Annotated in this window: 48 protein-coding genes and 1 tRNA gene (1 of these 49 only partly in view); 30 read left to right on the top strand and 19 right to left on the bottom strand. The window is 65.8% G+C overall.

The features are described from left to right. On the top strand, nt 1–1,628 hold the 3' end of the coding sequence (gene mfd / locus IE243_RS03675; RefSeq protein ID WP_191318002.1) for a transcription-repair coupling factor. 1,897 nt of this gene lie to the left of the window's left edge; only the last 1,628 of its 3,525 coding nucleotides appear in the window; its start codon lies beyond the left edge, outside the window; its stop codon occupies nt 1,626–1,628. A gap of 92 nt (nt 1,629–1,720) precedes the next feature. Here mfd and IE243_RS03670 read toward each other — a convergent pair whose 3' ends face one another. After that, the gene (locus IE243_RS03670) at nt 1,721–2,146 is read right to left on the bottom strand and encodes an organic hydroperoxide resistance protein (RefSeq protein WP_191318001.1); all 426 of its coding nucleotides are present in this window, start codon (nt 2,144–2,146) and stop codon (nt 1,721–1,723) included. A gap of 251 nt (nt 2,147–2,397) precedes the next feature. On the opposite strand from IE243_RS03670, the gene IE243_RS03665 reads away from it, so the two are divergent. After that, nucleotides 2,398–2,919: a MarR family winged helix-turn-helix transcriptional regulator gene (locus tag IE243_RS03665; RefSeq protein WP_191318000.1), complete on the top strand. Its 522-nt coding sequence runs from the start codon at nt 2,398–2,400 to the stop codon at nt 2,917–2,919. Between the two features lie 149 nt (nt 2,920–3,068). On the opposite strand, the gene IE243_RS03660 is transcribed toward IE243_RS03665, so the two are convergent. Together IE243_RS03660 and IE243_RS03655 are read right to left on the bottom strand one after the other, a co-directional pair. Then, entirely contained in the window at nt 3,069–3,785 is a 717-nt protein-coding gene (locus IE243_RS03660) for a DsbA family oxidoreductase (protein WP_191317999.1), read from the bottom strand. 264 nt (nt 3,786–4,049) lie between these two features. Further along, nucleotides 4,050–5,900: an extracellular solute-binding protein gene (locus IE243_RS03655; RefSeq protein ID WP_244642739.1), complete on the bottom strand. Its 1,851-nt coding sequence runs from the start codon at nt 5,898–5,900 to the stop codon at nt 4,050–4,052. 445 nt (nt 5,901–6,345) lie between these two features. On the opposite strand from IE243_RS03655, the gene IE243_RS03650 reads away from it, so the two are divergent. Further along, nucleotides 6,346–7,101 (top strand): invasion associated locus B family protein, encoded by a 756-nt coding sequence (locus IE243_RS03650; protein WP_191317997.1) that lies wholly within the window; start codon nt 6,346–6,348, stop codon nt 7,099–7,101. Nucleotides 7,102–7,180: 79 nt separating this feature from the next. Here the strand turns inward: IE243_RS03650 and IE243_RS03645 are convergent, their stop codons facing one another. From IE243_RS03645 to IE243_RS03625, 5 genes are all read right to left on the bottom strand, one after another. Further along, nucleotides 7,181–7,777 (bottom strand): sugar O-acetyltransferase, encoded by a 597-nt coding sequence (locus IE243_RS03645; RefSeq protein ID WP_210319791.1) that lies wholly within the window; start codon nt 7,775–7,777, stop codon nt 7,181–7,183. Between the two features lie 216 nt (nt 7,778–7,993). Then, nucleotides 7,994–8,353 carry a hypothetical protein gene (locus IE243_RS03640; RefSeq protein ID WP_191317996.1) on the bottom strand — a complete coding sequence of 120 codons (360 nt, stop codon included), beginning with the start codon at nt 8,351–8,353 and terminating at the stop codon, nt 7,994–7,996. Between the two features lie 86 nt (nt 8,354–8,439). Next, a complete protein-coding gene (gene hspQ, locus IE243_RS03635; RefSeq protein ID WP_191317995.1) occupies nt 8,440–8,769 on the bottom strand; it encodes a heat shock protein HspQ in 330 nt (109 codons plus the stop codon). 240 nt (nt 8,770–9,009) lie between these two features. Then, nucleotides 9,010–10,053, bottom strand: a complete 1,044-nt coding sequence (locus tag IE243_RS03630) for an HpcH/HpaI aldolase/citrate lyase family protein (RefSeq protein ID WP_191317994.1) — start codon at nt 10,051–10,053, stop codon at nt 9,010–9,012. 185 nt (nt 10,054–10,238) lie between these two features. Further along, on the bottom strand, nt 10,239–11,456 hold the full coding sequence (locus IE243_RS03625; protein ID WP_191317993.1) for an FAD-dependent monooxygenase: 1,218 nt from the start codon (nt 11,454–11,456) through the stop codon (nt 10,239–10,241). A 101-nt stretch (nt 11,457–11,557) separates the two neighbouring features. Here IE243_RS03625 and IE243_RS03620 point away from each other — a divergent pair, with 101 nt between their 5' ends. The 19 genes from IE243_RS03620 (at nt 11,558) to tgt (ending at nt 33,840) form a co-directional block, all read left to right on the top strand. Further along, nucleotides 11,558–12,325, top strand: a complete 768-nt coding sequence (locus IE243_RS03620) for a TerC family protein (protein ID WP_191317992.1) — start codon at nt 11,558–11,560, stop codon at nt 12,323–12,325. A gap of 247 nt (nt 12,326–12,572) precedes the next feature. Beyond that, complete coding sequence (locus tag IE243_RS03615; protein WP_191317991.1) at nt 12,573–13,550, top strand: quinone oxidoreductase family protein; 978 nt, start codon at nt 12,573–12,575, stop codon at nt 13,548–13,550. A 118-nt stretch (nt 13,551–13,668) separates the two neighbouring features. After that, a complete protein-coding gene (locus IE243_RS03610; RefSeq protein WP_191317990.1) occupies nt 13,669–13,995 on the top strand; it encodes an FtsB family cell division protein in 327 nt (108 codons plus the stop codon). 181 nt (nt 13,996–14,176) lie between these two features. Further along, nucleotides 14,177–14,938 (top strand): DUF2628 domain-containing protein, encoded by a 762-nt coding sequence (locus IE243_RS03605; protein ID WP_191317989.1) that lies wholly within the window; start codon nt 14,177–14,179, stop codon nt 14,936–14,938. A 452-nt stretch (nt 14,939–15,390) separates the two neighbouring features. Beyond that, a complete protein-coding gene (pdhA, locus tag IE243_RS03600; protein WP_191318302.1) occupies nt 15,391–16,404 on the top strand; it encodes a pyruvate dehydrogenase (acetyl-transferring) E1 component subunit alpha in 1,014 nt (337 codons plus the stop codon). A gap of 66 nt (nt 16,405–16,470) precedes the next feature. After that, entirely contained in the window at nt 16,471–17,847 is a 1,377-nt protein-coding gene (locus tag IE243_RS03595; RefSeq protein WP_191317988.1) for a pyruvate dehydrogenase complex E1 component subunit beta, read from the top strand. A gap of 12 nt (nt 17,848–17,859) precedes the next feature. Next, nucleotides 17,860–19,194 (top strand): pyruvate dehydrogenase complex dihydrolipoamide acetyltransferase, encoded by a 1,335-nt coding sequence (locus IE243_RS03590; RefSeq protein ID WP_191317987.1) that lies wholly within the window; start codon nt 17,860–17,862, stop codon nt 19,192–19,194. Between the two features lie 164 nt (nt 19,195–19,358). Next, nucleotides 19,359–19,844, top strand: a complete 486-nt coding sequence (locus tag IE243_RS03585; RefSeq protein ID WP_191317986.1) for a hypothetical protein — start codon at nt 19,359–19,361, stop codon at nt 19,842–19,844. After that, complete coding sequence (gene lpdA / locus IE243_RS03580) at nt 19,845–21,299, top strand: dihydrolipoyl dehydrogenase (RefSeq protein WP_191317985.1); 1,455 nt, start codon at nt 19,845–19,847, stop codon at nt 21,297–21,299. A 199-nt stretch (nt 21,300–21,498) separates the two neighbouring features. Continuing rightward, complete coding sequence (locus IE243_RS03575; protein ID WP_191317984.1) at nt 21,499–21,780, top strand: GlsB/YeaQ/YmgE family stress response membrane protein; 282 nt, start codon at nt 21,499–21,501, stop codon at nt 21,778–21,780. A gap of 327 nt (nt 21,781–22,107) precedes the next feature. Further along, nucleotides 22,108–23,100: a lipoyl synthase gene (gene lipA, locus IE243_RS03570; protein WP_191317983.1), complete on the top strand. Its 993-nt coding sequence runs from the start codon at nt 22,108–22,110 to the stop codon at nt 23,098–23,100. A gap of 366 nt (nt 23,101–23,466) precedes the next feature. After that, nucleotides 23,467–23,934, top strand: coding sequence for a type II toxin-antitoxin system RatA family toxin (locus tag IE243_RS03565; RefSeq protein WP_191317982.1), 468 nt, complete (start codon nt 23,467–23,469; stop codon nt 23,932–23,934). 456 nt (nt 23,935–24,390) lie between these two features. Then, nucleotides 24,391–24,810 carry a VOC family protein gene (locus IE243_RS03560; protein WP_191317981.1) on the top strand — a complete coding sequence of 140 codons (420 nt, stop codon included), beginning with the start codon at nt 24,391–24,393 and terminating at the stop codon, nt 24,808–24,810. A gap of 766 nt (nt 24,811–25,576) precedes the next feature. Beyond that, nucleotides 25,577–29,035 carry a DNA polymerase III subunit alpha gene (gene dnaE / locus IE243_RS03555; RefSeq protein ID WP_191317980.1) on the top strand — a complete coding sequence of 1,153 codons (3,459 nt, stop codon included), beginning with the start codon at nt 25,577–25,579 and terminating at the stop codon, nt 29,033–29,035. 541 nt (nt 29,036–29,576) lie between these two features. Then, the gene (gene coaD, locus IE243_RS03550; RefSeq protein ID WP_191317979.1) at nt 29,577–30,080 is read left to right on the top strand and encodes a pantetheine-phosphate adenylyltransferase; all 504 of its coding nucleotides are present in this window, start codon (nt 29,577–29,579) and stop codon (nt 30,078–30,080) included. 55 nt (nt 30,081–30,135) lie between these two features. Beyond that, a complete protein-coding gene (locus IE243_RS03545; protein WP_191317978.1) occupies nt 30,136–30,720 on the top strand; it encodes a peptidylprolyl isomerase in 585 nt (194 codons plus the stop codon). Between the two features lie 172 nt (nt 30,721–30,892). Beyond that, on the top strand, nt 30,893–31,351 hold the full coding sequence (locus IE243_RS03540) for a peptidylprolyl isomerase (protein ID WP_191317977.1): 459 nt from the start codon (nt 30,893–30,895) through the stop codon (nt 31,349–31,351). 105 nt (nt 31,352–31,456) lie between these two features. Next, nucleotides 31,457–32,599 carry a tRNA preQ1(34) S-adenosylmethionine ribosyltransferase-isomerase QueA gene (queA, locus tag IE243_RS03535; protein ID WP_191317976.1) on the top strand — a complete coding sequence of 381 codons (1,143 nt, stop codon included), beginning with the start codon at nt 31,457–31,459 and terminating at the stop codon, nt 32,597–32,599. A gap of 104 nt (nt 32,600–32,703) precedes the next feature. Next, on the top strand, nt 32,704–33,840 hold the full coding sequence (tgt, locus tag IE243_RS03530) for a tRNA guanosine(34) transglycosylase Tgt (RefSeq protein ID WP_373301566.1): 1,137 nt from the start codon (nt 32,704–32,706) through the stop codon (nt 33,838–33,840). 51 nt (nt 33,841–33,891) lie between these two features. Here the strand turns inward: tgt and IE243_RS03525 are convergent, their stop codons facing one another. The 5 genes from IE243_RS03525 to IE243_RS03505 all read right to left on the bottom strand — a co-directional run bounded on the left by IE243_RS03525 (nt 33,892) and on the right by IE243_RS03505 (nt 38,443). Beyond that, the gene (locus IE243_RS03525) at nt 33,892–35,016 is read right to left on the bottom strand and encodes a hypothetical protein (RefSeq protein WP_191317975.1); all 1,125 of its coding nucleotides are present in this window, start codon (nt 35,014–35,016) and stop codon (nt 33,892–33,894) included. 193 nt (nt 35,017–35,209) lie between these two features. Next, nucleotides 35,210–35,533 (bottom strand): hypothetical protein, encoded by a 324-nt coding sequence (locus IE243_RS03520; RefSeq protein WP_191317974.1) that lies wholly within the window; start codon nt 35,531–35,533, stop codon nt 35,210–35,212. Between the two features lie 230 nt (nt 35,534–35,763). Further along, nucleotides 35,764–37,005 carry an MFS transporter gene (locus IE243_RS03515; protein ID WP_191317973.1) on the bottom strand — a complete coding sequence of 414 codons (1,242 nt, stop codon included), beginning with the start codon at nt 37,003–37,005 and terminating at the stop codon, nt 35,764–35,766. A gap of 198 nt (nt 37,006–37,203) precedes the next feature. Then, entirely contained in the window at nt 37,204–37,989 is a 786-nt protein-coding gene (locus IE243_RS03510) for a thioesterase family protein (RefSeq protein ID WP_191317972.1), read from the bottom strand. Between the two features lie 379 nt (nt 37,990–38,368). Further along, nucleotides 38,369–38,443, bottom strand: a tRNA-Glu gene (locus IE243_RS03505). A gap of 177 nt (nt 38,444–38,620) precedes the next feature. Between IE243_RS03505 and IE243_RS03500 the strand changes: the two genes are divergently transcribed. The 3 genes from IE243_RS03500 to IE243_RS03490 all read left to right on the top strand — a co-directional run bounded on the left by IE243_RS03500 (nt 38,621) and on the right by IE243_RS03490 (nt 40,860). Beyond that, nucleotides 38,621–39,397, top strand: a complete 777-nt coding sequence (locus IE243_RS03500) for an SIR2 family NAD-dependent protein deacylase (RefSeq protein ID WP_244642738.1) — start codon at nt 38,621–38,623, stop codon at nt 39,395–39,397. 91 nt (nt 39,398–39,488) lie between these two features. Then, the gene (locus IE243_RS03495) at nt 39,489–40,112 is read left to right on the top strand and encodes a cold-shock protein (RefSeq protein ID WP_244642737.1); all 624 of its coding nucleotides are present in this window, start codon (nt 39,489–39,491) and stop codon (nt 40,110–40,112) included. A 211-nt stretch (nt 40,113–40,323) separates the two neighbouring features. Continuing rightward, nucleotides 40,324–40,860, top strand: a complete 537-nt coding sequence (locus tag IE243_RS03490) for a DUF192 domain-containing protein (RefSeq protein WP_191317970.1) — start codon at nt 40,324–40,326, stop codon at nt 40,858–40,860. A 66-nt stretch (nt 40,861–40,926) separates the two neighbouring features. On the opposite strand, the gene aat is transcribed toward IE243_RS03490, so the two are convergent. The 5 genes from aat to IE243_RS03465 form a co-directional block, all read right to left on the bottom strand. Then, nucleotides 40,927–41,607 carry a leucyl/phenylalanyl-tRNA--protein transferase gene (gene aat / locus IE243_RS03485; RefSeq protein WP_373301554.1) on the bottom strand — a complete coding sequence of 227 codons (681 nt, stop codon included), beginning with the start codon at nt 41,605–41,607 and terminating at the stop codon, nt 40,927–40,929. A gap of 3 nt (nt 41,608–41,610) precedes the next feature. Next, nucleotides 41,611–42,972 carry an acetyl-CoA carboxylase biotin carboxylase subunit gene (accC, locus tag IE243_RS03480; RefSeq protein ID WP_191317968.1) on the bottom strand — a complete coding sequence of 454 codons (1,362 nt, stop codon included), beginning with the start codon at nt 42,970–42,972 and terminating at the stop codon, nt 41,611–41,613. Nucleotides 42,973–43,075: 103 nt separating this feature from the next. Then, on the bottom strand, nt 43,076–43,564 hold the full coding sequence (gene accB / locus IE243_RS03475; RefSeq protein WP_191317967.1) for an acetyl-CoA carboxylase biotin carboxyl carrier protein: 489 nt from the start codon (nt 43,562–43,564) through the stop codon (nt 43,076–43,078). Beyond that, nucleotides 43,561–44,028 (bottom strand): type II 3-dehydroquinate dehydratase, encoded by a 468-nt coding sequence (gene aroQ / locus IE243_RS03470; RefSeq protein ID WP_191317966.1) that lies wholly within the window; start codon nt 44,026–44,028, stop codon nt 43,561–43,563. Before aroQ ends, accB begins: the two co-directional genes overlap by 4 nt. Nucleotides 44,029–44,742: 714 nt before the next feature. Beyond that, on the bottom strand, nt 44,743–45,480 hold the full coding sequence (locus IE243_RS03465) for a DsbA family protein (RefSeq protein WP_373301565.1): 738 nt from the start codon (nt 45,478–45,480) through the stop codon (nt 44,743–44,745). Nucleotides 45,481–46,062: 582 nt separating this feature from the next. Between IE243_RS03465 and IE243_RS03460 the strand changes: the two genes are divergently transcribed. Continuing rightward, the gene (locus IE243_RS03460; RefSeq protein ID WP_373301564.1) at nt 46,063–47,244 is read left to right on the top strand and encodes a pyridoxal phosphate-dependent aminotransferase; all 1,182 of its coding nucleotides are present in this window, start codon (nt 46,063–46,065) and stop codon (nt 47,242–47,244) included. Nucleotides 47,245–47,349: 105 nt separating this feature from the next. Continuing rightward, nucleotides 47,350–48,813: an MFS transporter gene (locus IE243_RS03455; protein ID WP_308432011.1), complete on the top strand. Its 1,464-nt coding sequence runs from the start codon at nt 47,350–47,352 to the stop codon at nt 48,811–48,813. Nucleotides 48,814–48,899: 86 nt separating this feature from the next. On the opposite strand, the gene IE243_RS03450 is transcribed toward IE243_RS03455, so the two are convergent. Beyond that, the gene (locus IE243_RS03450) at nt 48,900–51,680 is read right to left on the bottom strand and encodes an Rne/Rng family ribonuclease (RefSeq protein WP_191317964.1); all 2,781 of its coding nucleotides are present in this window, start codon (nt 51,678–51,680) and stop codon (nt 48,900–48,902) included. A gap of 630 nt (nt 51,681–52,310) precedes the next feature. On the opposite strand from IE243_RS03450, the gene IE243_RS03445 reads away from it, so the two are divergent. The 3 genes from IE243_RS03445 to prfB all read left to right on the top strand — a co-directional run. Beyond that, nucleotides 52,311–53,654 (top strand): N-acetylmuramoyl-L-alanine amidase, encoded by a 1,344-nt coding sequence (locus tag IE243_RS03445; protein WP_191317963.1) that lies wholly within the window; start codon nt 52,311–52,313, stop codon nt 53,652–53,654. A 226-nt stretch (nt 53,655–53,880) separates the two neighbouring features. Further along, nucleotides 53,881–56,340, top strand: coding sequence for a penicillin-binding protein 1A (locus IE243_RS03440; RefSeq protein WP_191317962.1), 2,460 nt, complete (start codon nt 53,881–53,883; stop codon nt 56,338–56,340). Between the two features lie 216 nt (nt 56,341–56,556). Then, a protein-coding gene (gene prfB, locus IE243_RS03435) for a peptide chain release factor 2 (RefSeq protein WP_191317961.1) occupies nt 56,557–57,671 on the top strand; the annotation gives its coding sequence in 2 pieces (ribosomal slippage) (nt 56,557–56,625 and nt 56,627–57,671; 1,114 coding nt annotated over the 2 pieces). This gene is flagged as partial in the annotation.

Genomic DNA, 57,671 nt, shown 5'->3' with positions numbered 1-57,671 from the left:
ACGCGGTGCTGACCGATCTGGCCTCGGGCCGGCCGATGGACCGGCTGGTGTGCGGCGACGTTGGCTTCGGCAAGACCGAGGTGGCCATGCGCGCCGCCTTCGCCGTGGCCATGAGCGGCCAGCAGGTGGCGGTGATCGCGCCTACGACGCTGCTCGCCCGCCAGCACTACCATGGCTTCATGGAGCGCTTCAAAGGCCTGCCGCTGAAGATAGCCCAGGCGTCGCGCTTCACCCCCGCCGCCGAGATGAAGCAGGTGAAGGCCGGCCTTGCCGACGGCACGGTGGATATCGTTGTCGGCACCCACGCGGTGCTGGGCAAGACCATCAGCTTCCGCGAGCTTGGCCTGGTGGTGGTGGACGAGGAGCAGCACTTCGGCGTCGCCCACAAGGAGCGCCTGAAGGCCCTGCGCGCCCAGCTACATGTGCTGACCCTGTCGGCGACGCCGATCCCGCGCACCCTGCAACTCGCCCTGACCGGCGTGCGCGAGCTGTCGATCATCGCCACGCCGCCGGTCGACCGTCTGGCGGTGCGCACCTTCGTCATGCCGTTCGACGAGTTGTCGATCCGCGAGGCGTTGCTGCGCGAGCGCTATCGCGGCGGCCAGTCGTTCTATGTGGTTCCGCGCATCGATGACCTCGCCGAGATCAAGGCTTTCCTCGACCGCAGCGTGCCGGAAGTGAAGGTGGCCGTGGCTAACGGCCAGATGAGCGCCGGCCAGCTTGAGGACGTGATGACCGCGTTCTACGAGGGGCGCTATGACGTGCTGTTGTCGACGACGATTATCGAATCCGGCCTCGATATTCCCAGCGCCAACACGCTGATCGTCCACCGCGCCGACATGTTCGGCCTGGCCCAGCTGTATCAGTTGCGTGGTCGCGTCGGCCGGTCGAAGACCCGCGCCTGGGCGCTGTTCACCACCCCGGCCAACCGCACCCTGACGGCCACCGCGGAGCGCCGCCTGAAGGTGCTGCAAAGCCTCGACACCCTCGGCGCTGGCTTCCAGCTCGCCAGCCACGATCTGGACATTCGCGGCGCCGGCAATCTGCTCGGCGACGAGCAGTCGGGCCACATCCGCGAGGTCGGCTACGAACTTTACCAGCAGATGCTGGAAGAGGCCGTGGCCCAGCTCAAGGCCGGCGTGGAGGATGACGACGGCGCGGATGAAGCCTGGTCGCCGAACATCACCCTGGGCGCCGCCGTGATGATCCCCGAAAGCTATGTGGGCGACATCCAGCTGCGCCTCGGCCTCTACAAGCGCCTGTCGACGCTGGAAGACGACAAGCAGATCGACGCCTTCGGCGCCGAGATGATCGACCGCTTCGGCCCGCTGCCGGAGGAGGTGGAGCAACTGCTCAAGCTGATGGCGATCAAGGCCCTGTGCCTGCGCGCCAATGTGGCGAAACTGGAGGCGGGGCCCAAGGGTCTCGTCGTCGCTTTCCGCGACGGCAAGTTCGCCAACCCACACGGACTGGTGGCCTGGCTGGGCGAACAGGGCTCAATGGCCAAGGTCCGCCCGGACATGAGCATTTTCTTCTACGACGACCTGCCGACCCCGGCCAGCCGCCTGAAGAGCGCCCGCCGTCTGATGCGCGATCTGGTGAAGGTGGCGGAGAAGCAGGCGGCGTAAGGCCGGCGCTTCAGAAGCAGCAATGGCCGCGACGAGCGCGGCCATTGGGAGGCTGGGGCTGCGGGCCGGGGGACGGCGTGGCCCGCCTGGTCTCAAACCACCGACAGCTGCACGTCGACATTGCCTCGGGTGGCGTTGGAATACGGGCAAATCTGGTGCGCCGTGTCGACCACCTTCTGCGCCTGGTCGCGGTCGAGGCCGGGCAGGCTGACGGCGAGGGCGGCGGTGATGCCGAAGCCGCCGGCCGAACGCGGTCCGATGCCGACCTTCGCCGTCACCGACGCATTGTCCGGCACCTTGATCTTGAGCTGCATGCCGGCGACCTTCATGGCGCCGATGAAGCAGGCCGAGTAGCCGGCGGCGAACATCTGCTCCGGGTTGGTGCCGTCGCCGCCGGCGCCGCCGAGTTCCTTCGGCGTGGACAGCTTCACCTCAAGCCGGCCGTCATCCGAGCGGGCCGCGCCGTCGCGGCCGCCGGTCGCGGTGGCTGTGGCGGTGTATTTGACGTCGATGGACATGGCGTGAACCTTTCTGCGTGAAGCGTTCTTGCTGCGTGAAGCGTTCTTGGCGCGGCGTTTCGGGACAGACGCTTTGAGCGGAGCGATTGTCGCTCCGCGTCGGAACATGCGTGGGACCAGACATCAGGATGGCTGCGCGTCAGTCTGGTTTTGCTCCAAATTCGTTATCGCGATAAACAACTTGACCCGATCGCCCCGGACCGTCAAGCGGAAATGTATCGCGATATATGTTTGTGTGATATGCAGAAGCCATGAACATCCGCGCTTCCCTTCCGCCGGCCGGGGCTGCCCCCGGGCCCATGCCGCTGGACGAGCAACTCTGCTTCGGGCTGTACGCCGCCTCCATGGCGATCACCCGCCTTTACAAACCAACGCTGGACCGGCTGGGAATCACCTATCCGCAATTTCTGGTGTTGCAGGCGCTGCATGAGCACGAGGGCCGCACCATTGGCCAGATTGCTGCGCGCCTCGGGCTTGAGTCGAGCACCATCACGCCGCTGGTCAAACGGCTGGAGGCGGCGGGACTGGCGGAGCGCGCCCGCAATCCGCAGGACGAGCGACAGGTGAGCGTGCGCCTCACGGCGCAAGGTCATGAAAGATGGGCGCAGACCGGCTGTCTCGCGCCACTGGTCATGGCGCGCTGCAATGTTGAGCCGGCGGCGCTGGCGGCGCTCAACGGTGAGATCCGCAGATTGCTGGATGCGCTCAACGCCGGAGAGGCGCAGCAGGACAGCGCGCCGCCTGACGACACGGACGCCAGGGTGCGCCGATAAACCTCATATAATCATAAGGTTATACAAAACTCCTTCCCCGCGGATCTGGGTTCCTGAGGGCAAGACCCGTTCCCGCCAGGGGGGCCCATCCGCCGCCACGGCGGCGGCTTCGCGAATGAGGATCGCGGGAAACGTTTCCAAAAACCCGGTCAGCCAGCCGGCCCGGCGCCGGTTGCTTCCTCCAGCATTTTTTGCGCCAGCCGCTGCACGTAGCGGACGATCACATCCGGGTCCTGGGCGCCGGGCAGGGCGAGGCGATCGGCCAGGATGAAGCATGGCACGCCCGTGACGCCCATCTCGCGCGCCTGGGCCACAGACTGGCGCGCCACGTCCATATCCGCCTCCGTGGCCAGTTGCGCCGCAACAGCGCCGGCGTCCATGCCACAGGCCCCTGCGATCTCCGCCAGCACGGCCCTGTCGCCCACGTCGCGCCCTTCCATGAAGAAGGCGTGGAACAGCGCCTCGACCACCGCGTCCTGCACGCCGGCCGCGCCAGCCCAGCCGATCAGCCGGTGAGCGTCGAGAGTGTTGGGCGAGCGTTTGATCTGATCAAAACGGAAGGCGATTCCCTCCTTGGCGCCCTCAGCCGCGATGCGCTCATGAATGCCAGCGATTTTCTCGCGCGAGCCGAACTTGCGCTCCATATATTCGCGTCGGTCAATGCCGCCGGCCGGCACGTTCGGATCGAGCTGGTAGGGATGCCAGCCGACCGTGACCCGCAATTCCGGTAATTGGGCGATGGCTTTCTCAAGCCGCTTTTTGCCGATGAAGCACCACGGACAGACCACATCCGACACCACATCGATATGGAACGACTGGCGTGGGCCGGACGCGGCGACGCCGGCGGGGGATGTTTCCTGGGTCATGGCGCTGCTCCTCCTGGCGCATATTCTCTGCGGAACATGCAGCCAACGCTGGCCGGCCCACCCGCGAGAAAACCCGGCGGAAACCTGGTCGGCCTGAATCGGTGTCGGCCATCTTAACGTATCCGGCGCCCGACAGGCAGCACGGACTGGAGCGCGCCCCGGACAGCCGCAACGGCTGGTCAACCGGTTTTTTCAGGACAGGAATGACTGGCGTTGTGTCCGGAGCCTGTCGCTTCCGGCGCACCGGCTTTCGCCCGAAAGGCTCTAGCGGCCGCGCGCGGCGGGCGCCGGCGTGTCGGTGCGCCACCAGGTTTCGGGCGCGGCCCCGAGCAGCGGCAACGGGTCAGGACGCCCCACATGCCTCCAGCGCGCCAGCCAGATGTGCGGCGCGTAGTGCAGGGGGATGACATGAAATCCCGAGAGCAGCACCCGATCCAGCGCCCGCACCGCACTGACGTAATCGTCCTCACTGTGAGCGGACAGCATGGCGGCGATCATGGCGTCGATGGCCGGAGATTGTGCGCCGGCAAAATTGAATGACGCCTGCTGGCTGGCGGCGCGGGCGCCCCAACGGAAATACTGCTCGTTGCCCGGTGACGGCGACGTCAGCCAGGTGGCGATGATCATGTCGTAGTCGAAGGTCTGGCGCCGCCGCTCGTACTGCACGGAATCGACCACGCGAACCCGCGCCCTGACGCCGATGCGGCGTAGCGCCGATGACAGGGCCAGCGCCAGCCGCTCGTGCTCGCGCCCGGTCACCATCACCTCAAAGGCAAGGGGCTCGCCCTTGCTGTCGCGCATCACTCCGCGGTCCAGCGCATAGCCAGCGGCGCCCAGCAGGTCGACAGCCTGTTGCAGGTTGGCGCGGTCGCGCCCGCTGCCGTCGCTGCTGGCCGGCGACCACTTGCCCTCCATGATGTCGACGCGCACCGCATCGGGCCACGGCTGCAACAGTTCGCGCTCCCGCTGGCTCGCCGGGCGGCCAGCGGCCGAGAGCCGCGAATCGGCGAAATAGCTGTCAGAGCGCCGATAAAGACCGGCGTAGAGATTGCGGTTCACCCACTCGAAATCGAAGGCAAAGGACAGCGCCTCGCGCACCCGCGCGTCCCCAAACAGCGGACGGCGCTCGTTGAAGACAAAGCCGGACATGCCCTTCGGGGCCGCGAACGGCGCATTCTCCTTGATGATCTGGCCGGAGCGCACCGCCGGAATGTTGTAGCCGCTGGCCCAGCGTCGCGGATCAGTTTCGATGCGCACGTCGATCAACCCGGCCTTGAAAGCCTCGAACATCGACGTGGCGTCGCGAAAATAGTCGTAGCGGATCTCGTCGAAGTTGGCGGCGGCGCGCTCGCTGGCCAGTGCGTCGCCCCACCAGGCGGGGTTGCGGACGAAGCTGATGCTTTCGCCAGGACGCACCTGGCCAACCGTATAGGGCCCTGAGCCGACCAGCGGCGTGAAACCGCTCTGGCCGAACGCCTCCGGGTCCGTCGCATGCCTGGGCAGCACCGGAAACATTGCCAGAATGAGCGGCAGCTCCCGATCCCTGTTGCCCGCAAGTTCGAAGCGGATGACATGGGGGCCAGCAATATGAACGTCCGTGACCTTGCCAAGCGCATTGCGATGGTTCGGACGCCCCTGGGCGCGCAGCAATGAAAACGTAAACGCCACATCCTCCGCCGTGACGGGCTTGCCGTCGGAAAAGCGCGCGCGCGGATCAAGATAAAAGGTGACGGCGGTATTGTCGGGCGCCAGTTCGACCGATCGGGCCACAAGCGGATAGAGCGTGAACGGCTCGTCCAGCGCCCGTCGCATCAACGGCTGCAGGGTCAGGGAGGCAATGCCCGTTGGGGCCGTCATGCCTTTGATCGTCAGGGGATTGAGACTGTCGAACGCCCCCTGGACGCCGATGACAAGCCGGCCGCCGCGCGCCGGATCCGGCGTGATCTTCGGCGCCACGAATGCGCCGTCAGGGCCGCGCGGCCGCGCGGGCGCGCCATGCATGGTCAGAGCCTGCGGGGGCGGCGCGCCATCGCGCGCGCCGTCTCCGGCGCGGACCGGAAGCGTGGTCGCCGGAATCAGGGCCAGAACGCCCGCAAAGGCCAGTCGCGCAAACATGAAAGGCACCATAAATCGGGCTGGTTCAAAGTTTATGAACCGGCGCCAGGTATTCACGGCCACCGCGTTTCCCCCGCTGACGGCGGCGTCGATGATAATCCGGTCGGAAATTCGGTGAAGCACTGGCAAAGGGCTGGCATGCCGGCGAGGTTCACGATAAGTGAACGGGATACGCTGATGGTCATGCATCCGCCTCATTCGCCGTGAAAGCACTGGTGACAGTCGACAGCGAAGGTGGTTGCCTGCTGTCGCAGACGATTCGTATACGGACAGGATCACCGGGCGCATGAGGTCGCATCCCGAAGATTGTGTCTGGGCCAGCGGGACGGGCTTGACCTTTCCGGCTCGCGGGCGCCGAGTTTGACAAAGACAACATACTGTTGCGGGCCGCATCGGACGTTGGGGGCGCGCATCGGTCCCGAGCTGTGATCGAAGGGAAAACTTCATGTCATTGAACAGCAGGTCTGCAAGCAGCAAAGCGACCCGTGGCGCAGCCGCCTTGCTGGCGCTCGGCGCGGTGCTGGCGCCCGCCGCCGCTTTTGCCCAGGCCAAGCCTGCGGCCAAACCGGCCCAGCCGCAGCAACAGCAGCAGCAGGCTGCGCCGCAGCAGCCCGCCGGCCCGACCGTCGTCGCCGTCAAGCCTGAGCCGTCCCAGACGGACTGGACCAAGGTTTGCGGCAAGGACCCGAGCGGCGGCCGCGAAATCTGCTACACCACCCGTGATTTCGTCTCCGATCAGGGCCAGCCCGTCCTCGCCGTCGCCATTTACGACGTGAAGGGCGAGCCCCAGAAGATGATGCGCTTCCTGCTGCCGCTCGGCCTGCTGCTGCAGCCTGGCATCCGCAGCACCGTTGACCAGGGCCAGGCCATTGAAGGTCGCTATGCGCTCTGCTTCCCGAACGGCTGCTTCGCCGAGGCGCAGATCAAGGACAGCGACGTCGCGGCGATGAAGAAGGGTCAGCACCTGAACATCAGCGTGCAGAACCAGGCCGCCAACGTCGTCACCTTCCAGGTGCCGCTGGCAGGCTTCGGCAAGGGCTTCGACGGCCCGGGCATTGACCCGAAGGTGCTGGAAGAGCAGCAGCGCAAGCTGCAGGAAGCCATGCAGAAGAAGGCCCAGGAAGAGCAGCAGAAGCAGCAGCAGCAGGGCGGCGCCGCTCCGGCTCCCGCAGCCCCCGCGGCTCCCGCGCCGAAGCAGTAAGCTTCTCCGCCGATACAGGAAAAAGAAAGGCCCGCCATCTGGCGGGCCTTTTGTCATGAGCGGAACAGTCGTTGACGGGTCAGGGAATGAAACCAACACGGTCCGCCGCCGTGATGGGACGGATGACCTTGCAGGGCGTCCCGGCGGCGATCACGTCAGGCGGGATGTCCTTCGTGACCAGGCTGCCGGAGCCAATGATGCTGTTGGCGCCGATGGCGACGCCCTGGTTGATGTTGACGCCGCCGCCAATCCACGCGCGATCCCCGATCGTCACGGGTTTCGCATAACAGGCGCCGGCGACGCGTTCGCCGGCGTCAATGGCGTGGTTGGACGTGTAGACGCCCACGCGCGGACCAAACAGCACATGGTCGCCTATGGTGACTTCGGCGCCATCCAGGATGATGCAGTCAAAATTGGCGTAAAAGTTCTTGCCGACGGTGATGTTGAAGCCGAACTCGCAACGAAATCCGGGCTCGAAACAAGCCCCGTCGCCAACGCTGCGCAGCAGTTGGCGCAACAGGGCCTCGCGCACGACCGGATCGTCGCCGAAACTGTCGTGGTAAGCGGTGGCCAGGCGCACCGCCCTGGCGCGCGCGGCGACCAGTTCCTCTGTCAGGTCGTTGTAATGCGCCCCGCTCAGCATGCGCCGCCGCTGCTGTTCCAGGTCCAGTCCCATTGGCAACTCCACTGGAGCGCGCCTCAGTGAAACCTGGCCCACCGGAAGCGCGCCATCACTTTGGCTGGCGTAATTTTCACGCTGTTCGCGCGCCTCTTTTCACGAAAAATGACATCCAGTTTTCGCGAAAAAGCTCTGGAGAAAACCCGGCCCTGAACACATGACCGGGTCGCGGCCTTCCGGGCGAGGCGGCTCCAGACCGGCGATGACGGGCCATCACAGAGCCGGGCGGACGCCCTTGCCGGCGAGTTCAGCCATGCAGGTCTTGAGGCGCGCGTTCAGAGCCGTGAGGTTATCGCCGCTGGCGTTGGCCGCCGCGGCGCAAAGCTGCAACTGCTGGACATAAGCAGGGTTGCAGGCAGCCGACGTGTCCTCGCCCACCTCAAGCGGCGGCGAAGCCTCGCCCCGGCTGGCGCGCCAGCGCACTGTCGCCTCATTCAACGCATGGCGCTGACACCAGGCGTCCGGGGCCTTGGGAGCGGTTTTCAGGATTGATTTCAGCAGGCCTTCCGGCTCTTCAGCCGCCACCGGAGCGACCATGGCTGAAAACGTCAGCGCCGCGGCGGCGCCCGCCAACCATATCCGTTGCATTCGCAGCCTGTTTTGCGCAAGTCCGCGCCCGCGCGCCGGATGTCGCGTCCGGCGCTGGGGCGCGCCAGCGCTCAATGGGACTGCCCGGCGCGGACGCGATAGGCGCCGTCTTCACCGCGCGTGAAAAACTCCGCAACGCGCGGGTGCTTCACAGGCTCGCCAGAGGTGTCCGGCGTCAAATTCTGCTCCGAGACGTAGGCGATGTACTGGGACTCATCGTTCTCGGCCAACAGGTGGTAGAACGGCTGGTCCCGCGAGGGCCGCACGTCTTCCGGGATTGACTGCCACCATTCCTCGGTGTTGGCGAATTCGGGATCCACGTCAAAAATCACGCCGCGAAACGGGTAGATGCGATGCCGCACCACCTGTCCGATCGCAAATTTCGCCGATCCGCTCTTCATCCAGTTCTCTCCGCCAGCGCATCCGGAGGAACAACGGTTTCCGCCGGATTCGCGCATGCATCTGCTGACCGCACTATAACGTCAGCGCGCCGCGTTTACAGGGTATTTTCCGGCAAAACCGACGGGCTTCGCGGCAGGAAAATTCATCGATTCAAGACGATAGGACAAGATCCCGTCTGACCCGGCTTCGCGTCGTCCCGGACGCAGGACGCGCCCGGGAGTCTGCGAACGGCGCCGGCCTCAGAGGCCGTACAACGCCGCGTAATCGCTATCCTTCGAGGCGACGATTTTCGCGAGGTCAACAATCACCTTGGCCTGCTTCCAGGTGGCGTCATCCTGCATCTTGCCGTCGAGCAGCACGGCGCCAGTGCCGTCCGGCATCGCTTCAAGGATGCGCTTCGCGAAGGCGACCTCGTCCTTGTCGGGGCTGAACACGTTCTTGGCGATGGCGATCTGCGAGGGATGCAGCGACCAGGCGCCGGCGCAGCCAAGCAGGAAGGCGTTGCGGAACTGGGCCTCGCAGGCTTCCGCGTCGGAGAAATCGCCAAACGGACCATAGAACGCCTTGATGCCGTTGGCCTGACAGGCGTCGACCATGCGAGCGATGGTGTAGTGCCAGGGATCCTGCTGGGCGATCTGGCGCGGCGCGCCGCTGGCGTCCGGATCGGACAGCACCTTGTAGTCCGGATGACCGCCGCCGACGCGGGTGGTCTTCATGCCGCGCGAGGCCGCGAGGTCGGCCGGGCCCAGGCTCATGCCGTGCATGCGCGGCGAGGCGGAGGCGATCGCCTCCACATTGTTGACGCCCTCGGCGGTTTCGAGAATGGCGTGAATCAGGATCGGCTTCCTGACGTTATGACGCGCCTCGAGCTGGGCCAGAAGCTGGTCGAGATAGTGGATGTCCCACGGGCCTTCCACCTTCGGCAGCATCATGACATCGAGCTTGTCGCCGACATTGGCGACGATCTCGGTGATGTCGTCCAGCACCCACGGGCTGTTCAGGCAGTTGACGCGGGTCCACAGGCCGGTCGAGCCGAACTCGTTCTCCTGAGCCATCTTGATAAAGCCGGCGCGCGCCGCTTCCTTGGCGTCCGCCGGAATGGCGTCCTCAAGGTTGCCCAGCACCACGTCCACCTGGTTGATCAGATCCGGCACCTTGGAGCGCATCTTTTCGTTCTGCGGCGGCACGAAATGGATCATCCGCTCCAGCCGCACCGGCAGCTCCCGGTAAGGGGTCGGCGCGCCGATGGCGAGGGGACGGAAAAACTGGCGGGGCAACTTCATCGGGGCGCTCCATTCTCAGGCGCTTCCATAGGCCCGGGCCCCGGAAACCGCCTGTCCATGCAATGGTTGTGCAATCAGATCGTTTTGCAGCGGAACATCCGCGCGTGGTTCTGCGATAGGTCAGACGGCGCTCACAGTCCAGTGCCGCGGTCATGGCGACACGGGAGGAGGGAGCGCTGGGCCGGTCAGCTGGGGCTGGTCGCGCTGTCGGCCTTCATCATGGCCGGCAGGCCCAGCAACGGCGCCAGCCCCTCGCGCATCGCCAGCCTGCGCAGCGGCCGGATATGCTCCAGCGCCAGCATGCCGGCGCCGCGCAGGAGATCGGCGCCGGGCAGGCGCGACAGCAGCGAGCGGTTCAGCGCATCGATGGCGTGGGTGCGGGTGGCGACGTCGAGACGACGTCCGCGATCGTAGGCGGCGAGGGCGTCAGGGTCGTTGCACGGCGCGCCGCGGCTGCGGGCCGCGACCAGGGCGTCGCGCAGGGCGGCGACGTCGCGCAGCCCGAGGTTCAGCCCCTGGGCGCCGATCGGCGGAAACATGTGCGCCGCCTCGCCAACCAGCGCCATGCCATGACCGGCGAAACGCTCCGCCGTGAGGCCGCGCATGGGAATGACGCCGCATGGGCCCTCGACGCGCATGGCGCCGAGCATCGACCGCGCCTGCCGCTCCACTTCCAGCGCCAGCGCCTCCGGCGCCAGCGCCGCCAGCCGGCGGGCCTTGCCGGGCTCCGTCACCCAGACGAGGCTGGAGCGTTTCCCCGGCAGCGGCACCAGGGTGAACGGGCCATGGCGGGTATGAAATTCCGTCGACGCGCTGTGATGCGCCTGGGTATGACCAAACACGCCGGTCAGCGCCGTCTGGGGGTAATCCCAGGTTTTGGCCCCGACGCCGGCGCGGGCGCGGACAAGCGAGCGGCCGCCATCGGCCCCAACCACCAGCCGTGGCCGCAAGATGCGGCCCGAGGCCAGAACCAGTTGCGGCCCCGCCAGGTTGAACGACGCTCCGGTCACGGTGTCCGGGGCCAGTTCGAGACCCGGGGTTTCGCGCGCCTGCGCGGCGAGAACCCCAACCAGATCGTCATTGGGAATATTGCAGCCAAAGCTGTCCAGCCCCAGCTCGGCGCAGCGGAAGGTCAGCGGCGGCGGCGCAAACAGGCTGCCGGTGTCGTCAACGATCCGCATGGCGTCCATGGGCGCCGCGCGGGCGCTGACGGCCTCCCAGACGCCCAGCGCCCGCAGGAAGGCGACCGAGCCGCCGAACAGCGCCACGGTGCGCCCCGGCGCCGCGATGGCGGGATCGCCGATCAGCAGCGTGTGGAAGCCTTCGCGGGCGAGGCAAAGGGCGGCGGCGAGACCGGCGGCGCCGGCGCCGACGACGGCGATATCCGGATCAGCATGCGACATGAGCGAGACCTAAGCGCATTCGTGAAGAATTAAAAGCCACGGCGCCCCTTTCCCGAACGCGCATCATCTCCCATGTCACGCCAAACTATACGGAGGTCCCTGTGTTCGAATGGTTGGCAAGTCCGGAGGGCTGGGCGGCCCTGCTGACGCTCAGCGCGATGGAAATCGTCCTTGGCATCGACAACGTCGTCTTCATATCGGTGCTGGTGGCGAAATTGCCAGCCGAACAGGCGGAGCGGGCCAGGCGGCTGGGGCTTGGCATGGCGCTTGTGTTCCGCGTCGGGCTGCTGTTCGCGCTCACCGCCATCATGAAGCTCACCTATCCGGTTCTGACCGTCCTCGGCGAGGAACTGTCGTGGCGCGACATCATCCTGATCGTCGGCGGCCTGTTCCTGCTCTACAAGGCGGTTCACGAGATCCACGGCGAGGTCAGCGGCGACGCCCATGACGAAGCCCGCGCCGCCGCGCCGCGCGCCTTCCTGGCGGCGGTGGCCCAGATCGCGGTGATCGATCTGGTGTTCTCGATCGATTCGATCGTCACCGCCATCGGCATGGCCGACGACCTGTCGATCATGATCATCGCGGTGATGATCGCCGTGGCGGTGATGTATCTGGCCTCGGGGGTGGTGGCGCGCTTCATCGCCGAGAATCCCACAACCAAGGTGCTGGCCCTTTCGTTCCTGATGCTGATCGGCGTGTCGCTGGTGGCGGAAGGCGGCGGCTTCCATCTGCCGCGCGGCTATATCTATTCAGCCATGGCGTTCGCCGCCGTTGTCGAGGCCATCAATGTCTGGTCGCGCCGCAATGGAACAAAGCGGCGGATGGCGCAGACGGATGAGAACGGCTCGCAGTCCGGGCCACCCGCCTGACGCCAGAACGCGCGGGGCCACGAGCATCTCGTTCCCGCATGAGATGAAACGGCTTCGGCCATCGCCTTGCAATCGCGCGCCAGCCGTTTCTGGCGCGCGGTTTTTTTTCGTTGCTGTCCGCCTGGCGTCCACCGCCGGAAGGCCAGCCCGGGCTGCCGCCCGAAAGGGCTGGCGCAACGTCGCGGCTCCGGCCACATTGCTGCGCCGCATCCCGCGTGGGCGCGGCTGGGCGAAGAGAGGAAAAGGCATGCCGAAAGCAATCGTGGTGCATCGGACCGGCGGTCCCGAAGTCCTGGAGATGGAAGACCTTGATCCCGGACTGCCCGGCCCTGGCGAGGTGCGCATCCGCCAGATGGCGATCGGTCTGAACTTTCTCGACACCTACTACCGCAGCGGGCTGTATCCCACACAGATGCCGTTTATCCCCGGCGGCGAAGGCGCGGGCGAGATCGTCGCGACCGGCGAGGGCGTCGGCGATTTCACGCCCGGAGACCGGGTGGCGTATGTGTTTCCGCTCGGCGCCTATGCGGAGGAGCGCAACGTTCCGGCCTCCCACGTGGTGAAGTTGCCTGGCGCCATCGATTTCGAGACGGCGGCGGCGGTGATGCTGAAAGGCCTGACCGCCGAGTTCCTGTTGCACCGGACATTTCCGGTCAAGGCCGGCCAGACCATCCTGTTTCACGCGGCTGCGGGCGGGGTCGGGCTGATCGCCTGCCAGTGGGCCCGCCACCTCGGCGCCCGGGTGATCGGCGCCGTCGGCTCGGACGACAAGATTCCTCTTGCCCTTGCCCATGGCTGCGACGAGGTGATCCAGTACCGGCGCGAGGATTTCGTCACGCGGGTGAAGGAAATCACCGGCGGCAAAAAATGCGCCGTGGTTTACGATGGCGTCGGCAAGGCGACGTTTCCGGGGTCGCTGGACTGCCTCCAGCCATTCGGCATGTATGTGAACTTCGGCAACGCCTCCGGCCCGGTGGAGAATGTCTCCATGGTGGACCTTGGCAACCGCGGCTCACTCTACGCCACCCGGCCGACCCTGTTCAGCCACATCGCGCGGCGGCCGACGCTTGAGTCCATGGCGGAAAACCTGTTCAGCGCCCTGGAGAACGGCGTCATCCAGGCGCCGGTCAGCGCCCGGTTTCCATTGTCGCGCGCCGCGGACGCCCACCGGGCGCTCGAAAGCCGCGCCACCACCGGTTCAGTCGTCCTGCTGCCGGACGGTTGACGCCCCGTGGGGCGCCGCAGGGTCAGGGGCCGGAACAGGCCCCTGATCGCTGACATGCCGACCTCGCCAGACGCCTGCCGACAAGTCTCTGTTTACCAATCCTGGCGCATGATGAGTCATGGTCATACGCCGCCGATTCCGCGCCATTCTCCTGCCGCTCGCCCTCTACGCCGTATCCGGCGCAGTGGTGGGATACTTCTGGATGCACGCCCACAGCGGTCAGCGCGGCCTTGAGGCCAAACGCGAGATCAAAGGGCAGATCCTGACGCTGACGGCTGAACTCAACACGCTGAAGGCGGAGCGCATGCATCTGGAAGACCGGATTTCCCGCATGCGCGACGGTTCAGTCGATCGCGATCTGCTGGAAGATCTGGCCCGCAATCGCCTCGGCATGACGCATCCGGACGATCTGGTCATCATCACCGGTCGCAACACGGATAACTGAGGCGACGCGCGCTTCCGCCCGTGCTCACTTGCGGTAGCGCCCGCTTCAGGGCGGTCCGGGGATGACATGACCGGGGCCCGCTCCCAGGGTGGGTTTCTGGCGCCTGTGGCGATGTCCGGCCTCCTGGGCCGAAGCCAGCCGTCAGACACTCTGAAGCATGCAAACCGCCCCGGAACTCCCCTTGACAGAAACGCCCACCCCCGTTGTTGCGTCATCAACCTCCGCCGCCAGCCTTTATGACGGTGGGCGAATCCGCGCCGTTGTTGGACCCAACGCCCACATCTTTATGGGTCGCTGGGTCCGCATGCTTGAGCGCGCCGGCAGCACGGCCTGGCAGGTCGTCTGGCGTCCCAGCCTGAACTGGCCAGCCCTGTTTCTGGGCAGCATGTGGTTTTTCTATCGCAAGTTGTACGTGGCTGGCGTCGCCAGTGTGCTCATCATGATGGCGATTGACCTGGCGCGGCCATTGCTCGGCCTGCCGCCCGGCCTTGAACTGCTGCCCCAGATCGGGTTCTCCCTCTTCGCCAATGCGTTTTACCTGCGGCGCGCGCTTGCCATCGCCAACCGCCACGACAATGACGCGGACAGGGCCTCGGCCGGCGGCGTGTCCTGGCCGGCCGCCATTTTCTGCACGCTCGGGGCGTGCGCTGCTTTCGCGCTGACAACATCGGTTGCGGCCAGCCTGCGCAGCGGCGGCGGCTCGCCAATGGAACTGGCGCAACGCTGCGCCGATTCCCGCATGCTGGCGGCCCTGCGGACCACTTCCCCGAAGCAGTGGACCGGGTCCGCGGCGCCCAGACCAACGCGCGTGCATCTGCGCATAACCCCAGCCGGAGAGGCGCGTTGTGAGGCGACCTTCCGCGATGGCGCGGGCGGCAGCTTCACCCTCCGCTACCTGTTGCCGCCTCCGGGACAGGAATCCTCCGTCACGCTGCTGGATTGACGTCCGCAACGGATCAGTCGAACCTGCAAACCGTGTCGTGACGGCGAGTCTGCGATCCGCGCGCCTGTTTTCCCGTGGATTATCCCTGCCGCGCCCACAAATGAGGATTTGCGTCGGTCCCCGGCGCGGGTCACTTGGCTTGCGCTCGCATCATATTAAACTTTAGTATAATGCGAACATGAAGGTCCGGGATTGGCTTGCCAGGATTGCCTTTGCAAAGCCAGACGCCGCCCCGATCAATGCCTGGGCCCGGCGACGCAGACCCCGAAGAGGGGCGCGCCGGAGCGGACAGGGGACGGCGGCCAGGCGTCGCCGGTTAACCAGAGGCCGTAATGACGAAGAAACCCGCTTCCGCCAGTTCTTCCGCAAACGCGACCGCCGCCCGGTCCACCGCCCGAACCCGGGGTGGACGACGGGCTCCCGCCACAGCCCGCAAGACCGCCGAAGCTGACATGGCTGCGGATGTAAAGACCGCCAGCCCGCCGGCCCTGAGCCGCGAGGAAGAGCTGGAGGCCTATCGCGTCATGCTGCTGATCCGCCGCTTCGAGGAGAAGGCGGGCCAGATGTACGGCATGGGGCTCATCGGCGGCTTCTGCCATCTCTACATTGGTCAGGAAGCGGTCGTCGTCGGCATGCACATGGCGACGAAGGAAGGCGACCAGAACATCACCGGCTACCGCGACCATGGACACATGCTGGTCATGGGCATGGACCCCAAGGGGGTGATGGCGGAGCTGACAGGGCGCAGGGGCGGCTATTCCAGGGGGAAGGGCGGCTCCATGCACATGTTCTCCACGGAAAAGAAGTTTTACGGCGGCCACGGCATCGTCGGCGCCCAGGTGCCGATCGGCGCCGGCATCGCTTTCGCCAACCGTTACCAGAACAATGGCGCCGTTTGCCTTGCCTATTTCGGCGACGGCGCCGCCAACCAGGGCCAGGTTTACGAGACCTTCAACATGGCGGAGCTCTGGAAGCTCCCGGTCGTGTTCATTATCGAGAACAACCGTTACGCCATGGGAACGGCGGTGAGCCGCGCCTCGGCCCAGACCGATTTCTCGAAACGCGGCGTGTCGTTCAACATTCCCGGCGAGCAGGTAGACGGCATGGACATCCGCGCCGTGAAAGAAGCCGGCGAGCGGGCGGTTGCCTGGGCCCGCGACGGCAAGGGCCCGTATATCCTCGAAATGCAGACCTACCGTTATCGCGGCCACTCGATGTCCGATCCGGCCAAGTACCGGACGCGCGACGAGGTCGAGAAGATGCGGACCGAGCATGACGCCATCGAGCAGGCGCGCCAGCGGCTGCTGGGCGAACATGGCCTCTCCGAGGACGAGCTGAAGAAAGTCGACGCCGACATCCGGCGCATCGTCAACGAGGCCGCCGACTTCGCCACCCACGATCCGGAGCCGGATCCGTCCGAACTGTGGACCGACGTGACCTTGCCTCACGATGGCCCGCGCGCCTGAGACGAGCAGCGGCCGCCCCGGACCCCGGCGGCGGCTCCCGGCAGCCCATTTGATCGAGCCAGACACATGCCCACAGACGTATTGATGCCAGCGCTGTCCCCCACGATGGAAGAAGGCAAGCTGAGCCGTTGGCTGAAGAAGGAAGGCGACGCCGTCAAATCCGGCGACGTCATTGCTGAAATCGAAACCGACAAGGCCACCATGGAAGTGGAGGCGGTCGATGAGGGCGTGCTGGCCAGGATCCTGGTGCCGGAAGGCGCCGAAGGCGTGAAGGTCAACACCCCCATCGCCGTCATCGCCGCCGAGGGCGAGGACGCATCCGCCGCCGCGACGCCGGCAGGGACGGCTAAGGCTGAAACGACAGCCGCGAAGCCGGACGCCGGCGAGGCCGCCCGGGACGAAGCGCCACGACGCCCCGCCGCGCCGGTTCAGGCGGACATGGAACTGCCAGAAGGGGTGAAAACCGTCTCGATGACGGTGCGCGAGGCCCTGCGCGACGCCATGGCCGAGGAAATGCGGCTGAACGAAAACGTCTTCGTCATGGGCGAAGAGGTGGCGGAATATCAGGGCGCCTACAAGGTCACCCAAGGCCTGTTGCAGGAATTCGGCGCGCGGCGCGTGGTTGATACGCCGATCACCGAGCATGGCTTCGCCGGGCTCGGCGTCGGCGCCGCCTTCGCCGGCCTGCGCCCCGTGGTCGAGTTCATGACCTTCAACTTCGCCATGCAGGCGATCGACCACATCATCAATTCGGCGGCCAAGACGCTGTACATGTCCGGCGGCCAGATTTCCTGTCCGATCGTTTTCCGTGGCCCCAACGGCGCGGCGTCGCGCGTCGCCGCCCAGCACAGCCAGGACTACAGCTCCTGGTACAGCCATGTGCCCGGCCTGACGGTGATCGCGCCCTTCACGGCGGCCGACGCCAAGGGCCTGCTCAAGGCGGCGATCCGTAGCCCCAATCCGGTCGTGTTCCTCGAAAACGAGATTCTCTACGGTCAGTCGTTCCCGGTGCCGGACGTCGAGGACTGGATTGTGCCGATCGGCAAGGCGCGCATCGCCCGCCCGGGCGAGCACGTCACCATCGTCGCCTGGTCGCACGCCATGTTCCATGCGCTGGAGGCCGCCGAAACCCTCGCTGGCGACGGCATCGAGGCGGAGGTCATCGACCTGCGCACCCTGCGGCCGCTCGACGCCGAAACCATCGTGGAATCGGTGCGCAAGACCGGCCGCTGCGTCGTGGTGGAGGAGGGCTGGCCCCAGGCCGGCATGGGCGCGGAAATTTCCGCCCGCATCATGGAGGAGGCGTTCGACTACCTTGACGCGCCGGTGACGCGGGTGTCGGGCAAGGACGTGCCGATGCCCTACGCCGCCAATCTGGAAAAGCTCGCCCTGCCGTCCGCCGCCGAGGTCGTCGAAGCGGCCCGCGCCGTCTGCTATCGCTGAGGAGGCCTGCGCATGCCGATCAATGTGCTGATGCCCGCGCTCTCGCCGACGATGGAAAAAGGCAAGCTGGGCCGATGGCTGAAGAAGGAAGGCGACGCCGTGAAATCCGGCGACGTCATCGCCGAGATCGAGACCGACAAGGCCACCATGGAAGTGGAGGCGGTTGACGAGGGCGTGCTGGCGAAAATTCTCGTGGCTGAAGGCACGGAAGACGTGCCGGTGAACGACGTTATCGCCATTATCGCGGAAGAGGGCGAGGACGTGGCCGCCGCCGGCGCGGCAAAGCCAAAAGCGGCGGCCCAGGAGAAGCCGGCCGCAGCCGCCCCGGCGCCGGTGACGGAGCGCAAACCCGCCGCTGCGCCCGCCATGGCGAAACAGGCCTCGCAGCCGCCCGCGCAAATCAACTCTCCCGAAGGCAAGCGTGTTTTCGCCTCGCCGCTGGCCCGCCGCATCGCGAAGGAAGCGGGCCTCGATCTCGCGGGCCTGACAGGTTCTGGTCCGCGTGGCCGCATCGTTGAACGCGACGTCCTGGAGGCAAGGAAATCTGGCGGCGCCCGCCCAGCGGCGGCGATGTCGGCGGCTGGGGCGCCGGCGCTGGCCAGCGGTTCCGACGGGGCGGCGGTCCGCGCCATGTTTGCCCCCGGCAGCTTCGAGGAAATTCCCCTCGACGGCATGCGCAAGACCATCGCCCGGCGGCTGGTCGAGTCCAAGCAGACCGTGCCGCACTTCTACCTGACGGTGGATTGCGAGATCGACGCGCTGCTGGCCCTGCGCACTGATATCAACGGCGCGGCTCCGAATGGCGAGGACGGCAAGCCGGCCTGGAAGGTCTCGGTCAACGATCTGGTGGTGAAGGCCTTCGCCGCCGCACTGCGTCGCACGCCGGACGCCAATGTCTCGTTCGCCGGCGACGCGATCCTGCGACACAAGGCGGTGGACGTGGGCGTGGCGGTCTCCATCCCGGGCGGGCTGTTGACGCCGGTGATCCGCAACGCCGACGCGAAGAGCATTTCCGTGATTTCACAGGAGGTGCGCGATCTGGCGGCGCGGGCGCAGAACCGTCGCCTGAAGCCTGAGGAATACACCGGCGGCGCCGCTGCGGTGTCAAACCTCGGCATGTATGGCGTGCGCGAGTTCGCCGCCGTCATCAACCCGCCGCACGCCACCATTCTGGCGGTGGGCGAGGGGCAGCAGCGTGTGATTGTCCGCGACGGCCAGCCAGCCGTGGCCACCATGATGACGGTGACGCTGTCGGTGGATCACCGCGCCGTCGACGGCGTGCTGGGCGCGCAGCTGTTGCAGGCGTTTCGGGCGCTGATCGAAAGGCCGGCGGCCATTCTGGCGTAAAGCATGAACGCAGAAGCCTGCGCGCTTCCCCTGCGCCGGCTTTTCATGAAACGAACCGTGGCCAGTGCTGGTTCTGGAGTCCCTGCATGTCGCGCATTGTTGTCGCTGGCGTTGTCCTTCTTGGCCTTGCAGCCTGCGCCGCGCCGCAAAGGCGGGCGTCGCCGATGCTCAATGACGCGCGATTGTCGGCAATGTCCGAGCGTGCGCAGGAGCGTCAGAAAACAGACCCTGCCGGTCCCGCCATGCGCCGCATGCTCAGCAATCGAACCCGCGTGACCATGGGCGGTGGCCACGGCGTGCAAGTCTCTTACGCGACGCCGGATGGCCGGATTTATCTCTGGTATCCGGGCAATCGCGAGGTTTTGGCCGGCCGCTGGCGCATTGTGGAGAGCAACGCGGTCGTGCGTACGCGGACCAGCGCCTACGAATTTCCACAAACCAGGGTGTGTTTCGATTACGGCATGAACTCATACAACCCCGTCACTCGCAAAAGTGGCGAAGAATGCATGCATGCGGCGATCATGAAAATGTTCGCCGGGCAGTCTGTCGCCGGCGACCGCTTTGGCCTGTCTCGCCGCAAGGCGGTTCCCCATGTTCTCAAGCCCACGGACAGGATTGACCTGGGCGCCGGCTCTGCTGGAGGTCGTTAAATGTCTGCCTCGTACGACATCATCGTCATCGGCTCCGGCCCCGGCGGTTACGTCACGGCGATCCGGGCGGCGCAGCTGGGCTTCCGCACCGCCATTGTTGAGCGCGAGCATCTGGGCGGCATCTGCCTGAACTGGGGCTGTATCCCCACCAAGGCGTTGCTGCGCTCGGCCGAAATTCACCATTATATGGAACGGGCCGAGGACTATGGCCTGAGCGCCGGCAAGCCTGGTTTCGATATGGGCAAGATCGTCGCGCGTTCGCGCGGCGTCTCGCGCCAGCTCAACGCCGGCGTCGGCTTCCTGCTGAAGAAGAACAAGGTCGACGTCATCTGGGGCGAGGCGACGGTCACGCGCGCCGCCGTCAACGGCAAGCCGGCGGCGATTACGGTCAAACCTTCGCAGAAGAAAGCCATGCAGCCGCAGCCGCCGGAACCGAAAGGCGTGTCCGGCCCCGGCGACTATGAGGCGAAGCACATCATCCTCGCCACCGGCGCCCGCCCACGGGTGCTGCCGGGCCAGGAACCGGACGGCAAACTGGTCTGGACCTATTTCGAGGCCATGGTGCCGCCGGAACTGCCGATATCACTGCTGGTCATCGGCTCCGGCGCCATCGGCATCGAATTCGCCTCGTTCTATCGCGCTTTCGGAACCGAAGTGACCGTCGTCGAGGTGTTGCCGCAGATCCTGCCGGTGGAAGACGCCGAGATCGCCGCGCTGGCGCGCAAGCGGCTGGAAAAGCGCGGCGTGAAATTCCTTACCGGGGCGAAGGTCACCGGCCTTGATCGCAAAAAGGACAGCGTCGTCGCCACCATCGACGATGGCAGGGCGCAGCAGAAGATCGAGGTTTCCCGCGTGCTCGCCGCCGTCGGCGTTGTTGGCAATATCGAGAATCTGGGCCTGGAAAAGCTGGGCGTGAAGACCGAACGGGGCTGCGTTGTCACTGACGGCCTTGGCCGCACCAACGCGCCGGGCCTCTACGCCATCGGCGATGTCGCCGGCCCGCCGATGCTGGCGCACAAGGCCGAGCATGAGGGCGTGCTGTGCGTGGAAGCCATCAAGGGCCTGCCCGTTCACGCCATGGAAAAAACCCGGATTCCGGGCTGCACCTATTGCGATCCGCAGGTGGCGTCCGTTGGCCTCACCGAAGCAAAGGCAAAGGAAGCCGGCTATGATATTCGCGTCGGCCGCTTCCCGTTCATCGGCAACGGCAAGGCCATCGCTCTCGGCGAGCCAGAGGGGCTGGTCAAAACCATCTTCGAGAAATCCACCGGCAAGCTGCTGGGCGCGCATATGGTCGGCGCCGAGGTGACCGAGCTGATTCACAGCTTCGTCGTCGCCATGAACCTGGAGACGACGGAGGAGGACCTGATCGCCTCGGTGTTCCCGCATCCGACCTTGTCCGAAACCATCCACGAGAGCGTGCTCGACGCCTGGGGGCGTGCGATCCACATCTGACCGGCTGGCCGGAAACCAGGATGGCCGCAAGCTGTGGCCTGAGGGACGCGAACCGTTCAAATCTCGCGCGAAACCGGGTTTGCGGCTTGAACGCCGGTCGTGTCAGGGCTCTGTTTGAGAATGTCCGCCAATCGGACGATTCCGCCAGAGGTTTGCGTGGATCACGCCCGGAAACGAACAGGCCGAACAGGAGAGCAGCATGGAAACACAGGTCTATGGCGCCCTCGGGCAACCAGGCGTTGGCTTCATCATGGCGATTGTTGTCGGCGCGCTCGCCGGCTGGATCGCAGAGAAGGTCACCAACGCCGACATGGGGTTCTTCTCGAACATCCTGATGGGCATTATCGGCGGCGTGGTCGGCAATTTCCTTGCCCGCCAGCTTGGCATGATGGTCTACGGCTTCTGGGCCAATCTCGTATCCGCCATCGTCGGCGCGGTGATCATCATCTGGGCCTACCGCGCCATTCGCGGGCGATCGTAAGCAAAAGCCTGGCCGGGTCCTGCTGGCCGGGCGGCGAACGGTTGAAAAGCCCTGCCGTCAGGACCAGATGAGATCATCCGCGCATGGAGCGCGGTCTACCGGGTGAAGCCATATCGTTCATATGGGAACCGATAAGGCTTCTGGCTGGCGCGTGCGCCGGCAGCCGGCGCGGGGTTGCCAGTCACGGCAAGGGAAACGTCCGTAATCGTTGGCGATTTTCGCTCCAGGTGCTAAACCGGCGAAAGCGCCAGCCAGATCCGTCGCCCCCCATGCGGGGGCGTGTATCGGTATGAAGTCGCCCCCCATGCGGGAGCGCGGAGCCCGTTTATGGCCGTTGTACTCGATCTCCTGAACAGGGACCCTCGCCCGAAGGCAGACGCCGATGCCCCAGCGGCGCCGCGGCACCCGGAAAAGGCGCACCGCCCGGACCAGCCGGTGCAGCAACGCAAACCGGAGTGGCTCCGCGTCAAGGCGCCCGGTTCCGCCGCCTGGGCGGCGACCAACCGCATCGTCCGCGACAAACGTCTGGTCACCGTCTGCGAAGAGGCCGGATGCCCCAATATCGGCGAATGCTGGGAGAAGAAGCACGCCACCTTCATGATCATGGGCGACACCTGCACCCGCGCGTGCGCTTTCTGCAACGTGAAGACCGGCATGCCGCAGCCGCTGGACCTGGATGAGCCGGCCCGCGTCGCCGACGCCGTCGCCAGCCTTGGCCTGTCGCACGTGGTCATCACATCGGTGGACCGCGACGACCTGAAGGACGGCGGCGCCCTGCATTTCGCCAACGTCATTCATGCCATCCGCGCCGCCGCGCCCGGGACGACCATTGAAATCCTCACCCCCGATTTCCTGCGCAAGCCGGGAGCGCTGGAGGTGGTGGTCGCGGCGAAGCCAGACGTGTTCAACCACAATCTGGAAACCGTGCCGTCGAAATATCTGAAGGTGCGGCCTGGCGCGCGCTACTTCCATTCCCTGCGGCTGTTGCAGCAGGTGAAGGAGCTTGATCCGGCGATCTTCACCAAATCCGGCATCATGGTTGGCCTTGGCGAGGAGCGGAACGAGGTTCTCCAGCTCATGGACGACCTGCGGAGCGCCGAGGTCGATTTCATTACCATTGGCCAGTATCTGCAGCCGACGCGCAAGCATCATCCCGTGATCCGCTTTGTCACGCCGGATGAGTTCCGCGCCTATGAGACCACCGCGCGAGCCAAGGGCTTTCTCATGGTCGCATCCACGCCGCTGACCCGCTCGTCACACCATGCCGGCGAGGATTTCGAACGCCTGAAGGCGGCGCGAGCCGGGCAGGCGACGCGTTAGCGGTCTGTTTCCGGCACCCACGTCTCTCGACACAGGGCGTTGGGCCGCATGTCGAGAACAAAAAGGCCACGGGCAACCTGTTGATTTTGTAGTTTAATTCTCCCCGTCAGAGCATTTTCTGGAAAAGTTGAGCCCACTTATCGTGAAGACAATGCGTCATGAAAGAGATGGCGCATTTCAGGCGAACTGGTTTTCACCGAAATGCTCCGGCCCGCCAGGATTTAGCGACTCGCCAGCATTTCTGGAAACGGCTTTGGGAGCGCTGGCGATGGGGCGAGATTCCCGGCGGGCGGCGGGTTTCCACTTTCCGGCTCGATGGCTTATGTCTGCGCCACCCCAATCCACACGATCCTGGACCCCTGCCGGATGCCATCCTTCACCACCACGCGCACCGTAGGCTACACGCCGGAGCAGATGTTCGCCCTTGTCGCCGACGTGGAGCGTTATCCCGAGTTCCTGCCGCTGTGCACCGGACTGCGGGTTTTGCGGCGGGAGACCGATGACGAGGGGCGCGAGGTGCTCGTCGCCCGCATGAGCGTCGGTTACAAGAATATCGCCGAGGACTTCGCCACCCGCGTTGCCCTCGACCCCGCGCGCAGCCGGATTGTCGTTGAATATGTCGATGGCCCCTTCAGCCACCTGACCAACCGCTGGACCTTCGCGCCAAGCGGCTCAGGCTGCGAAGTGCAGTTCTTCATCACCTATGAGTTCCGCAGCCGCCTGCTGGCCGGCCTGATGGGCAAGATGTTCGAGCGGGCGTTCCAGAAGTTCACCGAAGCCTTCGAGGAACGCGCCCGGACCATCTACGGTCCCGAACCCGCCATCCAGTCCTGATCTGGCGCAGGTGCGGTGAAACCCGGCTCATCAAACCTGCCCCGGTTGTTTGATGCGATGGATTTCCCGCAAAAGCCGGTCCCACGTTTCTCAAGAATGCTCCCGCGGCGTGGACGCCAGTTCGCGTCAGGAAGACCCGCCACGCCAAAAAGACCGGCCGAGGGTCCGACCCGGCATGAACGGGCTTGGCTAACGCTCACGGCGCCCCGCAACCGGCGCCGCTTGTGATCGAAGCGGCTTCGGGTCATGCTGGCTCTGCCTGAAAAGGAGAGGCCGGGACGGTTGGCCCGGCTCCCGCATACTGCCGGCGCCCGGATCATGAGTCCGGCGAACCGTCACTGCGTGTCCTGACATTGTCGCCGCTTCCGTCTATCTGCGGGATGACCGGATCCGACGCGCATGTCCCCTGGCTTCAACGCGTATCCCTTGTGAGGCCGCGAACAGGAGCTTGTCGACATGCAACAGATATCCGTCATCACCCTTGGCGTCGCTGATCCTGAGCGGGCGCTGCGGTTCTACGCGGACGGCTTTGGCTGGACGCCGGTTTTCCAGAACCACGAGATCATCTTTTTCCAGATGAATGGCCTGATGCTGGGCCTGTTCCAGCGGGCCGCGCTCGACGCGGACATGGGGCGCGTCAACGATGGCGGAGCCGCCGCGATTGCGCTCGCCCACAATGTTCTCACCCGGGAGGAGGTGGCGCCGCTGATGCAACGCCTGAGCGCCGCCGGCGGCGTGACGCTACGCGCGCCTGACGCGCCGCCACACGGAGGCTATCGCGGCTATGTGGCCGATCCGGATGGCCATGCCTGGGAAATCGCCTGGAACCCGGCCTGGCCAATCGACGCCGAAGGCCGCGTGCGCTTCGGGCTGTAGCCGGGCCATTGATCAGGGACAGGGACAGCGACAGAAACAGATGCGGGGGCGGGACGTTTCCCCCGCGTCTCTGGCGCGAAGCGCGTGAATGACCAAACCGCTTCTCCCTGACATCACGGAGCCTGACGCCATATCGCGATAATTCGCCTTTATTGGCAACGACATTCCCGCGCATTTACCATCCCTGTTTACCAGGGTTCGATGAGAACAAAACAAAAACACTCAACCTGCTTGTCGACAGAACAAACATGGAACATTCTCTATTTATGCACAGAAGGAGGTTCCCATGTTCACACTCATTCTTCGCAGCGCCGCCGAGCTCGTCGCCCTCTGCGTCTTCGTCAGCATGATCGGCATCTGGGCTGGCATTGCCGCCGGCGTCTGAGCTGCGGGCCTCATCCGCCCCCGCGCATCCCTCAACCCGGCGTGATCGACGCGCGGACGCCATGGTGAGGGATGACTTCAGCGAGGAAGGACTTTGGCGCGGACTTCGGCGCAGGAGGACTTCAGCGAGGGAGGACTTCAGGCTTCGGCGGCAAAGCGCTGGCGTTTCCCCTGAGGGCGAAAGCGGCGTCGCACTGGACCCGATTAACGCCACAACATCTGACTGACGCACCTTCCGGACGCGAACCGGAGTAGAGCTTGCCGGAACGCGCTCCACCGGCTCCGGGGCTTGGCCGGAATCGCACGGACGGTTATTCCTTGCTGGCGGCTGCGCGGATCATTCTGATCGCCGGAACCGCGTTGGCCAGCAGGAGACTGATCCATGTCATCGATCCTTCGCGAGGTCGGATTCGTGCACCTGCACGTGCATTCGTCCTACTCCCTGCTGGAAGGAGCGATGCGCATTCCCACGCTGGAAAAACTGGCGAAGGAAGACCGCCAGCCGGCCATGGCGCTCACGGACACCAACAATCTGTTCGGCGCGCTGGAGTTCTCCGAAAAATTTTCCGGCTCCGGCATCCAGCCCATCGCCGGTCTGCAACTCACCGTGGCTCTGGAAGAGGACGATCCCAATGCGCGGCCGTCGCTGGAGCGGCGACTGCCATCGATCGTGCTGCTGGCGGCCACCGAAGAGGGCTATCGCAACCTGCTGCAGCTCAGCAGCCGCGCCTGGCTGGACGCCCAGCCGGGCGAGCCTGTCCATGTGAGGCTGCCGTTTCTCACCGACCACGCCGCCGGGCTGATCGCACTCACTGGCGGCCCCAATGGCCCCGTCGATATGGCCCTGGCCAGTGGCCGGGCCGATATCGCGGCGCGCCGCCTTGGACAGCTCGCCGCCATTTTCGACCGCCGGCTCTATCTGGAATTGCAGCGCCATGGCGTCGACAACGAGCGGAGCGTCGAGCGGGAGCTGATCCGGCTGGCGTTTGATCGCGGCCTGCCGCTGGCGGCCGCCAACGAACCGTACTTTTCTTCAGGCAGCGACTACGAGGCGCACGACGCCTTGCTGGCCATCGCGGAAGGCCGGCTGGTGTCTGACGACCGCCGTCGCCGCCTGACTGAACGGCACCATTTCGCCACCCGCGCCGAAATGCAGGCGCTTTTCGCCGACATCCCGGAGGCGCTGACCGCGACGGTCGAGATCGCCATGCGCTGTTCGGTGCGCGCCCGTACCGCCAGCCCGATGTTGCCGCGATTCAGCCTGGAGATGGACGAAGCCGAGGACCTGCGCCAGCGCGCCGTCAACGGCCTCAAGCTCCGCCTCGACGGCCATGGTCCGGCGGAAGGTCTGACGCTCGCCGACTACGACAGGCGGCTGGAATATGAGCTCTCGATCATCGAGCGCATGAAGTTTCCCGGCTACTTCCTCATCGTGTCGGACTTCATCCAGTGGGCCAAGGCGCAGAATATTCCGGTGGGGCCGGGGCGCGGCTCAGGCGCGGGCTCGCTGGTCGCCTACGCGCTGACCATCACCGACCTCGATCCGCTGCGCTTCCAGTTGCTGTTCGAGCGCTTCCTCAATCCTGAGCGCGTGTCGATGCCGGACTTCGACATCGACTTCTGTCAGGACCGGCGCGATGAAGTGATCTCCTACGTACAGCGCCGCTATGGCGAGGAGCGGGTCGCCCAGATCATCACCTTCGGCACCCTTCAGGCGCGCGGCGTGATGCGCGACGTCGGCCGCGTGTTCGAGATGCCCTATGGTCAGGTGGATCGCCTGACCAAACTGGTGCCGCAGAACCCGGCCAATCCGGTGACGCTGGCCCAGGCCATCGCCGACGAGCCGCGTCTGTCGGAAGCCGCCCAGGAAGATCCGGTGGTCGGCCAGATGCTGACCGTGGCGCAGAAGCTGGAGGGCCTGCACCGCCACGCCTCAACGCACGCCGCCGGCATCGTCATCGGCGACCGCCCGCTGGAGCAGCTGGTTCCGCTCTACAAGGATCCAAAATCCGGCATGCGCGTCACCCAGTTCAATATGAAATGGGTGGAGCAGGCCGGTCTTGTGAAGTTCGACTTCCTTGGCCTCAAGACGCTCACGGTGCTGCGCACCGCGGTCAATCTGCTGGCGCAACGCGGCGTCGAGGTGGATCTGTCGACCATCCCGCTGGACGACCGCAAGACCTACGAGCTTCTCGGGCGGGGCGAAACAGTCGGCGTGTTCCAGGTGGAATCGGTCGGGATGCGCAAGGCGCTGGTGGACATGCGCGCCGACCGGCTCGAGGACCTGATCGCTCTCGTCGCCCTGTACCGACCGGGCCCGATGGCCAACATCCCGGTGTATTGCGAGCGCAAACACGGCAAGGGCGAACCGGAGGAGCAGTGGTATCTGCACCCCAAACTGGCGCCAATCCTGCGCGAGACCTTCGGCATCATCGTCTATCAGGAGCAGGTGATGCAGGTGGCGCAGGAGCTGTCCGGCTACTCGCTGGGCGAAGCCGACCTGCTGCGCCGCGCCATGGGCAAGAAGATCAAGGCGGAGATGGACTCCCAGCGCGTCCGCTTCGTAGACGGCGCTGAAGAGGCGGACATCCCAAAGGCGCTGGCGGACGAGATTTTCGACCTGCTGGCCCGCTTCGCCGACTACGGCTTCAACAAGAGCCATGCGGCGGCCTATGCGCTGGTCGCCTACCAGACGGCCTATCTGAAGGCCAATTACCCGGTGGAGTTCCTCGCGGCGCTCATGGCGCTCGACATGGACAACACCGACAAGCTGTCGGAATTCCGCCGCGACGCCGAGCGACTGGGCGCGAAGGTGGAGCCGCCGTCCATCAACCGCTCGGGCGTCACCTTTGAGGTGGAGCATCGCGACGACGCCAGCATCATCCGCTACGCCCTGGCGGCGGTGAAGGGCGTTGGCGTCCAGGCGGTGGAGGCCATTGTCGCGTCCCGTGGCGACCGGCCATTCCGCGATATGGCCGACTTCGCCTCGCGGCTACAGCCGCGCCTCGTCAACAAGCGCACCATCGAGGCGCTGATCGCCGCTGGCGCGTTCGACGAACTGGAGAAGGACCGGGCTCGCGCCACCGCCGCCATCGAAGCGATGATCGCCATGGCCAACCGCACGCAGGAGGCGGCGGCGATCGGCCAGAATGATTTCTTCGGCGGGGCCGGATCGACGCCTGAGCCGCTGCGCATTCCGGATTACGAACCGTGGCTGCCAGCCTTCCGCCTGCAAAAAGAATATGACGCCATAGGCTTCTTCCTGACGGGTCATCCACTGGATGAATATGGGGCCTTGCTGGAAAAGCTGCGCGTGCAACGCTGGACCCAGTTCGTCCGCTCGGTGAAGGCCGGCAGCGGCGTTGGCCGCGTCGCCGCCACGGTGCTCGACCGGCAGGAGCGCCGCACCAAGAGCGGCTCCAAGATGGGCATCATCAATTTCTCCGACCAGTCGGGGCAGTTCGAGGCCATTATCTTCAGCGAAGGCCTGAGCCATTTCCGCGATCTGCTGGAGCCAGGTCGGCCGCTGGTGCTGATCCTGCAGGCGTCGCTCGAAGGCGAAGAGGTGCGCGCCCGCATCCAGAGCGTCGAGCCGCTCGACGCCGCCGTCGCCAAACACCAGAAAGGCCTGCGCATCTTCCTGCGCGATGAGCGGCCCGTCGCCAGCATCGCCCAGCGCCTGCGCGAGCGCGGCGAGAGCGAGGTTTCGCTGATCCTGATGCTTGAGGATTCGGGGCGCGAGGTCGAGGTGAAGCTGAAGGGCCGCTACCTGGCTTCGCCCCAGGTCGCCAGCGCCCTGCGCGCCATCTCGGGCGTTGTCGACGTACAGATGATGAGCTGATGTTAGCAAATGAGATTTATAAATATCTATAATTATCTGATTTAATTAAATTTTAAAGCGATTAGACCGCTGTATCCGCCTACAGAAAACCTGCGCTTTCCATGCGTCGCGCCTGACCGGCTGGCAAAGACGCGGATACCCGCGACACGCGCGGGCACGACATTGGAGAGCGTCCGGACATGCTGGAAGCTGGTCGACGCCATACTGGGATCGCAACTGCCTGACGCTCCCAGGATGGCGTCGCCCGCGTGCAGCGCGATCCGGTCTGCCGTTTGCATGCCGCCGGTCTGACGCCTTTTTGCGCGACGCCAACGTTGTTTCGTTTTGACAGAAAACTTATTTAATCATTTGATATCAAATAATTATTTCAACATTACCTGCCGCCATGGCGGCGGCATGTCTGAAATCCATGTCCGCCGGGCCGGCCCATCCGCTTGCCTTGCGGCGCGCAGCGTAGAAGATGGGGCCACTTTTCGTTTGCCGCCTGATCTGGCTTTCCTGGCTCCGGCGGCGTTTCGCCCATCTTCAGCAACGGTGAAGCATGATCCGCACAGCGCTTTACACGGGATCGTTCGATCCGGTCACCAACGGCCACATTGACGTCATCCGCGCGACCTGCGCCATGGTCGACCGCCTGGTCGTCGCCATTGGCGTTCACCCGGGCAAGACGCCGCTGTTCACCGTGGCCGAGCGCGAGCAGATGCTGCAGGAGGAGTGCGGCGCCATCGCCGCCCGCTTCAACACCCGGCTGGACGTGGTGACCTTTGGCGGCCTCGCTGTGGACGCCGCCCGCGAGGTCAAGGCCAACATCATCATTCGCGGCCTCCGCGATGGGTCCGACCTCGACTATGAGATGCAGATGGCCGGCATGAATGGAGCCATGGCGCCTGAGGTGCAAACGGTGTTCCTGCCCGCATCGCCGGCCGTGCGCCCGATTACCGCCACGCTGGTTCGCCAGATTGCGGCGATGGGCGGCAATGTGGGTCTTTTCGTTCCGGAAGGCGTGGCGAAGCGCCTTGCGGAAAAGCGGGCCGCTCGCGGCTGAACGACAACCGGTTTCTGGCGCTGGCCGGCCCGGCGCTGCATGAGGAGCACCTCGCGTGAAGCACACAATCGCACTGGCGCTGGCCGCCTCCCTTTCGTTTGGCCTGTTCGCGGCGCCTGCTTTCGCCCAGGGCGGCAAGGACGCGGGCAAGGATGGGGCGAAGGACGCCCACACCGTGCTGCTCGACACCAAGGATGGTCGCGTCACCATCAAGCTGCGGGCTGATCTTGCGCCGAAGCACGCTGAGCAGATTGAAGCGCTGACCAAACGCGGCTTCTATAACGGCATCGTCTTTCATCGGGTGATCGACGGCTTCATGGCCCAGACGGGCGATCCCACCGGCACCGGCGCCGGCGGCTCCGATCTGCCGAACCTGCCGGCGGAATTTACGGACAAGGCGCATTTTGTCCGTGGAACCGTTGGCATGGCCCGCGCATCGTCGCCGGATTCCGCCAATTCCCAGTTCTTCATCATGTTCGACAAGGCGCCTTCGCTGGATGGCAAGTACACCATCGTCGGCGAGGTCACCTCGGGCATGGACGTGGTCGACAAGATCAAGAAGGGCGACAAGGCCCGCAACGGCCTTGTCGAGAACCCGGACAAGATCGTGAAGATGCAGATGGCGCCGGCGGCGAAATAATCCTGCCCTGACATGAATCCACCCGGTTGCCCCTGAGGGAACGCCGCCGCTCTGGCGCGGTTTCCCTCACGCGGCCAGATCCGGGCACTCGACATCAGCCGGGCGCGCCGTTAACAGGCGCAGCAGGCCAACAAGGCGGCCCCAAACGGCAAGCCTCACGAGGAACGAGACCATGAGCGACAAGGACAACACCCTGACCCTCGAGACGACCAAGGGCCGCGTGGTTATCGCCCTGCGTCCGGATCTGGCTCCCCTGCACGTGGAGCGCATCAAGACGCTGGCCGGACAGGGTTTTTATGACAATGTCGCGTTCCACCGCGTCATTGAAGGCTTCATGGCGCAGACCGGCTGCCCGCATGGCACCGGCACCGGCGGCTCCAGCCTGCCGGACCTGAAGGCCGAATTCAGCAATGAGAAGCACGTTCGCGGCACCTGCTCCATGGCCCGCACCGCCAATCCCAATTCGGCCAATTCGCAGTTCTTCATCTGCTTCACCGATGCGCCGTGGCTCGATCGCCAGTACTCTGTCTGGGGTCAGGTGACCGAAGGCATGGACGTCGTCGACCAGATCAAGCGCGGCGAGCCGGTGGCCAACCCGGATCGCATCGTCAGCGCCCGCGTCGGCGCCTGATCGCGGCGCTGTCGCGCCCGCGATGCTCTGTCGGGATGGACGCGGCGACGCGCCCGTCCCGTTGTGTTTGGGGTTTAAAATCAGCACTTCCGAAAGCCGCTTCGCGTGAAAGTTGACCTGTTCGATTTCGAGCTTCCCGAAAGCGCCATCGCCGTGCGACCGGCTGAACCGCGCGATGCGGCGCGGCTGCTGCGGGTGGTTCCATCGAAAGACGGGGCCAGCCCGGAGTTGAGCGACTGGCAGGCGCGCGACCTGCCAAACCTGCTGCGGCCTGGCGATTTGCTGGTGCTGAACGACACCAGGGTCATTCCGGCGCGACTCACAGGCCTGCGCCTGCGCGGCGACAACGCCTCACGCATCGAGGCGACCCTGCACATGCGCGAGGCGCCGGACGCCTGGCGCGCCTTCGCCCGGCCAGCCAAGCGGCTGGCGGTGGGCGACCTGATCCGCTTCGGCGCCCACGCCGCGTCAACCGACGCCGACCACGGCGCCGCCTGCGCCCTCGGCCAGTTGGAGGCGCGGGTGGAGGAAAAGGGCGAGGGCGGCGAAGTGCTGCTGCGGTTTTCGCTCTCCGGCGCCTATCTGGATGAAGCGCTGGAACTGGTCGGCGTCATGCCGTTGCCGCCCTACATCGCCAGCAAGCGCCCGGAAGACGCCCGCGACCGTTCGGACTACCAGACGGTCTACGCCCGTGAGGACGGCGCCGTGGCGGCGCCGACCGCGGGTCTGCATATGACGCCGCGCCTGTTCGACGATCTGAAGGCGGCCGGCGTCGACCATGTCTTCGTCACCCTGCATGTCGGGGCCGGAACTTTCCTGCCGGTGAAGGCGGACGACACCGACGACCACCGCATGCACGCCGAACGGGGCGTCATCACCGCCGAAACGGCGGCGCGCATCGCCGCGACCCGCGCCGCTGGCGGCCGCATCGTCGCTGTCGGCACCACATCGCTGCGTCTGCTGGAAAGCGCCGCGGCTGCGGACCCGGATGGGGTGGTGCGGGCGTGGAGCGGCGCCACAGACATCTTCATCACGCCCGGCTTCCGGTTTCGGGCCGTCGATGTGCTGATGACCAATTTCCATCTGCCGCGCTCGACCCTGTTCATGCTGGTCAGCGCCTTCAGCGGTCTCCCGGCCATGCGCGCCGCCTATGCCCACGCCATCGCCGCCGGCTACCGCTTTTACTCATACGGCGACGCCAGCCTGCTGTTCAGGGCAGATTCCGGCGAAACCGCCCCATCGCTCTGATTTGACACATTTTTCCAGCGGCGGGGTTCGCCCATGGCCGCGCTGGAACGGAAGTTCAGGAAGAGGTCGCCTTGACCACCCAGCCCAATCTGACCAGCCCCGCGATCGGGGCGGTCCCGCCCGCTTTCGCGTTCGCCACCTCCGCCATTGACGGGCGGGCGCGCACTGGCCTCATCACCACCGCCCATGGCCAGATCCGCACGCCAGCCTTCATGCCCGTGGGCACGGCCGCGACGGTGAAGGCGATGTATCCGGCGCAGGTGAAACAGCTGGGCGCCGATGTGGTGCTGGGCAACACCTATCATCTGATGCTGCGGCCTGGGGCCGAGCGGGTGGCGCGCCTCGGGGGACTGCACCAGTTCATGAACTGGCCGCACCCGATCCTGACCGATTCCGGCGGCTTCCAGGTGATGTCGCTGTCGAAGCTGCGCAAGATCACCGAGAAGGGCGTCACCTTCCAGTCACACATTGACGGCGCCAGATACGAACTGACGCCCGAGCGCTCCATTGAAATCCAGGGCCTGCTCGGCGCCGATATCCAGATGCAACTGGACGAATGCGTGCGCATGCCATGCTCGCGTGAGGAAGCCGATCGCGCCATGCAGTTGAGCCTGCGCTGGGCCGAACGCTCGAAAGCGGCTTTTGGCGCGCTGCCTGGCCAGGGGTTGTTTGGCATCGTTCAGGGCGCCGATGTCCCGGAGCTGCGGATTGAAAGCGCCCGCAAGCTGATCGACATCGGCTTTCACGGCTACGCCGTCGGCGGCCTGGCGGTGGGCGAGCCGCAGGACGTGATGCTGGCCATGCTGGACGTGGTGACGCCAATCCTGCCCGCTGACCGGCCGCGCTATCTGATGGGCGTCGGCACGCCTGACGATCTGGTGGAATCCGTGCGGCGCGGCGTCGACATGTTCGACTGCGTGATGCCGACCCGCGCCGGTCGCCATGGTCTGGCCTACACGCGCCACGGCAAGGTCAATCTGAAGAACGCCCGTCATGCGGAGGACACGCGCCCGCTGGACGAAGCCTCGCCCTGCGAGGCCTCCAATGCCTGGAGCCGCGCCTATCTGCATCATCTCGTCAAGTCGGGCGAAATCCTCGGCATGATGCTGCTGACGTGGAACAATCTGGCCTATTACCAGGAACTGATGGCCGGCATGCGCGCCGCCATCGCCGCCGGCCGCCTGGACGATTTTATCGCCGGGACAAAGGACGGCTGGGAGCGGGGCGAAGCGGCGGCCTGACGACTGTCGGGCGGCGTTTGGCGCGGGCGTCGCGCCAGGGCTCTGCTCCTGTCAGCTTTTGCCCGGCGCCAGCACCCGCCCGAAATCCGGGTCGCCCACCGGCGCGCGCCGTAGCCCGGCGACAATGGCGTCGGTCAGCCTGGCCGCGACGGGCATCCGGTAGTGCAGATTGTCCCAGTAATTATCGTCGCGCGCGGTGACGGCGTTGGGAAAGCGGAAATCCAGCACTGTCGCCCCGTAACGGGCGCCCAGCTCCGCGAAGGTCCTCTTGCAGGCGGCCTGCCGCGCCGCTTCCTCGCTGCCTGGACGGGGTTGCGCCGCGATATGGGTCGGCGGGAACACCAGCGCCACGCGGGCCCCTGCCGGCACCGCGCGCAACAGCGTTTCCATCCAGCGGGCGGCCGGAAAGCGCCAGTTCGCCGTGACGGTCGCCGCCGGCTGCGCCGGTGGCTCGACCGGGCTCACATCCGGCTTTCCAGCCCAGATATGCGTGCGCGCCCGCGCCAGGTCGTAGAGATTTTCCGGCGGGGTGAAGACCTCATAACCGTCGAAGCGGATGCGATCCTTCGCCAGGCCAAGCCGGTTGGCGGCTACCCGGGTCGCGATTTCCAGACTCTGGAAATCGAACATGCGCAGGAAATCGAACGTCCTGTCGTCGTCGTACAGCCATGGCGGGAAGCTGCGGAAAGTCAGGCGCTTCCTGTCGCTGTCCGCGTCGGCGTCGCACCAGTTGGCGTCAAGGCCAAAAACCAGCGTGCGGGCTTTTGGCGTCTGGCGCAGGAACAGGGCCGCTAGCTGCGTCTGCTCCCATGGCGTGGCGGCGTTCATGGCCAGATTGGCGAACTTGCCCCCAAGGCCGGCGTCAAGCCGGGTCGGGTCGAGCAACCGCACCGTGGACGTACCGAATACAGCCGAGTCGAACTGGCCGCTACGCGCCACCTGCGGATACATGTAGCGCTGGTTGACGTCCATGATCGGCGCCGGAGCGTGGGACGGCGAGGCGAAAACGCCGTAAGGGTCCATGGCGACGGTGAAACCGAGCAGCGCCGTCGCCGTCGCCACCGCCGAACCGGCGAACCACAGGGAGAATTTCCGCCAGGGCGTCCGCGCTGACGCATCGCCGGTCGTGGATTGCTCCGGGAAATCAGAATGTTCCGGCTGAATGCTGTTGCTCATCTGTCCGCAGGCGCGCTTCACACATTGGATGGAGAGGGGTTGATCACCCGCGGCCGGATCGCACCGGCGATCTGCTCATGGACGGACCAGCTCCGGCATTTTCGCGCGCAACGGGCGCAACCACGCGCAACGCATCGGCAAACCGCAGCAAGGAAATCGCGGGGCAGCCGGCCGGCCGGCGCCCCACGGCCCATCAATCCTTGACGATCTTGTGGGAATAATGGCGATGCGATGCGGGACGCTTGCTGCAATCGTAGGCGTAGCCGGTGGTCACCGACCAGTCGTGACGGTCACGGCGCAGATAAAGGTCGGTGCCGCCCGCCGCGCGCACGCCCACCGCCATGCCCTGGACAGCAGCGCCAAAACCGCCAGCGGTGCTGGTGGGGGGGCTGACTTCCGCCACCTTGCGGCAATGGCGAACATCAAGAGGGTGATCCCAGACCTGGATGCCGGGGCCCGGATGCGAACAGGCGGACAATGCGACGGCGGCGCCAGCAACCGCCATAAACTTCAACATAACCCCTGCCATATGCGCGCTCCAGAAATGCTGCCGGAATGACCTTGCCTGCGTTCCGGGCCACGCCGCCGTCGGGCGTCGCAGCGTCCGTCGGCGACGCCATCGAACGGGACCTTACCAATATCGGCTGTCCAAAGAACTCAGGGCGAAGCTGTTCACGATTCCCGGACGTTTCGCAACAGTGCCTGCGCCGCGCCACAGGCGCAACCGCCCCGGCCGCCGTGACAGGCTCACTCCTGGGCCGCCAGTTCCCGCAGGCGCGGCGGCTGCGGCAATACGGTGAAGGCGACGACGCCCGTAACGCACAGGGCGGCGAGAAACAGATAGGCGGCGGTGAGCGAATCCAGCCCGGCGAGGGCGGCCCAGCCCGCGACGACCGCCGACAGCCATTGCACCACCGCAACGCCAAGGAACATCGCCATGGTGAGGGCGGAGAGGGCGCGGCCCTGCTCATCAGGCGGATAGGAATCCCGACAGTCGGAATATTGCAGCACGCCGAAGCCGCCCTCCAGCGCCAGCAGCAGACACAGAAACAGCGCCAGCATCGGCGCGCTGGCCGGGGTCATCCCCAAAGCGGCGATCAGGGCGGCGAGCAGCAGGCCCAGCGCGCGGATCATCAGCCGGCGACGGCGCGGACCCGGATCAAGGCGGCCGAAGATCGCCGGGCCGAAGATCATGGCGACGGACATCATCAGCACGACGTTGCCGGCGGCCACGAGGCTGTAGCCGAAGCGCTCCATGAACAGCGGCGCCAGCCACAGGGCGCGCACCGACATCTGCACCGCATAGATGACGCCGGCCAGCAGCAGAATCGCCGCCGCCTGCTTCTGGAACACCACCGCAGCCAGATTTTTGAACGAACTGATGATGCTTTCGCCGCGCGCAGCCGCGTTCTCCGGGTCTTTTTCCACCAGCAGCAGGCAACTGGCGACGGAGAGCGCCGAGAGGAGGCCGAGGCTGACGAAGCCGGCGCGCCAGGAGTAATGCTCCACCAGCCACGCCAGCGGCGTCGCTGTCATCAGCGTGCCGATGCTGCCGATCGACATGAGGAGCCCGGACATGGCCGAAAGCTTCTCCGGCGGCAGGTGGCGGCCGATGAACACCAGCGAGGCCAGCAGGCCGGGCGCGCAGCCAAAACCGATCAGCGCCTGTCCAACCATCAGCATGGTGAAGGAGCTGGCCGAGGCCGCCACGAGCGCGCCGACGATGGTGAGGGAAAAGAAACAGGTGAGGGTGCGGCGCGAACCATAACGATCCAGCGATACGCCCACCGCCACCTGCATCAGCGCAAAGGCCAGATGGAACAGCGCCGCGAACTCGCCGACCTGCTTCTGGCTCAGACTGAACTCGGCGGCGATCTGGCCAGCAGTCACGCCGGGGAAGGTGCGATAGGCCTGGCTCAGCAAAAAGGCCGAGGCCATGGCGCAGAGCATCAGATTGAAAGAGCGTCCCCCAGATGCGCGAACACTCATGACGCAGCCCTGTCGCCTGCCTGGATCATCGCGCCGTCCCCTCCCGGATCATTCTCATTGGCGGCAACATGTTTGGCGGGCGGCCAGGGCGCGGACAAGCCAGACAAACGTCGCCCGGCCATGCCGTCAACGCGGGGCCGGGCGCTTTTCGGCGAACGCGGAATGAACAGATCCTGCGTCAGGGATCTGGCCAGCGGTTCAGCGCGGCTCGATCACCAGGCTCTGGATGGAACGGCCAAAATAGCCGTGACGGTCGGCAAGACGGCCAATTGACAGGCCGGCGCCTTCCGGCCCGAACACGGAATGACCGTCAACCAGCACCCAGTCGCCAACCGGCGGCCGGGAGAAATTCAACGTCAGATCACTGTTGATGAACGTCCATTTGCTGAAATCGAGCGACGAGGCGACGCCGTTGCAGAAATCGCCGCCGATGGCGGCCAGCATCACCGGCGTGGTCTCGTGACCCTCGATCATCGGCCGGTCGGCGCGGAACCAGACGGCGGCCGGCCCCAGCGTCTCAAAACCGCCGCCACGCGCCAGCTTCAGCGTCATGCACTGCACGAACGGATTGTTGTCGCCAAAGCCTTCCCGGGGATCGCGACATGTTTCCGGCATGGGCGCATCGAGCGTCAGGGAGCTGTTGTCGATATAGTCGGGCAGGGTGATCGCGGCGGCGCGAATTTTCAGCACGCTGGCCCGGGCCACCTCATGGCCGCCAGCGCGCAACGAAACCCCGACCAGCTGGATCTTGCGGCCAGAGCGCAAAATGGTGGTTTCGTACTCCAGTTCGCCGAGTGGAACCGGCCGCATCAGGTCCATGGTGACGCGCGCCACATGCATGGGCTCTGGCGTCTCCACCTGGCCCGCCGCCCAGACAGCGAAGGTCGTGGGCGCGCTGCCGTGCTGCATGGTGTTGTCCCATGGACCCGCCGCATACGGCCGCGCCAGCACCCGGTTGCCCTCAACCCTGAAAACCGCTTCCATCCCAACCCCGTTATTTTTCCGGCCTGAAGCCGTTTTCGATCCACGGATCTGCAACGGCCCAGGTTTTCCTGCTTTGAGCAAATTCTGATCGACCGGACGGATTCCGTCTGACCGGAAAGCGCTCCATCTTTTTGGAACCGACGCGTTCTTTTCCCGCGTAGCGGCGTCCACTACGCGGGAAAGCGTTCTGACGCGCCGCTTCCTGGCCCCGATAGCCGCCATATATGTGACGTTGTTTTCGGGCATTGTGAACAGACCTGCAACCGGCTGGCGGGCAGGGCGCACATGCATATGCGGCTCACATGCAAATAGCCCGCCGGCTGAAAACGCCGCGAGCCAAGATTGCATCAGTCAATTCTGTAGGGGAATGTGGATCCGATGGCGCGCCCAAGGGGAGTCGAACCCCTCTCTCCAGCGTGAAAGGCTGGCGTCCTAACCGATAGACGATGGGCGCGTTCCGTCGGTGAGCGGACCTATAGAGGCCATTTCCGGCGTTCGCAAGTGGGCATTGCGCATGGGTGCGTCCAATGCTGTGGACGAATGCGCTGCAATTTGGCCATTCCGGCCTTTTAGAAGCTCATGACGCAGAGATTCATCCGGCCGCCGCAGCGGCGCAATGGGAAAATTCATTATGAAAGCCCATGAGTTAATCCATGACGTCGCGGACAGCGTGGCTGAAATGCGCGACATGCTGCGCGGCGCCCGCCGGATTGTCGGATTCACAGGCGCCGGCATATCCACCGAATGCGGCGTGCCCGATTTTCGCTCGCCTGGCAGTCCGTGGCTGAAATTCGCGCCGATCGAATACGGCGAGTTTGTCTCAAGCCCCGCGGCGCGTCAGGAGGCGTGGCGGCGCAAGTTCGCCATGGACGATATTTATGGACACGCCGCGCCGGGCCGCGGCCACCGCGCCATGGCGCATCTGGTCGGCGTCGGGCGGATGAGCGCCATCGTCACCCAGAACATCGACGGACTGCACCAGGCTTCCGGCGTCGCGCCATCGCGCATCATCGAGTTACACGGCAACGGCACCTACGCACGCTGTCTGGAATGCGGCCTGCGTCATGAGCTGGCCGACATCCGAACCCGCTTCGAAGCCTCAGGCGAACCGCCGATGTGCGTGAGTTGCGGCGGCATCGTCAAATCGGCCACCATCTCGTTCGGGCAGGCGATGCCGGAGCGCGAGATGCTGCGCGCCCAGGCCGTCGCCATGGATTGCGACGTTTTTCTCGTCGTCGGCTCATCGCTGGTGGTGCATCCGGCCGCGACGCTGCCGCTGATCGCCCGGCAGAGCGGCGCGCGTCTGATCATCCTCAACCGCGATCCAACGCCTCTGGACGAGGCGGCGAGCCTGGTGGTCAACGCCGATATCGGCGATGCGCTGGAGCCGCTGGCGCAGCTTAACTGACGCGACTTAACTGGCCACGGAACGCTTTCCTCCGGGGCGTCAGCGGTTTAACCTTGGATGACGTCCGTAACCCGTTGCGATGGGCAAAGGCATGACAGACAGCTCCGGCCCGAAGAAACACGGCGGAGACCTTCCCCCGGCCAGCGCGCAACGCCAGCCGGGGCTGGGGGACGCCATGCACGCCGACCCCGCGGGGGCGCCCCTGGTCGAGGTAGCGGGCCGCATCAAATGGTTCGACATGGCCCGCGGCTTCGGTTTTATCGCCCGCACGGACGGGCCGGACGTGATGTTGCACGCCGCGACGCTGCGGCGCGAGGGGCGTAGCGCCATCCGCGAAGGCGCCATGGTGACCTGCATCGCCGCCAGCGGGCCGCGCGGCCTGCATGTGGTGCGGTTGCTCGGCATTGATGAAAGCTCCGCGCCCAACCCCGCTGAAACCGCGCCCAGAACCCATGTGAGCATTACGCCGGAAAGCGGACTGAAGACCGCCACGGTGAAATGGTTCAATCGCCTGCGCGGCTTCGGCTTCGTCTCCTGCGGCGAGGGCGAGCCGGATATCTTCGTGCATATGGAAGTGGCGCGCCGATGCGGCATGCTCGGCCTGCGTCCGGGCCAGGCGGTCGCCGTGCGCTTCGGCCCGGGGCCGCGTGGTTTGATGGCGACGGAAATCTACCCGCTGGAAGAGGCGGCGTCCGGCGTGGCCTTGCGGCATTGAGACCGGCGCGCTCCGGCGACGTGGGAACCGGTCCGTTTCAGTCCTGAACCAGATCGCCCCGGCTGCCCGTCACGCTGAATGTCGCTGTCACTTCTTTTTGACGTCCCCTTCGTTTTGACGCAGTTACGCAGGCAACTTGCATGCAGGCGCCTTGCGCATCAGCCGGCCGGATGTTTCCGGCCGCCATCCTTCTGAAAGCCAGCTTCCCGCCATGTCCCAGCCGTTTCCCCCGCGCCTCCAGCCTGCGGCAAAGCGCACGCGGTGCGTCCTCGCCGCTCTCGCCATCGCCTTGTCCGCGCTGTCCGGCCCCCCGGCGCAGGCCGCCGGCTCCAGTCAGGGGCCAGCCGCCGCTCTGGTCACGCCGGTCGACGCCACGCCGCTGAAGATCGTTACGGCCGTCGCCACCCATGCCTTCAAGGTCGAGGTGCGCGATACGCCTGAGGGACGGGAGGTCGGGCTGATGCACCGCCGCAGCATGCCTGAGGACCATGGCATGCTGTTTGATTTCGAGCGCGAGGCGCCCGTGGCCATGTGGATGAAAAACACCCTGATCCCGCTGGACATGGTGTTCATTCGCGCCGACGGAAGCATCGCCCGCGTGGCGCGTCAGACCGAACCCATGTCCACCCGCATCATCGCCTCCGACGAGCCGGTGCGTTACTTGCTGGAACTGAACGCCGGCGTGACCGACAACCTGGGAATCCGGTCCGGCGACCGGGTAAAACACCCATCAATAGCCGGCAAATAAAAACAGCGCCGCGGGCGCGCCCTGAACCGCTCGGGCGCGCCATGTCGGCGTCGCGCCATATCCGTTTCAGGCGGCGGCGCCGTGGCTGCGGATGATCTCCACCACCTCGCGGCCCTTTGCCTGAAGCGGCAGGGCCCGCCAGTCGCCGCGGATCGCCAGCGCCCCGTTCAGGCGGCGGCGGTATTCGGCGCGCGGAATTTCAATCGCGCCCAGGCTGGCCAGATGGCTGGTGATGAACTGGGTGTCGAGCAGGGTGAACCCGCCGGCGATCAGCCGCGCCCACAGATGCGCCAGCGCCACCTTGGAGGCGTCGGTGACGGTGTGGAACATGCTCTCGCCGAAGAACGCGCCGCCGATGCGCACGCCATACAGGCCGCCCACCATGTCGCCGTCAAGCCAGCACTCCACCGTATGGCAGGCGCCCATGGCGAACAGTTCGCCATAGAGGCGGCGGATTTCACCATTGATCCAGGTGGAGTCGCGATCGGGCCGCGCCGCAGCGCAATTGTCGATGACTCCGAAGAAATCGGAGTCGACGCGCACCTCGAAGAGGTCAGCGGCAATGGTCCGGGCGAGGCGACGCGGCAATTGCAGCGCGTCGAGCGGGAAAATCCCGCGCTCGTCAGGCTCGACCCAATAGATGTCGGCGGCGTCCGCCCCGTCCGACATGGGAAAAATGCCGGCCGCATAGGCGGCCAGCAACAGATCGGGGGTCAGGACCGAAGCGACCGTTTCCCCGCTCATCACGGCTCAGAACTGCGCGTCGTCCATGCCGCCATCGGCGAGGAAGTGCTCCAGCCAGTGAATGTCATAGGCGCCAGCCTGGATATCGTGGTTGCGCACCAGGGTGCGGAACAGCGGCAAGGTGGTGTCGACGCCGGCGACGACGATCTCGTCAAGGGCGCGGCGCAGGCGCATCAGGCACTCGTCGCGGGTGCGGCCGTGGACGATCAGCTTGCCGAGCAGTGAATCGTAGTTCGGCGGGATGCGATAGCCCTGGTAAATGGCGGAATCAACGCGCACGCCCAGGCCACCCGGCGGATGGTAATAGGAAATGACGCCCGGCGACGGGCGGAACGTCACCGGGTGCTCGGCGTTGATGCGGCATTCGATGGCGTGACCGCGCAGGCGCACGTCGGACTGGCTGAACGACAGTTCCTCGCCGGCGGCGACGCGAATCTGCTCGTTCACCAGATCGATGCCGGTGATCATTTCCGTCACCGGATGCTCCACCTGGATGCGGGTGTTCATCTCGATGAAATAGAACTCGCCGTTCTCCCAGAGAAACTCGACGGTGCCGGCGCCGCGATATTGCAGCTCGGCCATGGCGTTGGCGACGATGGAGCCAATCTTCTCGCGGTCGGCCTGGCCCAGAGCTGGCGAGGGGCCTTCTTCCCACACCTTCTGGTGCCGGCGCTGCAGCGAGCAGTCGCGCTCGCCCAGGTGCACCGCCTTGCCGCGCCCGTCGCCCATCACCTGCACTTCGATATGCCGCGGCTTCTCCAGATATTTTTCCAGATAGACGGCGTCGTCGCCAAAGGCGGCCTTGGCTTCCTGACGGGCGACCGCAAGCGCATCGGCGAGGTCGGCGCGGGTCCGCGCCACCTTCATGCCGCGACCGCCGCCGCCAGACGCGGCCTTGACCAGCACCGGATAGCCGATTTCATCGCCAACCCGGAGCGCCTCGGCCTCATCGGTCACGCCGCCTTCCGAGCCTGGCACGCACGGGATGCCGAGACGCCGCGCCGTGCGCTTGGCCTCGATCTTGTCGCCCATGATGCGGATGTGCTCGGCCTTGGGGCCGATAAACGCGATGTTGTGGTCCGCCAGCACGTCCGCGAAGCCGGCGTTCTCCGACAGGAAGCCGTAGCCGGGATGTACGGCGTCGGCGCCGGTGATTTCGCAGGCGGCGACCAGAGCGGGGATGTTCAGGTAGCTGTCGCGCGCGGCGGGCGGGCCGATGCAGACGCTCTCGTCGGCGAGGCGCACGTGCATGGCGTCGGCGTCGGCGGTCGAATGCACGGCGACAGTCGCGATGCCAAGCTCCTTGGCGGCGCGGAGAATACGAAGAGCGATCTCGCCACGGTTGGCGATCAGGATTTTCTCGAACATGGCTCTCCAATCGGCGCTGGAGCGAAATAACTTCCGGACAGCGGCGGAACGGGGCCAGCCGCTGTCCGGGATGCGAAGCTTCCGGAAAGTCGGGAAGCGACCGTTACTCGATGATCAGCAGCGGCTCGCCGTATTCCACGGGCTGACCATCGTCGAACATGATGGCTGTGACCGTGCCGGCGCGGGGCGCGACGATGTCGTTGAAGGTCTTCATCGCCTCGACCAGCAGCAGCTTGTCGCCGGCGTTGACCTTCGAACCGACATCGACGAACGGCTTCGCTTCCGGGGATGGACGACGATAGGCGGTGCCGACCATAGGCGACGTAACGGCGCCAGGATGATCGCCGCGCGGCGCGGCGGGCGCCGGCGCGGCGACAGGAGCGGCGGCCACGGGCGCAGCAGCGGCCGGCGCGGGCACAGTGGCCTGCACATAGGTGGGAACGGCCGCGGCCGGCGGCGCCTGGCGGGCGACGCGGATGCGCAGGTCGTCCTTCTCCACCTCGATCTCCGTCAGGGTGCTCTCGGAGACCAGACGGGCGAGTTCGCGAACGAGTTCGATGTCGGCTGCGGTTGCGTGGGGTTTCTCGCTCATGTGGATGCCTGGGCTCCTGATCCGGTGCGTGACCTGACAAGCGGTGCGAGCGCTTCCAGGGCCAGTTCGTAGCCAAGCGGGCCAAGGCCGCAGATCACCCCGACGGCGACCGGCGAAACATGGGAACTGTGCCTGAACGGCTCACGCGCGTGAATATTGGAAAGATGCACCTCGACGACCAGGGCGCTGGCGCCGGCGATGGCGTCGCGCAGGGCGATCGAGGTATGGGTGTAGGCGCCTGGATTGATGATGACGCCGGCGCCGGCGAGACCCGCCGCCTGCACGGCGTCAACCAGCGCGCCTTCGTGATTGCTCTGCATGAAGCTCACGTCGACGCCGAGCGTCTTCGCCCGTCCGGCGATGCGCGCTTCGATATCGGCGAGGGTGTCTCGGCCGTAGGTTTCCGGCTCGCGGCGCCCCAGCAGATTGAGGTTCGGCCCGTTGATGACGTGGATTGCGACCATGCTGTTGCGCCTGGGGCCTCGCCCCATGAAGTGATCGCCACCCCATGGGAACAAAATGCGTCACACACATATCCGGGGCGAGGCTTCGACCCTGTCGGGTCAAAGTTCGCTCCGCGCTTTCTGAAGCGTGACCCGCACCGAAGGGCGCGCCGCATTCCAGTTATCTGCACAGGCGGCCAGCCTTCTGGGATGACCGCGTCATCCATCAAACGCCGCCTGATGAATCACGACGTATTACCGTGCGCGCGCGGCGCCGCCAAGCCTTCTTCAACAGCCCGTCTTCAACAGGCCTTCTCCGGCCGGACAGATCTTCTCCGCCGAATGGCTCTTCTGGCGACGAACCTGTCCGCGTCCGGCAAACCTTGCAACATCCAGAACCACGCGCGGAAACCAGAGGCTGGATTCAGGGCGAAGATAAGGCGCGGCGCCAGATATGGCGAACGATCCCTCGCCAGGGCGTGAAGCTGCTACTGCGGAACGGGCGCCCCGGACGGCGCAGCGAAACGCCAGGTCGCGCCGGCGGCTGCCCCCGCGTGCGTCCAGGAACCGTATCCGCCCAAAAGAGCGGCGCGCCAGGAAACCACGCGATCCGGGCGATCCAGGGAGCCGCCAGGCTCCAGACGCAATGGACGGGCGGCTGTCGCCAGCCGCCCGTCCATCTGTCTTGCTCCGGAAGGCGTCGGCCGTGGAGGCCCCCGCATTCCCAAACGGGTCTTAGCCGCAGCTGGCCTTGCCGCACTGACGCACGGACTTGATGGCCTCCGCCATGGCGTCATGGCCAACGGCGCCAGGAATGATGGTGTCGCCGATGACGAACGACGGCGTGCCAGTGAGGCCCAGCTTGTCGCCAAGCTCGCGGCTTTCCTTGAGCGCGTCGACGACGGCCGGAGAATTGGCGTCCTTGGCGAGGCGGGTCATGTCGAGCCCCATCTCGCGGGCGACGGCTTCAGCCTGCTCCTTGCCGACGCGGCCCTTCACGGCCATCAGGCGCTTGTGATAGTCCAGCGCGCCCTGGCCGGAGAGCTGCTGCTTGGCCGCCAGGGCGATCCGCGACGCCTCCAGCGATTCCTGACCCAGCACCGGGAAGTCGCGCATCACCACGCGCAGCTTGCCGTCGCCCTTGATCAGGCGCGACACGTCGCCTACGGCGCGCTTGCAGAAGCCGCAGTTGTAGTCAAAAAACTCGACCAGCGTGACGTCGCCGTCCGGATTGCCGACGACCACAGCGTTCTTGCTCTTCAGCAGCGTTTCTTTTTCCGTCGAGAGCGCCTGCTGCTGCTTGGCCTCCTGGGCCGTCTGCTGGCGCTTCTCGAGTTCGGCCATGGCTTCCTGGAGCACTTCCGGATGCGCCACGATGTAGCTGTGAACGATCGACTCGATGGCCTTCTTCTGCTCAGGCGTGAAATCCGGAGCCTGGGCTTGGGCCATGCCGCCGACCGATGTCATGCCCATGACGGCCGCCGCGCTGGCAAGCGCGAAACGGCGCCAGCCGGAAACGCCCGTCAGGGGACGGGCGGCGGAACGGTGAATTCCTGAAAAAGCGTTCATGTTCGGTTCGATCCTTCGCACCCTGAACAGCATGATGAATTGTTTCATGCCCGCGCCCACAACAGGCGCTGAAATCCCAAATGGCGATAAACCCGAAGCCAGGCGGTCGTAACGGCGCGATTGTCAATGCAGCGCCCAAAAAGCGCTTTCCAGCCAGGCGAGGTCGCCCGACCGGAAAACGCTCCGGCTTCACATGATCGCTGCACCGGCGGGCATGGCCAGAAACCCCGGCCACGCACACCGTAAACCATAGCAGTCAATAATCCGCGTTCACCGCGTGAAAATCCCCAAATGGGGACGCTCCGCCGCGTTTTCCACCTGGGCAGGAGAGCGCATATCGCCAAAATCCGCCAGATTCCGCGCCAGGCGGCCGCTCACGACGCGCCTTGCACACGGAGGCGACGGCCCCTTATCCCGGATGCTATAGAACTGATTTGCCTGTCCGGCCCCGTTTACTGGAGCGCTGTCTTGTCCGTGCCGCCCGTCATTCCGCCAGTTCCGGCGCCGTCCCGTCGCACCGCGCGAGTCGCGCCGTTTCTGGCCATGGATGTGTTGTCCGCCGCCAGGGCAAAAGCAAGGCAGGGCGCGGATATCATGCATATGGAGATCGGGCAGCCCTCCGCGCCGACGCCGCGCCGGCCACTCGAAGCGGCGCGCGCCGCCATGGCCAGCGGCCAGATCGGTTATACCGAGGCGCTGGGCCTGCCGTCGCTCCGGGAGCGCATCGCCCGCAGCTACCAGGATCTCTATGGCGTCAGCGTTGACGCGGAGCAGGTCATCATCACCACCGGCTCATCCGGCGGCTTCATGCTCGCGTTTCTCGCCGCGTTCGAAACCGGCGCGCGCATTGCCTGCGCCTGTCCAGGCTATCCGGCCTACCGCAACATCTTCAACGCCCTGGAGATGGAAACGGTCGACATTCCGGTCGGCGCCGCCAACGGCGGCTGGTCGATGACGGCGGCGGCCATCGCCGCCGTATCCCGGTTGCGGCCGCTCGACGGCGTGCTGGTCATGAGCCCGTCGAATCCCACCGGCGTCATCGCCAGACCAGACGAGCTTGCGGCCATCGGCGCCCTGTGCCGGGAGCAGGGCCTGTGGCTGATTTCCGATGAAATCTACCACGGCCTGCATTACGGCGCCCCGGCAAGCACGGCGCTGGCGACCACGCCGGACGCCATCGTCGTCAACTCCTTCTCCAAATACTATTGCATGACCGGCTGGCGCATCGGCTGGCTGGTGGTTCCCCAGGCGCTGGTGCGGCCCATCGAACGGCTGGCGCAGAGCCTCTTCATCTCAACGCCGTTTCTCAGCCAGGTCGCCGCCGAAGCGGCGTTCGACGCCATTGACGAACTGGAAGCGGTGCGCGCCGGCTATGCACGCAACCGCGACATCGTTCTCAACGCGCTTGCTGACCTCGGCCTCGAGACCGCGCCCGCGGACGGCGCCTTCTACGCCTATGTGGACGTTTCGCGCCATGCGGCGGATTCGATGGAATTTTGCCGGCGCTTCCTTGATGAGGCCGGCGTCGCCATTACCCCTGGCCTCGATTTCGACCCGCATCGGGGCGCGCATTTCGCGCGCTTTTCCTTCGCGGGTTCGCAAGAGACATGCGTCGAGGGCATGGCCCGTCTGAAAACCTTTCTGGCAACCGCCTCCCTCCGGGCATAAAAACAGGCGAGGACTGGCTGGTATTGAAAAGGGACGCCGCGACCAGCGGCGCGACAGGCCAGCTCCATGTCCGTATCTGCAAGCACGCCCATGGCGGAGGCTTCCGTGGCTTTCGAACGCCCGAAGCTCAGCCAGAGGGAAATTTACGCCATCCTCGGCGGCGTCATCCTCGCCATGTTCCTGGCGGCGCTCGACCAGACCATCGTCGCAACGGCGCTGGCCGCCATCGGCCGTGATCTCGGCGATCCGGACCTGCTGCCGTGGGTGGTGTCGATCTATCTGCTGGCCGCGACGACGGTGACGCCGCTCTACGGCAAGGCCAGCGACATCTGGGGGCGGCGGCCGCTGATGATGGCGGCCATCGTCGTGTTTCTGGCGGGCTCCGTCGCCTGCGCCCTGGCCCCGAACATGATCTCGCTGATCATCGCGCGCGGCGTCCAGGGGCTGGGCGGCGGCGGCCTGATCTCTCTTGCCCAGACCGTGCTCGCCGACGTGCTGACGCCCAAGGAGCGCTCGCGCTACCAGATCCACGTCGCCAGCGTCTTCGCCACCTCCAGCCTGCTCGGGCCAGCGCTCGGCGGCTTCCTGTCAGGCCACCTGCACTGGTCGGCGATCTTCTGGATCAACCTGCCGCTCGGCGGCGTCGCCCTGTGGCTGTGCGCCAGGCTGCTGAAGCGGTTGCCCCGGCATGAGCGCCGCCACCGCCTCGACTTCGCCGGCGCGCTGCTGCTGATGGGCGCCACCATCAGCCTGCTGCTGGCGATGGGCTGGGGCGGGCACCGTTATCCCTGGTTCTCGCTGCCGATTGGCGCGGCGGTCGGCGTCTCGCTGGTTCTGTGGGCGTTGTTCGCCATCCGGGTGCGTACGGCGGAAGAGCCGCTGATGCCGCTGGACATCCTGCGCAACCGGGTCGTCGTCCGCGCCTGCATCGCGGCATGCTTCGGCATGGGCGTCTTCGTTGGCCTCAGCATCTATGCGCCTCTGTATTTCGAGATCGTCCGCGGGTTCAGCACGGCCGACGCCGGCCTTGCGGTCACGCCGATGATGGTCGCCACCGTGTTCGGCGCCACCGCCTCCGGCCGCAGCATGGTGTACTTCAACCGTTACAAGGGCGTGGCGCTGACCGGCCTCGCCATCTCCTGCCTCAGCCTGCTGGCCCTGGCGGTCTTCACCCTGGAAACCCGCCCCACCTGGATGACCATCGCGTTGCTGGCGGCGACCAGCGCCGGCATCGGCAGCCTGTTCCCGGTGTGCACCATTTCGATCCAGAACGCCGTAGCCCTGCACCAGCTTGGCACCGCAACGGCCGCCATGAACTTCTTCCGCCAGATGGGCGCGGCGCTGATTGTCGCCGCCTTCGGCGCCATCATGCTGAACGGCGCCGCATTCGCGGGCCACGCTGTCGGCTTTTCGGGCGAAGGCGTCCGCGTTGCCGGCGCGCTGGCTCCGGAAGCCGCGCATCAGCTCGCCCTTGTGTTCCGCTGGATCTTCGGCGCGGCCGCGCTGGGCGTACTGATCTCCGCCGGTTTTCTCGCCAGCATGGAAGAGCGGCCCCTGCGCAGCAACTGACAGCCGGCCCGGACCCTTCGCGTTCAAACAAAAACGCCCGCGACATGGTCACGGGCGTTTTTCGTCATGTTGTCAGGAGCTGCGCGTCAGCCAACCTTCCGCGACCACCAGCCGCTGCGGCGGGGACGGGCCGGGTCAGCCTCCTGGGTCAGCACCACGGTCTCGGGCTCAGGCGTCGCCGCGACGATGCTGGCGGCGTCCGGCGCGGTTTCCGCTGCGGCTTCCTGCGGCTCAGCCTGGCTGGTGTCGACGGCGGCGGCGCGAGGCTCGCTGGCGGCGACAGGCGCCGCCACGGCGGCTTGCGGCTGCGTCTCCGGCTCGCTGGCGCCGAAGGGCGTCCAGCCGCCGGTCTCGACCACGGCGCTCTCGGCAAAGCCAGCCGGCTCGCCCGCGTCGTCGATACGATAGTCGGCGACCGGAGCAAGGGAGGGACCGCCATCGCGCTCGTCGCGACGTCCGCCACGGCGGCCGCGACGACGGCGACGTCCGCCACGCTCGCCAGCCTCTTCGCCGTTGTCGTCAGCCACAGCATCCGCCGCGCCAGCCTCATCTCCAGCCGTCAACTGGCCAGTCGTCTCCTCGCCAACCGCGTCCTGGTTAACGATCTCGTGGCTAACAGTCTTCTGGCTAACCGCCTCCTGGCCGGCAGCCTCGCGGGCCGCGCCAGCAACGCCAGCGACAGCATCGTCGTCGCCGGCCTCAGCCGTCGCGTCGTCGCCCTCGTCGCCGTTTTCGCCAGCGGCCTCAAAGCCGTTGTCGTCCTCTCCGCGACCACCACGGCGGCGGCGGCGGCGGCGGCGGCGGCGGTTTTCACCATCGCCATTATCGCCGTTCTGCTCGCCCTCGGAAGCAGCGGCTTCCTCGCGCTCGTCGTCAGCCTCGATCTCGATGGCTTCGCCCTCGATCGCCTGCGTGTCGTCGGCGAAGAAGCTTTCCAGCTGCACGCCCGTGGCCGGAGCCCTGGCCACGCCGGTGGCCGGTTCGCCGCGTTCCAGGTGATAATGCGTCTGGCCAATCAGCGTATCGTCGACCAGCACGCAGATCTCGACGCCGAAGCGCGATTCCAGATCGCGCAAATGGTTGCGCTTCTGGTTGAGGATATACAGCGCCACCTCGGTCCGGGTGCGGACGTTGAGGTTGTGGCTGTTATTGCGGATCAGCGCTTCCTCCAGCATGCGCAGCACCTGCAGCGCGATCGACGGCACGGAGCGGACCGTGCCGGCGCCGGCGCAGTGCGGGCAGGGGATCGAGGAGCTTTCCAGCACGCCGGTGCGGATGCGCTGGCGCGACATTTCCATCAGGCCGAACGGCGAGATGCGGCCGACCTGGATGCGGGCCCGGTCGTTCTTCAGGCACTCCTTGAGCTTCTTCTCAACCGCGCGGTTGTTGCGACCTTCCTCCATGTCGATGAAATCGATCACGATCAGGCCGGCGAGGTCGCGCAGACGGAGCTGGCGCGAAATCTCTTCCGCCGCTTCCAGATTGGTGCGCAGCGCCGTGTCCTCGATCGAGTGCTCGCGCGTGGAGCGTCCCGAGTTCACGTCGATCGACACCAGCGCTTCTGTCGGGTTGATGACGATATAACCGCCCGACTTCAGCGTGACATGGGTGGAGAACATGGCGTCGAGTTGCGGCTCCACGCCATAATGGGCGTAAAGCGGTTGCGCGCCCTTGTACTGGCGCACCACGCCGGCGTTGTCCGGCATCAGCATGCGCATGAAATCGCGCGCCTCGCCGAAGCCGGCGTCGCCGGAGACCAGCACGTCGTCGATATCGCTGTTATAGAGGTCGCGAATGGCGCGCTTGATCAGCGAGCCTTCCTCATAGACCAGGCACGGAGCCGAGGACTTGAGGGTGAGTTCGCGCACGCTCTCCCACAGGCGCAGCAGATATTCGAAGTCGCGCGTCACCTCCTGGGGCGTGCGCGAGGCGCCGGCGGTGCGCAGAATGATGCCCATGCCCTGCGGCACTTCCAGCGCCGAGGCGATTTCCTTCAGGCGCTTGCGATCGCCCGAATTGGTGATCTTGCGGGAGATGCCGCCGCCGCGCGCCGTATTGGGCATCAGCACCGAATAGCGGCCGGCGAGGGAGAGGTAGGTGGTCAGGGCGGCGCCCTTGTTGCCGCGCTCTTCCTTCACCACCTGGACCAGCAGGATCTGCCGGCGCTTGATGACTTCCTGAATTTTGTACTGGCGGCGGCTGGGGCGGAAGCGACGCTCCGAAACCTCTTCCAGCGCGTCGGCGCCGCCGACCTGCTCGACGGAGTCGTCCTCATCCTCGCCGTCGTCACCGCCCTCGCCATTTTCGGCGTCCACGGCGGTTTCACCGCCGGCGTCCCCACCCAGGGTCTCGATCACGTCGTCATCCGGCGATGACAGCTCGGTCACCGCTCCCACGTCGTCGAACGCGACTTCGTCAACGGCGGCGTCGCCCCGCGCCTCATCGCCCTGGACCGCGCCTTCGCCGTCAGTCCCGGTCGCCTCGGCGGAAATGGAATCGCTGTTGCGCGCCCGCATGCTGCGGTCGCGGCGCGAACGGCGACGGGCGCCGCGCTCTTCTTCCTGCTCTTCGCGCGCGGCTTCCTCGGCCTGCTCGGCGAGCAGCGCCTGCCGGTCGGCGACGGGGATCTGGTAATAGTCAGGGTGAATTTCGCTGAACGCGAGGAAGCCGTGGCGATTGCCGCCATATTCAACGAACGCCGCCTGAAGCGATGGTTCTACCCGGGTGACCTTGGCGAGATAGATGTTGCCGCGGAGCTGGCGCCGGCTCGACGATTCGAAATCGAATTCTTCAACCTTCTGACCGCGAACCACGACCACCCGGGTTTCCTCCGGGTGGGACGCGTCGATAAGCATCTTGTTGGCCATAGTGAACTTCCGTTGTCGCAAGCCCCGGAAAAAGCGCGCGCCTCCGGCAAACGGCCAGAGACGGGTTTCCCTTGCGGGGGCTGCGATTGCGCCAGGCGACTCCGTAGCTGGAATAACCGGCGCATGATTGTGGAGGGGAGCGAAGGAGGAGAGAAGGCCGCGTCGCGTCTGACAGCCCCGAACGACCGCCGCCGCAAACCTGTGCGGTCAATGGCAGATCGGACTGGGCCAGAACCCGGCGCGCGCCCATTAAAATTCCTCGTGACGCCACGCAGACCCAAGGGCTACGGGCAAAAAACTGCTCGCAAGCAGCTGAAAAAACACCCCGCCACGATCCGGAAAAGAGTCCGTCGTGCAGCCGCGTGGATCGAAAGACGCGGGGAGCGTCAAATCCGCTGGCTGTTCCGGCGACTGGCGCCGTCCGCCGATCTGGCAGACGCGCGCCGATTTGCGGCGGGTTACACCATCAATACATAGCCGGCCCCGTGCTTGGCAAGTTGAATGTTCCGCCCGGCCGGGCCGCCGCCACGGCTCCGGCCGCCCGCCTGGAACAGGCGTCGTTAATATAAATGGCGCTGGAGCAGCGCGCTGGTCTTAAAGCAGGGCCGCAACTGTATTATAGCAAGCTGCATGCAGGACGGGACGCAGACGCCGCAAGGACAAGCAGCGAAACGGAGCCGGCGCGAACCAGCCGCCAGGCTGGCGCGCGACTGGGCGGCCGGCGCGGCACTGGCCGCCATCATGGCCGCCAGCCTCCCGGCTCTGGCGGCGCCCGACGCGCGCGGCGACGGCGCAGGCGCGCGCCTTGCCGCGCCGGCGGAACCGCGCGCCGTCACCAATGCGGTGAGCGTAACCGGCGACAACCGCGTCACGATCCTTGGCTTCACCATATCGCGCCCGGTCGAAGCCCGCGCCTTTGTCATGGAGCGCCCGGACCGGGCGGTCATCGAACTGCCCGAAGTCAACTTCCAGCTCCCCCAGGGCTCCGGGCGGCGCGGCAAGGGGCTCGCCGCCTCATTCCGCTACGGCGTCTTCGCGCCGGGAAAATCCCGCATCGTCATTGATCTCGCCGCGCCGGCCACCGTCACCCGCGTCACAACGGTTCAGCAGGAAAACGCCCTGCCGCGCCTGGAAATCGAGATCACGCGCGCCGACCGGCCGCATTTCCACAAGGAAGCGCGCCTCGCGGCCGGGCAGGGCGCCGGGCAGGCGCCGCCGCCCGCCGCCGTGGCCCCGGCGGACAAGGCCGACCGCCGGCCGGTCATCGTGCTCGATCCCGGCCATGGCGGCCTCGACAACGGCGCCATCAACTCCGCCGGACTGGTTGAAAAGGACATCGTCCTCGCTTTCGCCCAGCGCCTGCGCGAGCATCTCGAAGCCACCGGGCGGTATCGGGTGATCATGACCCGCGAGGGCGACATGTTCGTGCCGCTGGGCGATCGGGTGCGCATCGCCCAGCAACACCGGGCGGCCCTTTTTCTGTCAGTGCACGCCGACATTCTTCGTGAAAGCCCGGGCGTGCGCGGCGCCACGGTCTATACGGGCTCGAAACTGGCCACCGATACGGAATCGGCGCAACTCGCCGACAAGGAAAACGACGCGGACCGCGCCGCCGGCGTCACCGCCCAGGTCGACAATGACCAGGTGGCGAACATCCTGCTCGACCTCACCATGCGGGAAACCCGGGCATTCTCGAACGTGCTGGCGACAAAGCTGGTCGGCGGCCTCGGCCAGGTGATCCGCATGAACAAGAACCCGCACCGCTCGGCGCGCTTCATTGTGCTCACCGCGCCCGACACGCCGTCGGCGCTGCTGGAAATCGGTTATCTTTCAAGCACCCGCGACGCCGATCTGATGAACTCGCCCGAGTGGCGCGACCGCACCACGGCGGCCCTGGCCAAGGCCATCAACCAGTATTTCGACGGGCGCCGCTCGATGACCGCCCCGATGACCGCCCCTGGGAACATTCCCTGAAACGCTGCGTTCTCCTGCGGCGGATTTGTCGCGCGGCGCCGGAATCTTGCCGCACACATCGCTTTTGATATCCAGCAGGGACTATTCGACACTAGGAATCATGATGGTCGCCGCCGACTCGCGCCGGCGCGCGTCACCATGTAAACACGCGTATCGTTAACGCGCATTCTCTCCGGGTCGCAGTATCGCGACGTCCGGTCAACGGCAGACGGCGGGCCAGCTTCGCATGCGTTTTGTTTTGCGTTTCATTGCATTTCTCTTCGGGCTGGCTTTCACGGTCGCGGTCGTGGGCGCGGCGGCCGTTGGCTATTTCATCTGGCATTATTCCCAGGATCTGCCGGATTACACCCAGTTGCGGGACTACGAGCCGCCCGTCATGACCCGCTTCCACGCCCGCGATGGCCGGCTGTTGGCCGAATATGCGCGCGAGCGGCGTCTGTTCCTGCCGATCCAGGCGATTCCCCGCCAGGTCGTCGCAGCCTTCCTGTCGGCCGAAGACAAGAATTTCTACAGCCACGTTGGCGTCGACCCGTTCGGCACCCTGCGCGCCGTGGTGCAGAACGTTGGCCGCAAGAACTCCGGCCAGCGCGAGCAGGGCGCTTCGACCATCACCCAGCAGGTGGCGAAGAACTTCCTCGTCGGCAACGAGCGTAGCTACGAGCGCAAGATCCGCGAGGCGCTGGTCGCCCTGCGCATCGAGAACGCCTACACCAAGGACAAGATTCTCGAGCTGTACCTGAACGAGATCTATCTGGGCTCGGGCAACTATGGCGTCGCCGCCGCCGCGCTGAACTATTTCGGCAAATCGGTGCACGAACTGACAGTCGCCGAGGCCGCCTATCTGGCCGCGTTGCCCAAGGCGCCCAACAATTACAATGCGTTCCGCCACACTGTCGCGGCGACCGATCGCCGTAACTGGGTGATCGAGCGCATGTATGAGAACGACTACATCACCCGCGAGCAGGCCGACCAGGCGCGCAAGCAACCGCTGGGCGTCTCGCCGCGCTCGCTCTCGCCCAACACCTATGCGGCGGGCTATTTCGCCGAGGAAGTGCGTCGCGAGATTGCCGAACGCTACGGCGAAAATAAGCTGTATGACGGCGGCCTCTCGGTCCGGACCACGCTCGACCCGACCATGCAGGCCATGGCGCGCAAGGCGCTGGTTGACGGCCTGGTGCGCTATGATGAGGCGCGCGGCTGGCACGGGGTAGTGGACAAGATCGACCTGCGGGCGACCGCGGACTGGGGCAAGGCCCTCGGCGATCTGAAAACCCTCACCGACGTGCAGCCATGGCGTCTCGCCGTCGTGCTGGAAAACACCGCATCCGGCGTGCGCATTGGCATGCAGCCCGAGCGCATCGGCAACGGCTCGCTCGAGACGCGGCGGGTGACCGGCCAGATCGACGCCGACGGCGTGCGCTGGACGCGCAAGGGCAAGCCTGGCTCGTTCCTGTCGCCTGGCGACGTCATCTACGCGGAGCCGATCGAGAAACGGCCTGGTTTCTATCGTCTGCGCCAGATTCCGGCGATTTCGGGCGCCATGGTGGCCATGGATCCGCTGACCGGACGCGTCTTCGCCATGGTCGGCGGCTTCTCCTTCGACCAGAGCGAATTCAACCGCGCCACCCAGGCGCAACGCCAGCCGGGCTCGTCGTTCAAGCCGATCGTCTACGCCACTGCGCTGGACAATGGCTACACGCCGTCCACCACCGTTTACGACTCGCCGATCGAAATCGAGCAGGGCCCGGGCCTGCCGCCGTGGCGCCCCGAGAACTACAGCGGCAAGTTCTCTGGCCCGCATACCCTGCGTTACGGCATCGAGCAGTCGCGCAACGTCATGACCGTGCGCCTGGCCCGCGACATCGGCATGCCGGTGATCGCCGAATATTCCCGCCGCTTTGGCGTCTATGACGAGTTGCAGAAATATCTGCCCATGTCGCTGGGCGCTGGCGAAACCACGGTCATGCGCATGACCGCGGCCTATTCGATGTTCGCCAACGGCGGCAAGCGCATCAAGCCGACGCTGATCGACCGCATCCAGGACCGGTGGGGCAAGACCATCTACCGCCATGACGAACGCATCTGCGAGAACTGCAACGCCGACCGCTGGGCCAACCAGGCCGAGCCAACGCTGGTCGACAAGCGCGAGCAGGTGATCGATCCGCTCACCGCCTACCAGATCACCCATATCCTGGAGGGCGTGGTGCAGCGCGGCACCGCCACCATCCTCAAAGCTGTGGGCAAGCCGCTCGCCGGCAAGACCGGCACCACCAACGACGCCAAGGACGTGTGGTTCGTCGGCTTCTCGCCAGACCTGGCCGTCGGCGTTTATCTCGGCTACGACCAGCCCCGTTCGCTGGGCGGCCGCGTCACCGCCGGTCATCTGGCGGCGCCCGTGGTGCGCGACTTCCTCAACATGGCGCTGAAGGACAAGCCGGCGACGCCGTTCCGTGTGCCGCCAGGAATCAAGTTGGTGAAGGTCAACGCCAAGACCGGCCTGCGCGCCGGCGGCGAAGGCGGGGCTGTGATTCTGGAAGCCTTCAAGCCGGGCACCGCGCCGCCGGACTATGTGGCCGGAGGCGAATCCGCCCCGCGCCCCCAGGGAGCGCCCCAGGCATCGTCGCAAGATGCGCCACAGGCGTATCAGCCGTCGCAGGAGTATGACGGCGGAGGCGGCGGTTTCTGAACCGCACCCCGCGCCGGCGACGGTTTACATAAAGGACGGGCAGGGCTAGAGCGTCTGGGGCGAGCCAGGGGTGGCCACAGACGCTCCAGCCAAGTGATTTCAGGCATTTTCTTCACGAACGGTGGTTTCCACTTTTGTCGAAAGTGCTCTGGATGATCGGGCGGCGACCCCGGCCCCATCTTTCAAGCGTTTTTGCGTATCCGGAAAAGAATCGACATGCGTGCAGAAATCCAATCGTTGGCAGAAGCGGCCAAGCAGTCCGTGGGACTGCTGAGGAGGCATCTTTGACTGGGATGTCGCAGTCAAACGCCTGGCGGAGCTGAACGCCCTTTCTGAATCCCCCGAGTTCTGGAATGACGCCGACGCCGCCCAGAAGCTGATGCGCGAGCGCACCGATCTGGAGGAGCGCATCAGCGCCATCGAACGGATGGAGCGCGACCTCGGCGATTCCGCCGAGCTCATCGAGATGGGCGAGGCGGAAGGCGACGCCGACATCGTCAAGGAAGGCGAGGAAGCCATCCGCGCCGTCGCCGCCGAAGCCGGCCGGCGCCAGATCGAGACCCTGCTCTCGGGCGAGGCGGACTCCAACGACACCTATCTGGAAGTCCACTCCGGCGCTGGCGGCACCGAAAGCCAGGACTGGGCCAGCATGCTGTTGCGCATGTATACCCGCTGGGCCGAGCGCAAGGGCTTCAAGGTCGACGTGATCGAATACACCGCTGGCGAAGAAGCCGGCATCAAGGGCGCGACGCTCCAGATCAAGGGGCACAACGCCTATGGCTGGCTGAAGACCGAATCCGGCGTGCACCGGCTGGTGCGGATTTCGCCGTTCGATTCCAATGCGCGCCGCCACACCAGCTTCGCCTCCGCCTGGGTCTACCCGGTGGTGGACGATCGCATCCAGGTGGACGTTAACGAATCGGACTGCCGCATCGACACCTTCCGCGCCTCTGGCGCCGGCGGCCAGCACGTCAACACCACCGACTCGGCGGTGCGCATCACCCACATTCCCACTGGAATCGTGGTGGCCTGCCAGCAGGAGCGCTCCCAGCACAAAAACCGCGCCACGGCGTGGAACATGCTGCGCGCCCGCCTGTATGAGGCGGAGTTGCAGAAGCGGGAGGAAAAAGCCAACGCCGAAACGGCCTCAAAGACCGATATCGGCTGGGGACACCAGCTGCGCTCTTACGTTCTGCAGCCCTACCAGCTGGTGAAGGATCTCCGCACCGGCGTGCAATCCACCAGCCCGGACGACGTGCTGGACGGCGACCTCGATCCGTTCGTGGAAGCCGCCCTGGCGCACCGCGTCTATGGCGGCGCGGCCGAGGTGG

The sequence above is a fragment of the Camelimonas fluminis genome, from assembly GCF_014656355.1.
In the GTDB taxonomy this organism is placed as follows: domain Bacteria; phylum Pseudomonadota; class Alphaproteobacteria; order Rhizobiales; family Beijerinckiaceae; genus Camelimonas; species Camelimonas fluminis.
The sequence above is the reverse complement of the archived record's forward strand: the minus strand, read 5'-3'. Positions and strand labels throughout refer to the sequence as shown.

Coding starts and splice junctions, on each gene's coding strand:
- IE243_RS03590 (WP_191317987.1), top strand. CDS start 17,860: ATGCCGATCAATGTGCTGATGCCCGCGCTCTCGCCGACGATGGAAAAA.
- IE243_RS03595 (WP_191317988.1), top strand. CDS start 16,471: ATGCCCACAGACGTATTGATGCCAGCGCTGTCCCCCACGATGGAAGAA.
- lpdA (WP_191317985.1), top strand. CDS start 19,845: ATGTCTGCCTCGTACGACATCATCGTCATCGGCTCCGGCCCCGGCGGT.
- IE243_RS03645 (WP_210319791.1), bottom strand. CDS start 7,777: ATGGGACTGGACCTGGAACAGCAGCGGCGGCGCATGCTGAGCGGGGCG.
- IE243_RS03575 (WP_191317984.1), top strand. CDS start 21,499: ATGGAAACACAGGTCTATGGCGCCCTCGGGCAACCAGGCGTTGGCTTC.
- IE243_RS03615 (WP_191317991.1), top strand. CDS start 12,573: ATGCCGAAAGCAATCGTGGTGCATCGGACCGGCGGTCCCGAAGTCCTG.
- dnaE (WP_191317980.1), top strand. CDS start 25,577: ATGTCATCGATCCTTCGCGAGGTCGGATTCGTGCACCTGCACGTGCAT.
- accB (WP_191317967.1), bottom strand. CDS start 43,564: ATGAGCGAGAAACCCCACGCAACCGCAGCCGACATCGAACTCGTTCGC.
- IE243_RS03630 (WP_191317994.1), bottom strand. CDS start 10,053: ATGAAGTTGCCCCGCCAGTTTTTCCGTCCCCTCGCCATCGGCGCGCCG.
- lipA (WP_191317983.1), top strand. CDS start 22,108: ATGGCCGTTGTACTCGATCTCCTGAACAGGGACCCTCGCCCGAAGGCA.
- IE243_RS03445 (WP_191317963.1), top strand. CDS start 52,311: ATGCAGGACGGGACGCAGACGCCGCAAGGACAAGCAGCGAAACGGAGC.
- aroQ (WP_191317966.1), bottom strand. CDS start 44,028: ATGGTCGCAATCCACGTCATCAACGGGCCGAACCTCAATCTGCTGGGG.
- IE243_RS03610 (WP_191317990.1), top strand. CDS start 13,669: ATGGTCATACGCCGCCGATTCCGCGCCATTCTCCTGCCGCTCGCCCTC.
- IE243_RS03510 (WP_191317972.1), bottom strand. CDS start 37,989: ATGGAAGCGGTTTTCAGGGTTGAGGGCAACCGGGTGCTGGCGCGGCCG.
- IE243_RS03520 (WP_191317974.1), bottom strand. CDS start 35,533: ATGTTGAAGTTTATGGCGGTTGCTGGCGCCGCCGTCGCATTGTCCGCC.
- IE243_RS03495 (WP_244642737.1), top strand. CDS start 39,489: ATGACAGACAGCTCCGGCCCGAAGAAACACGGCGGAGACCTTCCCCCG.
- pdhA (WP_191318302.1), top strand. CDS start 15,391: ATGGCTGCGGATGTAAAGACCGCCAGCCCGCCGGCCCTGAGCCGCGAG.
- IE243_RS03440 (WP_191317962.1), top strand. CDS start 53,881: ATGCGTTTTGTTTTGCGTTTCATTGCATTTCTCTTCGGGCTGGCTTTC.
- IE243_RS03665 (WP_191318000.1), top strand. CDS start 2,398: ATGAACATCCGCGCTTCCCTTCCGCCGGCCGGGGCTGCCCCCGGGCCC.
- hspQ (WP_191317995.1), bottom strand. CDS start 8,769: ATGAAGAGCGGATCGGCGAAATTTGCGATCGGACAGGTGGTGCGGCAT.
- IE243_RS03650 (WP_191317997.1), top strand. CDS start 6,346: ATGTCATTGAACAGCAGGTCTGCAAGCAGCAAAGCGACCCGTGGCGCA.
- IE243_RS03450 (WP_191317964.1), bottom strand. CDS start 51,680: ATGGCCAACAAGATGCTTATCGACGCGTCCCACCCGGAGGAAACCCGG.
- IE243_RS03525 (WP_191317975.1), bottom strand. CDS start 35,016: ATGAGCAACAGCATTCAGCCGGAACATTCTGATTTCCCGGAGCAATCC.
- IE243_RS03490 (WP_191317970.1), top strand. CDS start 40,324: ATGTCCCAGCCGTTTCCCCCGCGCCTCCAGCCTGCGGCAAAGCGCACG.
- IE243_RS03560 (WP_191317981.1), top strand. CDS start 24,391: ATGCAACAGATATCCGTCATCACCCTTGGCGTCGCTGATCCTGAGCGG.
- IE243_RS03670 (WP_191318001.1), bottom strand. CDS start 2,146: ATGTCCATCGACGTCAAATACACCGCCACAGCCACCGCGACCGGCGGC.
- IE243_RS03625 (WP_191317993.1), bottom strand. CDS start 11,456: ATGTCGCATGCTGATCCGGATATCGCCGTCGTCGGCGCCGGCGCCGCC.
- IE243_RS03515 (WP_191317973.1), bottom strand. CDS start 37,005: ATGAGTGTTCGCGCATCTGGGGGACGCTCTTTCAATCTGATGCTCTGC.
- IE243_RS03660 (WP_191317999.1), bottom strand. CDS start 3,785: ATGACCCAGGAAACATCCCCCGCCGGCGTCGCCGCGTCCGGCCCACGC.
- IE243_RS03655 (WP_244642739.1), bottom strand. CDS start 5,900: ATGTTTGCGCGACTGGCCTTTGCGGGCGTTCTGGCCCTGATTCCGGCG.
- IE243_RS03465 (WP_373301565.1), bottom strand. CDS start 45,480: ATGGGCATGACATCGGTCGGCGGCATGGCCCAAGCCCAGGCTCCGGAT.
- accC (WP_191317968.1), bottom strand. CDS start 42,972: ATGTTCGAGAAAATCCTGATCGCCAACCGTGGCGAGATCGCTCTTCGT.
- IE243_RS03500 (WP_244642738.1), top strand. CDS start 38,621: ATGAAAGCCCATGAGTTAATCCATGACGTCGCGGACAGCGTGGCTGAA.
- IE243_RS03585 (WP_191317986.1), top strand. CDS start 19,359: ATGCTCAATGACGCGCGATTGTCGGCAATGTCCGAGCGTGCGCAGGAG.
- IE243_RS03540 (WP_191317977.1), top strand. CDS start 30,893: ATGAGCGACAAGGACAACACCCTGACCCTCGAGACGACCAAGGGCCGC.
- IE243_RS03565 (WP_191317982.1), top strand. CDS start 23,467: ATGCCATCCTTCACCACCACGCGCACCGTAGGCTACACGCCGGAGCAG.
- coaD (WP_191317979.1), top strand. CDS start 29,577: ATGATCCGCACAGCGCTTTACACGGGATCGTTCGATCCGGTCACCAAC.